The following is a 55,327-nucleotide window of genomic DNA, read 5'->3' as shown; positions in this document are numbered from 1 at the left end:
GGTGACCCATGTCACTTCCCACTCCCCGTCCCACAGAAGCGTTGGCTTGGATTCGTCGTCCGGTTGCCCGTGCAACGCGATCGTCGGTTTCGGCAGGTTACCCCAATCGGCCTTGGCAATGGCATCGTTGACGGCGAGCATGCCATAAACCGGGGCTTCGAACGCGCCCGCGAGTTCCCCCATTACCATCTCCGCGGGCCGGCCGTTGTGGCGAAAGATCGGGTAGGAGGCCGCCTCGCGCGTCACCTGCACGACATCGCCGAGTTCCACCACGTCGCGTGCGCCGGGCAGCGCGTTCGCCGGCACCGGCGTCGTCAGCGCGCGCTGATCGACCACGCCGCCGCTCTTCGAGAGCGCCACGCGGATCGGGATCGGTTGGCGGCCGCCGCTGCGGTGTGAGTAGCCGACCGTCGTGCCGCCGTAGAGGTAGTTCAGCGTGTCGTACACATCGGACTGCTCGACTTTGTAATATTCGAGGTTGTCCTGGTCGATCGCCAGCCGCACGCGCTGCGGCTGGTTGTGGAAGCTGTCGTCGACGTCGACAATGAACGGAATAGAGGCGAACGTCTCGCGCACCTTTGTCGCCACCGCGCGGCGCGTCTCGGCGTCAGGCCCATAGATCTCCGCGAGCAATGTCCCCAGCACCGGCGGACCAGGCGGTGGCTCGACCACCTTGAGCACGGTGCCTTCTGGCATGGCAATGCCTCTCAGCCGTTCGCGGATGTCGAGGGCGATGGCATGGCTGGCACGGCTGCGCTCCCCCTTCCCCACTAAGTTGACCACGACGTCGCCCTGCTCAGATCCGGAGCGAAGGTAGTAATGTCGCACCAGGCCGTTGAAGTTGAAAGGCGCTGCCGTGCCGGCATAGGTCTGGAACGAAACCACCTCGGCCACCCCAGCGAGACGATCCACCACAGCCTGCAACAGCCGGTTTGTGTCCTCGACCGAGGAGCCTTTGGGCAGGTCCGCAACCACCTGCAATTCGGTCTTGTTATCGAACGGCAGCAGCTTGACCGTGACGTGCTTGGAATAGATGAGGACCATCGAAGCCATGGTCGCGGCGCCGACGACAAGCAGGAAGGTCCATGACCGGAACCGCGACTTCAGGACGGGCCTTGCGACTGCGATATAGGCGCGGCCGAGCGCGCCACCGGGCGTACCGGCATCATGGGCATGCGCCGAGGCTTGGCCCGTCTTGCCGAATTTCATCATCAGCCAAGGCGTCAGCGTCACCGCGATAAAGAAGGAGAACAGCATTGCCGCCGATGCGTTGGCTGGGATAGGGCTCATGTACGGGCCCATCAGACCAGACACGAACAGCATTGGCAGGAGCGCCGCGATCACGGTGAGCGTCGCCACGATGGTCGGATTGCCGACCTCGGCCACGGCGTCGATCGCCGCCTGCTTGCGGGACCTCCCATCATCCATGGCCCAATGCCGGGCAATGTTCTCGATCACCACGATCGCATCGTCGACGAGGATGCCGATGGAAAAGATCAGCGCGAACAGGCTGACGCGGTTCAGGGTATAGCCCATGATGCGCGAGGCAAACAACGTGAGCAGGATCGTCGTCGGGATGACAACGGCCACAACCAGTGCCTCTCGCCAACCGATGGCGATTGCGACCAGCACGACAATGGAGATCGTGGCAAGGCCGAAGTGGAAGAGCAGTTCGTTCGCCTTCTCGTTCGCGGTCTGGCCGTAGTCGCGGGTCACGACCATCTCGACGTCCTTCGGGAAGATTTCACCCCGCACCTGGTCAAGACGTTTGACGATCGTATCGGCAATGACAACGGCGTTCGTGCCAGGCCGCTTGGCAACAGCCAGCGACACGGCCGGGGCCCGATCAAGTCCCTTGTCGGACTTGACGATGTTGGTGACCCGGTTCTCGGCCGGCGAGGTCGCCAACACGATTCTGGCCACGTCGCGCACATAGACCGGCCGCCCGTCCCGCGCGGTCAGAAGCAGATTGCCGATGTCGGCGAGCGTCTGCAGGGTCTGGCCGGCGACCAGCACGCGCTGCTTACCCTCGTCGCGCACCGTGCCGATCTGGAAGGATCTGTTGGCGCCGGCGACCTTGGCCGTCAACTGCTGCAGCGTGATGCCGTAAAGAGAGAGTTTTTCCGGATCCGGCTCGACCTGGATCGCTTCCGGCTGTTCGCCGACGATATAAGTCAGGCCAATATCCGGCAGCTTGGCGACCTCTACCTGAAGTTCATGCGCAAGCCGCGTGAGATCGGCCGAGGAATAGCGAGCGGCCGCCTCGGGCGTCGGTGTCAATGTCACCACCACAATCGCGACGTCGTCGATGCCACGCCCGACGATGAGCGGTTCGGGGATGCCGACCGGGATGCGATCCATATTGGCGCGTACCTTGTCGTGAACGCGCAAAACGGCGGCGTCGGAACTAGTTCCGACCTTGAAGCGTGCCGTCACCAGCGCGCCGTCGTCTACGGTTTGCGAATAAACGTGCTCGACACCGTCGATGCCCTTGATGATGGTTTCCAGCGGTTCGGTCACGAGCTTGACCGCATCCTCCGCCTTCAGCCCATTGGCCGCGACATGGATGTCTACCATGGGCACGGAAATCTGCGGCTCCTCCTCGCGTGGCAGCGTGGCGAGGGCTACAAGCCCGAGTGCCAGCGCCGCCAACAGGAAGAGCGGGGTCAGCGGCGAGGCGATGAACGAGCGAGTCAGCCCGCCGGCAATGCCAAGTTTCATGGCAGGACAACTTTGTCGCCTTCGGCGAGGCCGGTAAGGACCTCGACCCGTGGCTGTCCGCCATCCTCGTATCGCTCGCCGAGCACGACTGCGACGCCGAGCGGTCCGCCCGCCGTATGGACTGTGACGTAGTCGATCCCATGCACCGTGCTGACCGCCTGCGGCGGCACGCCGAGAATGGTCCGCTTCGCGACAGGGATCGACACCAGCGTGCGCTCGTTGACGAAGAAGCTGCCGATGTCGGCGACCTCGACATCGGCGATGACGCGGCCGTTCTCAATCTCCGGATAGACCTTGGCTATGCGGCCCTGACGGGCCTTGACGAAGCCGCCATCCGCACCGGCGCCGCGTTCGGCGATATCGACCTGGGCACCCTCGGTGATCTCCGTCGCATGCCGCTCCGGCAGCGACAGTCGCAGATAGTATTGGCCCGAGGCGACCCGGGCGACCGGTTCGCCCGCCATGATCACAGAGCCGGCCGTCACTGGAACCGTCAGCACTCGACCATCGGCCGGTGCAAGGGTGTCGCCTTCCTTGGCGCTCTGCTGGGTAACGGCCTTTTCGGCAACCGCGGCCGCCAGCTGAGCAGTGATGACGTCGAACTGGGTCTGAGCCGCATCGACCCGGCTCTGGGTCGCGGCACCCTTGGCCAGCAAATCCTGGGCGCGCTGCAGATCGGTCTTGGCATTCTCCATCTGGGAATTGAGAGCGCCGATCTTGGCATCGGCTGTGAGAAGCTGCAGAGCTATCTTGTCGTCGACGACGGTGGCGACGACATCACCCTTCTTGACGACCTGGCCTTCCGTCACCCGCACCTCGGTGATGGTTCCCGAAATGCGCGCGCGTGCCGGCACGATCGTGCGGCTTTCGACCTGGCCGAAAACGGCCTTCATCTCGGGGATGGTGGCGGCCGCGACCGTGAAGTCCCCGGCAAGAGCGCCACCGCTGGCGAGCAGCGTGATGCCGAGCAGAAGCCCGTTGGCCAGGAAGAATCGTACGTATCTCATCGCAATGTGCCGTTCTCGGAACGAGTTGAAAGGACGGGAGGCGCGAAGGCGCCTCCCGTGTGGGACGCCAATCCTGGAAAGTCGGGGGCTACTTGAAGGCGACGCCGCTCTTGCAGCCGACTTTCTTGAAGACGATCGCCGCCGGGCACCAGCCCGTCACCGAAGCCTGCACCATATTGAGCCCGGCAAAGGCGGTTAGCAGGAACCAGTAGGGCGAATAGTAATAGCCGAGCGCGACGGAGATCAGCACCATGAACCCCGCGAACATCAGAACTGCCTTGTCGATCGTCATAATCTCGTCTCCTGAAATCTGGGCCGTGCCTATTCGGCAGGCTCCATGTGAATGGCCTTGAGCTTCTTGATACCGAGCAAGTCGAGTGCCAGTCCCTCGTAGAAGGTCTCGCTCTTGCCCTGACGGACCTTGTGCAGGAAGTATTTCTCGAACCCCACTTTGGCTGCGTGCACCCACTTGCCCTGCGATGACCAGTTGACGTTGCGTGGCGGGATCTGCGGCTGCGCCACGAAGGCGATGCCTTCGTCGCCGAAGTCGGCCAGGCAGACCGCATTCCAGGTCGCGACAGCCCGCGGTTCCTCGCCGCGCAGCAGTGAGCCAATGTTTTCCGCCGTCGCCGTGACCATGGATTCGATCATGAAGCCGGTCTTTGGAACACCAACCGGCAGCGGCGTCTTACCGACTGGAGGAATGGCGACGCAGACGCCGATCGAAAAGATGTTCGGATAGGTCTGGTTCCGCTGATGCTTGTCGATCGTGACGAACCCGCGCGGATTGACCAGGCCCTCTATGTCCTTCACCGCCGGCACGCCACGGAAAGCCGGAAGCATCATCGAGAAGGTGAACGGCAGGTCGTGCGTGGCCTTCACCGAACCGTCCTCGTTAACTTCCTCCACATGCATGGTTCCAGCGTCGACTGACGACACCTTGGCGTTCGTGATCCACTTGATGTGCCGATCGCGCATGGCACTCTCGAGCAGGCCCTTGGTATCGCCGACGCCGTCCAGGCCGAGATGACCGATATAGGGCTCCGGCGTCACGAACGTCATCGGCACCCGGTCGCGCACCTTGGCCCTCCGTAGCGCGGTGTCGAGGATGAAGGCGAATTCGTAGGCGGGTCCGTAGCAGGATGCCCCCTGGACGGCGCCGACGATCACAGGACCCGGATTGCGGACGAGTTCATCGACCTTCGCCTTGGTGACGGTCGCATGGTCGATGTGGCAGATCGACTGCGTATATCCAGCAGGCCCGAGGCCGGGCACCTCATCGAACGCAAGATCTGGCCCGGTCGCTATGATCAGGTAGTCGTAATCGACAAACGCACCGTCGTTGAGCTCGATCCGGTTTTCCTTCGGATACACTTTCTTGGCGCCCTCGGGTTTGAGCGCGATGTTGCGTCGCTGGAAAATTGCGGCGAGATCGACCGTGATGTCGTCGCGCTTGCGCCAGCCGACTGCCACCCAGGGATTGGAAGGCACAAAGGAATAGGATGTGCCGAGATTGACGACGGTCAGGCTGTCCTCGCGGCGCAGCTTCTCTCGCATTTCATAGGCCATGATGGTTCCGCCAAGACCGGCTCCAAGGACGACGATGTGTGACATGGGGTTCCTCCCGATGTTTCGTTCCAGCAAACTGACAGCAAGGCAGCAGGCCTGTGTTGATCTGGCTCAAGTCGTGCCGTTCGCAAGCCAGGCTCATGGGCTTGCATTTAACATTCAAAGATTATAAATTCAAGAGTATGAATGTAAGAGAGATGATCCCGGCTTCGGGAAAGGCAGCGGACTTGCTCAGGAGCCTATCACATCCGCAACGGCTGCTGGTCCTTTGCGCGTTGGGGAAGGATGAGCGCTCGGTGTCGGAGCTGCGCGAACTGCTGGGCATTGACCAGGTGCCAATGTCGCAGCAGCTCATGCGGTTGCGCGCTGACGGCCTGGTTGAATCGCGCCGCGATGGCACGACCGTCTACTACCGCATCACCCGGCCAGAAGTCCTCACGGTTGTCGAAGCGCTTCACTCGGCTTTCTGTTCGTGACGGTAAGCGATGGCGAAGAACCTTCGCTGTCGCTCGCCTTGGCCAAATTGAGCAGAGGCCTCGAGGATCTCAAAGGCGGCACCAGGCCGGATCGGCAGGAAACAGGAGAATTACAATGTTTGGATTTGGAGCGCGGTCGGCAGCCAGGACCCTGACCCCGACGCAAGTGCGCCAGATGGGTGACGCCGTCACGCTTGTGGACGTCAGGGAGGACGGCGAGTGGGCGTCTGGGCATATAGCCGGCGCCATCCATATACCTTTGGGCAGGCTTCGGGACGAGATGGACCGCATTCCATCCGGCAAACCCGTCGTGTTTTATTGCCACGCCGGCGGCCGGTCATCGCAAGCGATTGCCATCGCCATGGCGGCAGGACAGGCGCACGACACACATATGGGCGGCGGCATCAGCGCCTGGCGTGCGCAAGGGCTCCCGTCATCAAGTTGAGAAGCGACGGCGTTTCCGATCGGAGGTTTGATTTCGGCGACTCACGGTGCTTCCAAGTGTTCAATTTGTTCGGAGGGCTGCGCGCGAACCGCGCGCAATTCATACCAGAGGGCATTCAGGATGCCGACCGTGGTGGCCAGTCCGAGGCCGAGGATCCAGGCGAAGTACCACATCGTTGCAATCTCCAGTCTCTGATTCAATAAGCCGAAGAACCGGCGCCGCGCACGGAAGCTTCGCTGACCTTCCCCCAAAGCACGCTGTAGACCCACGCCGTGTAGGCGAGGATGAGCGGCAGGAAGATCACGGTTGCGATCAGCATGTTGCGCAGCGTCGCCCGGCTTGAGGATGCGTCGAACACGGCAAGCGAATGGCCCGGATTCGTGCTCGACGGCAGGATGATCGGGAACATCGCAAGACCGACAGTCGCGATGATGCAGAAAATGCCAAGTTTCGACGCCAGGAAGGTGAGGCCTTCGCGTCGCGCCCTGAACCCGGCGGCGGCGCTCAGCGGCGCCACGATACCCAGCGCGGGCACCAGGCACAGAGCCGGCGTGGCGTAGAAGTTGCGCAGCCAGCCGTTCGCGTTTGCGATCACGGTCTTGCCAAGCGGATTGGACGGGCCATCCCAGACGACGGCGCTCGTCACCTCATAGCCGCCTAGCAGCCCGAGCCAGACAAGCACACCGCCGCCGGCGAACAGAACAGCAGCGGCCAGCGCGGCCTTGCCGCCAATGATGCGGGCGCGGTCAGCCACCGGCCCTTCCGCCTTAAAGGCCAGCCACGCCGCGCCGTGCATGACAAGCATGGAAAGCGAAACAAGGCCGCAATAGAGCGCCACCGGATTGAGCAGGCCGAACAGGGTACCCTCGTAGAACGGCCGCAAGTCGGTGGAGAAATGGAACGGCACACCTCTCAGGGCATTGCCCACCGCCACGCCGAAGATGAGCGCCGGCACGGCGCCGCCGATGAACACCGCCCAGTCCCAGTTCGAACGCCAGCGGGCGTCTTCCCGCTTGGAACGGTACTTGAAGGCAACCGGCCGCAGGATCATCGCGAACAGAACCAGGAACATGGCGAGGTAGAAGCCGGAGAAGCTCAACGCGTAGAGCGCCGGCCACGCAGCGAAGATGGCGCCGCCGCCGAGCACGAACCAGACCTGATTGCCCTCCCAGACCGGTCCGATGGTGTTGATGGCAACGCGCCGCTCGATGTCTGTTTTTGCGACGAAGGGCAGCAATGCCCCGACACCCATGTCAAAGCCGTCCGTGACCGCGAAGCCGATCAAAAGGACGCCAAGAAGCACCCACCATATGATCCGCAGGGTTTCATAGTTGAAGAGAAAATCGATCATAGTCGTTGTTCCTTGCTGGTCCCGGGTCTACTGAGCGGCCGCGAGACGGACCCGTGTGCCTTCGCCAACGGGAGGCGCGACATCCGTGCCGACAGCCGGACCCTTTGCTATCGCCTGCAGCATCAGCCGCACCTCGATCACGGCCAGCACGCCGTAGACGACGGTGAAGCCGAAGATGGTGATCAGGAGGTCATGGATGCCGAGCTCGGAAGTCGCCAGGAAAGTCGGAAGCGTACCCTCGATGATCCATGGCTGCCGGCCAAATTCGGCAACAAACCAGCCGACCTCCGCGGCAACCCATGGCAGCGGCATCGCGATCAGCGCCATGCGGATCAGCCAGCGCGGCGCCGGCGTCTCGCGCATCGTGTGCCAGAGCGAGATCGCGAACACCGCAAGCAGCACGAAGGCGCACAGCACCATCAGCCTGAAGGTGAAGAAGATCGCCGGCACTTCCGGCACGGTCGACCACGCCGCCTGTTTGATCTGGTCATCATTGGCCAGCCGCGGATCCTCAATGTAGCGCTTCACCAGCAAGGCGTAGCCGAGATCCTTGCTTGTCGCGTCGAAGCTTGTGCGTGCCGCTGCGTCTGCATGGTTGAGCTTGAGCTTTTCCAGCGCGTCGTAAGCAGTCAGCCCGTTGCGGATGCGTCCTTCGGCCCTCTGGACGAGTTCGAAGATGCCAGGGATTTCTTTGTCGATCGAGCGCGTGCCGATAAGGCCCATGACCCAAGGGATATGCACGGCGAAATGGGTCGTGCGGTCGCTCATGCTGGGAATGCCGAACGCGGTGAAGGATGCGGGAGCTGGCTCGGTCTCCCACATTGCCTCCATGGCGGCGAGCTTCATTTTCTGATTGTCGGTGATGGCGTAGCCGCTCTCGTCGCCGAGCACGATGACGGACAGCGACGAGGCGATGCCGAAGGCCGAGGCGATGACGAAGGAGCGTTTGGCGAGATCGATGTGCCGTCCGCGCAGCATGTAGAAGGCCGAAACGCCGAGCACGAAGACGGCACCGCAGACATAGCCCGCCGAAACCGTATGAACGAACTTAGCCTGCGCGACCGGGTTGAAGATGACGGCGACGAAGTCGATCACTTCCATGCGCATCGTGTCCGGATTGAAGGCCGAGCCGACCGGATTCTGCATCCAGCCATTGGCGATCAGGATCCACAGCGCCGAAAAATTGGTGCCGAGCGCGACAAGCCAGGTGACGGCAAGATGGCCGCGCGCCGAGAGCTTTTCCCAGCCGAAGAAGAACAGGCCGACGAAAGTCGCCTCCAGGAAGAACGCCATCAGGCCTTCGATTGCAAGCGGGGCGCCAAACACATCGCCGACATAATGTGAGTAGTAGGCCCAGTTCATGCCGAACTCGAATTCCATCGTAAGGCCCGTGGCAACGCCAAGCGCGAAATTGATGCCAAACAGCACACCCCAGAATTTGACCATGTCGCGCCAGATCGTGCGACCCGTCATGACGTAGACCGTCTCCATCATCGCAAGCATGATCGACAGGCCCAGCGTCAGCGGGACGAACAGGAAGTGGTACATGGCCGTCAGCGCGAATTGCAGCCGCGACAGTTCCACAAGCAAGGGGCTGGTCATGCGAGAACTCCGTTAAAGCATCATCTTCGATAACCCCGTTCTGTCGCCGAGCCTTTGACGTGAATCAATTCGCTCATGGCCTTGGCATGAGATTGAACTGTCATGCTCAAAGTCGCTCTGACTCGTCTCGACAAACGCCCAACGGACGCAGCCAATTCCGAGGCGCCCACCCTCGGCAGGACGCTCCGCGTCGCGCACGGGCTGGCCGCTCCCGGCTTGCGTTCTACCCTTGCATTGCAGGCAGCGCGCGCTGTGCTGCGGCTTGCCTTCATCGGCCTGGCGGCCATGTTCGTGGGCGAGATGATCTCTGGCCGAGCCAACTGGCCGCTGCTCGGCGCGGCCTTGGCGAGCTTGATCCTCGGCTCGGTCATCGGCCTGGTGGCCGACCGCGCTGTCACCAATACGGAACTGAAAGTCGCCAACGGCCTGCTTGAGACGATGCGCGGCGCCCTCGCCGCGGCTTCTTCCGGCGATATCCAGGCGATGCCGCTCGGAACATTGATCGCAGGGCTTCAACGCTATCCGCAAGCCGTGGCAGGCTTGGCGGTCGGACATCGCCTTGCGTCGATCATGCTGGGGTTAGGCCCCCTACTTGCCGCAGCCGCGATCATGGCCATCTCGTGGGAGGCGGCGCTGGCACTCATCGTGCTGACCCCCGTGATGATTGTCTTCTTCGTCCTCATCGGCGGTGCGATCCGCAGCGGCGCCGAGGCGCAGGAGAAGGCCTTCGGTCGCCTCGCCGCCCAGTTCGCCGATCGCATCCGCACCTTGCCGACAATCCAGGGGAACCATGCGCTCATGCGCGAAAGGCGCAAGCTCGCGGCGCGGCTGGACACTTATGCCTCAGGCACGATGAGCGTGCTCAGGATCGCCTTCCTCAACTCCGGCATCATCGATTTCTTCTCGTCGCTGTCGATCGCAATCCTCGCTGTGTTTCTCGGCCTCGGACATCTCAAGCTCATCAGCGTCCCAGGCTTTGCCGACCTTCAGCTCTGGCAAAGCCTGTCCATCCTCATGATCGCGCCGGAGTATTTTGTCCCGTTCCGCCGTTACGCCGAGCAGTATCACGCCAAGGCAGAGGGCTTCGCCGCCGCGACCGCGCTCGATACGCTTGTGCTGGCAGGTCGTCCGCAATCCCCGGCTTTCGAAGCCGCCAAAGCCATCCGCGACCTGGTCGATGCGACATCGCCTCTGCCACGGACCGGACTGGTGGCCATCACCGGACCGAGCGGATCGGGCAAATCCACCCTGCTGCGCCACCTCGCCGGGATCGGCTTCGCGCCATCCATCCAACCGGATGTCGATGCCCGGCCGGACGTCGCATGGTGCTCTACCGATATCTATGTGCCGGAAGGCACGCTTGGCGCCGCCATCGCGTGGCAAAACGGTCCCTGTTGCCGAACCCGGCTGCTGCTTGCGGCAGGCAATGTCGGCCTTCTCGACGACATGCTTCTGCCGGGCGGGCTTGATGCGTTGATCAAGGCTGGCGGTGAAAACCTATCTGGTGGGCAACGGCTGCGTATCGGCCTGGCGCGCGCGCTGATTTCGGGCCGCGCTATTTTCGCCGACGAGCCAACCGCCAAGCTTGACCCCGCCAATGCCGCGATGGTGCGCCACGCGCTTGTGGAGGCGGCGCGCACCTGGCTCGTGCTGGTGGCCACGCATGACAGGAGCCTGGCCTTGCTTGCCGGGAGAACGATCGACCTCGGGGTGGGCGACAGGCAAGCACGGGAGCGAGCCGGATGAATGACAGCGCTTCTCCGATTGTCCTCGAAACCAAGACTGGCCGGCTGGGGCCTAGCTGGCACAGAGCTCCGTGGCGACTAGCCCTTGTTTTGGCGTTTGCCGCCCTGGCTTGCGGAATCCTGCTGACCGGCGTGTCCGTTTGGTTTCTCGGCGCTGTTGCACTGGCGGGCCTGACGCCCGCCGCCTTGACGTTCAACTTCCATGTGCCGGCCGCATTCATACGCCTGTTCGCCCTGACGCGGACGGCGGCCAAATATGGCGAGCGCGTTGTCGGCCATCGGGCGGCGCTCACCGATCAGGTTCTGCGCCGCTCGACGCTGTTCGCCGCGATGGCGGCAGCACCGTCCGTGCGCAAGTCTGGCTGGCAGCTCGGCAATCAGGACCGTCTTGCCGACTATCTCGACGACGTCGAGGACGTGGATTATGCGCGCCTGCGCGTCAGCCTGCCGTCAGCGACGCTTGGCATAGCCATTTTATTGCTTATCGCCGCGACTTTATGGATGACGCCGCTGGCGATGGTGCCGATCCTGCTCCTCATCGCCGTAAACATGGTCGGGGTTCGCTTCCTGGCAAGCCGAGCCAAAACCGATCTGGCGGCCATCCGCCAAAGCAGGCAACAGGCCTCCCGTCTGCTCGGCGCCGCGATACAGGCCGTGGTGCCTTTGCAGGGCGAACGCCGCTGGGGCTCGATGCTCGACGAGCCGTTTGACGGTTACGCCAATGCCCAGATGCGCACGTTGGTGCTTCGCCACGGGCAGGCGCTGCTCGACATGCTGGCCAACTGCCTCGCACCTTGTGCAATGCTGAGCATTCTGGTGTCCGCCTGGTTGTCAGGTCTGCGTGGCGAAGCACTGCTGCCGCCTGCCCTACTGGCCTTCGCCTGGCTGGCCGTCGCTGAATCCGTGTTGGGCGCATCGAAGATCGTCGTCGCCTTCGCGCGCGAGAAAACAGCTCGGGCGGCTCTGGCTAAATGGGACGCGCCGGACAGTCTAACGCGCAAGCATGTTGCGGAACGGATTTCGTCGTTGACGTTGGACCGATTGCCACGCCACGCACCGGATGGCCGGCTGATCGGCAGGCCAATCAGCGCGACCCTCAAGGCCGGCAGGCCAACTGTCCTGCATGGTGCCAGTGGCTGCGGCAAGACCTCCCTGTTGAAGCAGGTCGCTGGCTGGCTCGACGCCAGGGAAGAATGCGTCCTGGGCGATGGTATCGAACTCAGTGTGGATGCGCGCCGCGCCATGAGTTGCTTCTGCGCCCACGATGCCACGGTTCTAGCCGACACAGTGCGCGAGAACCTGTTTGCCCCGCACGCCAGCGACGATGAGTTGTGGCGCGCGCTGGACGCAGTGGAACTCCAGGGCCGGATCAGGGCCGCTGGCGGCCTTGACGGATGGATCACGCAAGATGTGCTGTCACTCGGTGAGGCGCAAAGGCTGAACCTCGCCCGCGCATGGCTTTCCGACAGGCCCGTCATGCTCCTGGACGAACCTACCGAGCATCTCGCGGCCGAACAGGGCAAGCGCATCCTCGATGCGCTGCTGCAGCGGCTGCGGCAACGCATCGTCATCGTCTCGAGCCATGACGAACTGACACCGACAGGGGCCACGGCGGTTAGGTTGCAGTGAGGGCGAATGGCTCCGGTTAAAAAGGGTAGATAATAAAATCAGCTACATTTGGGCGATGGAGCCGCTCTCTACCTTAGGTTACCTAAGTTACCTTAAGTTCAAGCATCTGCGCCAGCGCCCTTGTCGCTGCGCGGCTGAGGTAGGCTCCCGAGCAACTCGGATCCACTGACGAACAACTCCTCGGCCACGAGGACGGCAAATGACGCACCGACGACTCTGCCCACGATCCGACACGCTGACCGCCGAGGTCGAACGTGTCGAGCGCGGTGTGATAGCAGGGCCAGTTCGCAAATGGCCTCGCTGAGCCTCTTCTGCGCAAATAGCGCACCAAATCACAATCCGGGTCCAGAATGCGCACTTGTTCTGTGGCCAACCCCGTCTGTCGCCGCGCCTCTCGCAACAGCGCCGCAGGGGCAAACACGGATGTCATAGCTGTGTGCTTGTTGTCGAGAATGGGTGAAGTGGCCATATTCCGCTAGCCTTGAATCGGAAGGAAAAACCATGGAAAGCGACAGCCGCCAGACCCACTGGGAGGATGTCTACACCAGGAAGAGCGAGAAAGAAGTCAGCTGGTTTGAAGAAAATCCGGCTCCTTCGCTCGAACTGATTGCCGCGGTAGCACCAACCCCCGACATGGCTATCATCGACATCGGAGGGGGCGCGTCACGATTGGTTGATAGCTTGATCCAGAATGGCTTCAAGCAAATTACCGTGCTCGATCTGTCCGAGGCTGCCTTGGAGGCCGCCAAAGCTCGCCTCGGAAAACAGGCGGCACAGGTCCATTGGCTTGTTGCCGACGCCACCAGCTGGGAGCCGTCGGAAACCTACGACATTTGGCACGACAGGGCGGCGTTTCATTTCCTAACCGAGGAGCACGATCGGATCGCATACGTCACGCGCCTGAAACGAGCCGTGAGGGCCGGAGGGCACACGATCATCGGCACCTTCGCTCTGGATGGACCGGAACAGTGCAGCGGACTGCCCGTGGTGCGTTATGATGCGGCGAGCCTTAGCCAGACGCTTGGCAAAAGTTTTGAGTTGGTCGATACGCGGCCGCAAGTCCATGTGACGCCGTGGGGGTCGACCCAGTCATTCCAATTCAGCGTGTTTCGTCGGGTTGCCCTGTTGTAAAAGCTGACCGGCCGCTAGATTATCACGAGCGTCGGAAGACGACCGTTGTCCGGACAGTAAATTCGGTTGGAAGGCATTTCCTACGGTTTCGACGTTTAACGAGCGCTCAGGCCTGCAACGCGATCGAGGGCCGCGCCAAGACCTTACAGGGACACCGGAAAGCTCAGCTGGGTTTCCGCTGCGGTGGTGACGTTGAGTTTCAATTCGGTGCCTGCCTTCAGCTTCTGCATAAGGGGCCGATCGACCGGAAACAGCGCCACGCATCCGCTCGGCAGGCAGGTGCGGAACTTCAACGGGCCGATAGGTGGCAATGTCCTGCCTGGCGATCTGGCGGGCGGCTACTACGTCCAGCCCACGGTGTTCAAGGGTCACAATAAGATGCGCATCTTCCAGGAGGAGATCTTTGGGCCCGTGGTTTCGGTCACGACCTTCAAGGACGACGCCGAGGCGCTGGAAATCGCCAACGATACGCTCTACGGCCTCGGCGCCGGTGTCTGGACACGCGACAGCAACCGCGCCTACCGCTTCGGCCGCGCGATCCAGGCCGGCCGCGTCTGGACCAACTGCTACCATGCCTATCCCGCGCATGCGGCCTTCGGCGGCTACAAGCAGTCCGGTATCGGCCGCGAGACCCACAAGATGATGCTCGACCAAACCAGCAGACCAAGAATATGCTGGTCAGCTATAGCCCGAAGAAGCTCGGCTTCTTCTGATCCACTCCTTGCCTCATTGGCGCGGCCCTGGCAGGGCCGCGCCATAGTTTTGAAATCGGAAAAGACCATGCATGCGAAAGTCTCGGCGACGCCGGCAGCCCTTGAACTGATCGCGGAGATTGTTGCCGATCATGGCCCGGTCCTGTTCCATCAGTCGGGCGGGTGCTGCGACGGCTCTTCGCCGATGTGCTACCCGTTGGCCGGCTTCATCGTCGGCGACCAGGACGTGCTGCTTGGCCACATCGGCGACGCGCCGTTGTACATCGGGGCATCGCAATTCGAGGCCTGGAAGCATACCGATCTTATAATCGACGTGGTGCCTGGTCGCGGCGGTATGTTCCCCGCGACAATGGACGGGAGAAACGGTTCCTGACCCGGTCGACGATCTGCGCCGTATAGGCGAAATCTGCCGGTTTTGATTTCGAGCAAGGAAGGCGCCGTATCGATCTTTACTTTCCGACGATGATCCTCAATCTGCTCATCGGCACCGTCGTCATAAGTCTAACGGTATTGATCCACACGTTTGGTCTGATCGCCGTCACGCATGCGATGAGATACTTGGTCGCCCGGTTTCGTATGCACGGTCGCCGCAGCCGTATCGTCGCTATGATGAGCGTGGTCATGGGGCTCTTTGCCGTCATCACCGCGGAGGTCTGGCTCTGGGCAGGCCTATACCGGTTGCTTGATATCTTCGTTGACTTCGAGACCGCTCTCTATTCGACCATTACCTTTTCGACGGTTGGCTATGGCGACATCGTGCCCGCTCACGCGTGGCGTGTCCTGGCGGCGCTCGAGGGTGTGAACGGGTTCCTGCTCATCGGCTGGTCGACCGCCTATCTGATCGCGGCAGGCACCCGGATCGGCCCGTTCAAGGCTGGCGAACACTTCTGACCGGGCCATGTTCACACCGCTACCGAATGCCTAGCTTTGCCGGTTTCGAGATATTTGTCGAATTTCGCCGCGACGCTTCTGACAAAGGGGCTACTTTCCGCCGGCACGACGAAGCGGTCACCATCAAGTTCAAGCAGCCCCTCGGGATCACGCAGGGCGGTGGAACTTGCCTTGAGCAGAAGCCTTTGGCCAGCTTCGCCAAAGCGCTCCACCAGCTCGATCGCCGAGAAGGCAAAATCACACATCAGCCTCTCGATGATCCAACCGCGAACGCCGTCGTCGTCGGAGAGCGCGATACCGCGGACGGCCGCCAGTCCACCGTCCGAGACCATGCGTCCATACTCCGCGGTCGACGGCATGTTCTGCGCATAGCCTTGGCGAAATTGACTGATGGATGATGGGCCGAGGCCGATCAATGTTTCGCAGCGATCTTCCGTGTAGCCTTGGAAATTGCGGCGCAGGCGGCCGGTTCGGGCAGCAACGGCCAACGCATCGTTGGGCCTGGCGAAATGGTCGAAGCCGACGGCTTCATATCCCGCGTTCAGCATAAGACAAGCGGCCAGTTGTGATTGAGCAAACCGCTCCGCCGGACCCGGCAACCATGCCTCGTCGATAATCGTCTGATGCTTCTTGAACCAGGGCACATGCGCGTAGCCAAACAATGCCATCCGATCCGGCACCAGGGTCAACGCCTGAGCGACGGTGGAGGAGAGGCTCTCCGTGGTTTGGTGTGGCAAGCCGTAGAGCAGGTCCAGATTGACCGATTCGACCCCGCGCGAACGAGGCCGTCGACCACCGCTTTGGTCTGCAAGAAGCTCTGCTCGCGGTTAATCGCCTTTTGCACCTTTAGGTCAAAATCCTGGACGCCGAGGTTCGCCCGGGTCATGCCGATCTCGGCAAGCGCATCGAGGCGGGCGTCATCCATATCATTGGGATCGATTTCGACGCTGATCTTGGCGTCCGGAAGGAAATCGAAGTCCGCACGCAATGCTTTACCCAGCACCACCATGTCCTCGGGCTTCAGCATCGTCGGAGAGCCGCCACCGAAGTGGACGGCGCGCACGCCGGCCTTGCCGCCGACAATGCGGGCAATGGTGGCGATCTCCGCATTGCAACGAGCGGAGATAGGCCGTCACCGGTTCATAGTATAAAAATGCTGCCATAGAGCGGCCGCCGCATGGAGGGAGACGACAACGATGGTAACCGGCTTGGCGAGTTCATGGATGTCGCCCATGGCACCAAGGCCGAAGTACCATGCCAAAGCTCCGGTTATCGGCATGCCGAAAATGAATAGGTAAAGCACGAAGTGGGTTGCAGTCGCGATCCGCTTCAAAGAGACGCTTTATTCTGCCGGGGCAACGGGGACGCCACGCTGCATGCGGATGGCAAGGCGCCAGACCGCCAGTACCAGGACGGTCAAGCCGACATAGACATGAATGTTGGCGTTGAAGATGTCGGTAGCGCTGGTTCGGTGCCGCGCGAGAACGCCCGGTAGGCTGGCTTAATGTCCTCTCCCAGCAAAAGCTGCAGGACGATCAGCGCCGCGATCGCCCAATGCAGCACAATCTGCGTTGCGCTATATCCGGTCGGCTCGTTGGCAACGGTCATAGGCAGCTATCTCCCGTAAGAGGACCGTCCTACCTTGCGGCTTAGGCGAAAGTCTTGATCTAGGACAAATCAATTTCCCGTTTCCCCTTGAGCTTTCACGGGGCCTTGGCAGCTTTAACTCGGCTGACAGCCAGTTGTCAGCTTGGTCGTGGGATATTGCATCCGAGCGGACCAGATGCATCGCCCCGCAAGATTCAACGTGGAAACACAATTCCGATGAAACAGATTGCCTTGTCGCTTTTCCTGATCGCCGCCTCCGGCACCTATGTCTGGGATCAGGCCGGCAAGGATCCGGCAATCGATATGCTCGGCGAAGCGCTGCCGGCCGAAGCAGCTGATGCGCCTCCTTTGCAGCCGAAAGCGCCCGCATCCGCTGCGGCTTTGCCGGTGCCTCGCGCCTCCCCAGCGCCTCTCGATCCCCGGTTCAGAACAAGGTTCCCGATTGCCCGGGAAACGACGGCAGGGATAGCAAAGCCCGCTAAATGGCCAATTGATCCAGTCAGGCAGACTGTGGTTCCGGTGGCACCACAACCATCGCCAACGCCACCGGCTCAGCCATTGGCTCCGGCTGTCTCCGATCCTGCGTCGTCAGCACCTGCATTCGCCGTAACTCCCGCCGTCTACATACCAGTCCCGCAGCCGAGGCCGGCATATCTGGATGCGCCAGCACGCGTCGTCCGGGTGGGCATGAAGCTCGCCGCAAAGGGCTATGCCGACGGCGTCTATACCGGGCCCACCGCCGATGCCTATTACGGCATCATCCAGATCCAAGCCCTCGTACAGGGCGGGCAGCTTACGGCGCTGAAAGTGCTGAAATATCCCTCTGATCGCCGCACCTCCATCAACATCAACAGGCAGGCGCTGCCGATGCTGCGCGACGAAGCGATCAGCGCCCAAAGCGCCAATGTCGACATCATTTCGGGCGCGACGCTAACCAGCAGGGCTTTCATCCAGTCGCTGCGCGGCGCGCTGAAGAAAGCGTCGTCCTAGTATCATGCGTGACACGCGCATGTTGATGGGCATGCCCATTACGGTCGACGTCGGCGGTGCGCCGAACGGTGAACTGATCGACGCGGTATTCGGCTATTTCGAGCACATCGACCGGCGCTTCAGCACATACCGGGCCGACAGCGAGATCACGGCCATCAACTGCGGCGACGTTCCGGTCGTCGACTGGAGCGGGGAGATGACCGAAGTGTTTGCTCTCGCGCGGCAGACCAAGGACGAGACGGACGGATACTTTGATATTCGCAAGCCCGACGGGTCGCTCGATCCTTCCGGCATCGTCAAGGGCTGGGCAATCCGCAATGCGGCAGCCATCGTTCAGCGGGCCGGCATCAGCGATTTCTTCATCGAGGCGGGTGGCGATGTCCAGTCCTGCGGCAAGAATGCTTCGGGTCATGACTGGAGCGTCGGCATCCGCAATCCCTTCAACGCGGACGAAATCGTAAAGATCGTCTATCCGCGCGGTCGCGGTGTCGCGACCTCCGGGACCTATGCCCGGGGTCAACACATTTACAACCCGCATGGAATTGGCAGTCCAATTCAGGACATCGTCAGCCTGACTGTCATAGGCGCCGACGTGCTCGAAGCCGATCGTTTCGCCACAGCGGCCTTCGCCATGGGGCGGGACGGCATTTTGTTTCTGGAGCAGACGCCAGGCCTCGAGGGATATCTCGTCGACAGCAACCGCCGTGCCACGCCGACAAGCGGTTTTGGAGCCCTTTGCTTGCCATGATCAGGGCCATCGACCGATTTCTCGATCACCTGACCATGTACCGGCTGATCCTCTATTATCTGATGGCGCTGGTCAGCACCGCGTTCGTCCTCGGCTTCGTCGGGCTGATGCCACATGATCCCATTGCGCTCGCCTTCACGACGGCTTTGGCGCTGGCTGCCTGCTGGATCACCAACAAGGTCTTTGCGCGCATCTTTGCAGTCCCGGCCAACAGCGAGTCCGTCTACATCACCGCGCTCATCCTGGCGCTCATCCTCGATCCGGTAGCCGCCACGGACATCAATGGAATCGCGGCGGTGGCATTCGCGTCCGTCTGGGCGATTTCATCCAAATTCATTCTCGCCATCGGCAGGAAGCATCTGTTCAATCCAGCTGCGCTGGGCGTGGCGCTATCCGCGCTGCTGCTCGACCAACCGGCCACCTGGTGGGTTGGCGGCAATCTGCCGTTGCTTCCGCTTGTCCTCATCGGCGGCATCCTCATCGTGCGGAAATTGCGCCGGCTTGATCTTGTCTCGACCTTCGTTGCCGTGGCGCTGGCGACCATTCTGGCAACCACCGACCCGTCGCAGTATCGGACGGCGCTTGCAGAGACACTGGGTTCATCGCCGCTGCTGTTCTTTGCCTTCGTGATGCTGACCGAGCCGCTGACGGCACCGACGATGCGTTGGCCGCGTATCGCCTTCGCCGCCATCGTCGGCTTTCTGTTCGCTCCCAACATCCATATCGGCTCGTTCTATTTCACGCCGGAACTAGCCCTGCTGGCAGGCAACCTGTTCGCCTATGCGGTAGGCCCGAAGGGACGCTTCGTGCTGACTTTGGAACGCATCGAGCAATCGGCCGTCGACAGCTATGACTTCATCTTCCGGTCGCCGCGCAAGCTCGCCTTTGAGGCTGGACAGTATCTCGAATGGACTCTTGGCATCGATCGTGCCGACAATCGCGGCAACCGCCGTTACTTCACGGTGGCCTCGGCGCCGACGGAGGAAACGGTCCGCCTCGGCGTCAAATTCTATCCTCAATCAAGCGCCTTCAAGCAGGCGCTGGGCACCATGAAGCCCGGCAGCACGATCCACGCCTCCCAACTGGCCGGCGATTTCACGCTGCCGTCTAATCCCCAAACCAAGATCGCATTCCTGGCCGGCGGCATCGGCATCACGCCGTTCCGTTCGATGCTGCAATATCTCATCGATCGCAAAGAGGCGCGGCCCATCATCGTTCTCTACGGAACGGAGACTCAGGACGACATCGCCTATAGCGCCGTGCTCGGCGCCGCGAAGCGCGAGCTTGGCATCAAGACGGTGCATGCGGTTGCCAAGGGAGCCGAGCCTGGCCAGTATCCCGGCTATATCGATGCGCGGCTGGTACGGCTCGCCATGCCCGACTATCTGGAACGGACGTTCTACATTTCCGGTCCCCAGACCATGGTCAAGGCGCTGCGCCAGAAGCTGCTGGCCATGGGCGTTCGCCGCTCGAAGATAAAGGTCGACTATTTCCCGGGTTTTGCCTGAAGCACGCTCAACTGTGTCGCGACAAGGAAATGGTCACCACCAGGCCCGGATCGGCGTTGGCCATGGCAAGGCGTCCGCCATAGGCTTCGACGATGTCGGAAACGATGGCCAGGCCAAGACCGCTGCTGCCGCCATTGCTGTCGAGTTGGACGCCGCGCGACAGCGCGGACTCCCGATCGGCATCCGGTATACCTGGGCCATCATCAGCAACACTGACGGTCACCTCGTCCCAGGCAATGGTTGCACCGACACGGACGGACGATTTTGCATAGCGCGCGGCATTCTCAACCAGATTGCCGAGAACTTCTGACAAGTCGCCTTCGTCGATTGGCGCCGTCAGATCTTCCGCGACATCCAGCTTGAACGAAAGCTGCTTGCCGTTTGGTGTCCGTTTGACGACGGCAACGACGCCAGCCGCGACGTCCGACACAAGGCAGGATGCCTTGCCGGAAACGCCGGGCGCGAGTCGGAAGCGCGCGAGTTCCCGCTCAACATGGCGCCGGATCGCTCCGGCGCTCTTTTCGATATCGTCAGCCAGATCCGTCTCGCCTTTCTTGCGCAAGGCCCGGATGTCGGCCGACAGCACTTGCAGCGGTGTCTTGAGGCCATGCGCCAGATCGGTGGCGCGCGAGCGGGCTCGCGCAAGCGCCTTCTCCTGGGCATCGAGGAGGCGATTAATCTCGTCCGCGAGCGGCTGGACCTCGCTTGGTGCCGCCACCTCAAGCCGTGCCGTTCGTTGTCCAATCACGTTGCTGACCGAGACCCGCAAGGTCTCCAGAGGCGCAAGACCAACGGTGATCTGGATGAAGAAGGCAGCCATGAGCGCAATGGCGAGCAGGATCAGGGCTGGCGCAAGGTCGCGGACATACCCATCGACGGATTCGTTCACCGTTTGGTGGTCTTCCGCCACGATGGCGCGAAACGATCGGCCGCTGGCGTCGATGATCGAGCGCTCCACGGCGATGGTGAGCTCCCCTTGCGGACCCTTGAACTCCTTGATCTCCCTGAGTTGGCCGTTGGTTGCGCGATCCGGCAAGGCAAGCGTCGCGTCCCACAATGAACGCGAGCGGACAAGGTTGCCGGAAGCAGTATCCTGTACTTGCCAGTAGTGGCCGGAAAAGGGGATGGCGAAACGAGGGTCGGCCAAGGTCGCCTGGACCGAAAGGCGGCCATCAGTGGCGAAATTGGTCGCACCGATAAGGTCGTTAAGATCGACGGTCAGCTCGCTGACAACACGCCGTTCGACATTCAGCTCGAACAGGTAGCGCAGCCCGACACCGGCAATGGCAAGAGCAACAAGGATCGAGATCGTTGCCGCCAACCAGAGCCTGAAGCGGATCGAGTTGCCCATCAGCGGAAATCGTCTGGGACGAGGTACCCGAATCCGCGCCGCGTTTCGATGACGTCACTCCCAAGCTTGCGACGCAAACGCGCGACGATCACCTCGATCGCATTCGGATCGCGGTCGTTGCCTGAATCGTAGAGATGCTCGGCAAGTTCCGTCGGCGCCACCACCCGCCCGGCATGATGCATCAGAAACGCCAGGAGCCGGTATTCCAGCGGCGAAAGCGCAATGGGAATACCGCGCAGCGAAATGCGCATCTGACGTGTGTCCAGAAGCAGCGGCCCCGACTTGAGCACCGGCGCAGCCTGCCCTGTCGAGCGGCGTAGGATCGCGCGTAGCCGGGCAAGCAGTTCTTCCATTTCGAAAGGTTTCGGGAGGTAGTCGTCAGCGCCGGCATTGATGCCTTCGACACGTTCCGTCCACATACCCCTGGCGGTCAAGATGAGAACTGGAAACCGGCGGGCGTTGGCTCGCCAACGTTTCAAGATCGTGAGGCCATCGAGCTTGGGCAACCCGAGGTCCAGGATCGCCGCATCATAGTTCTCGACGTCGCCAGCGAACCAAGCAGCCTCGCCGTCGCGAACGGTATCAACCGCCATTCCGGATGCCTTAAGGACTGTGGCGATATCGGCCGCGATACGGGGCTCGTCCTCGGCCAGGAGGATCTTCATCAGTCGCCCTCCCCCTCGCGCATGATGGCACCGGCACCAGCGTCAACGTCGATAGTCGTTCGGCGGCCATCAGCACCGACGATTTGAACTCGGTAGATCCATCTGTTGGCCTTGCGGATAAGATCGACCGCAACAACATCGCCGGGAGCCTTGGCGCGGACAATGTCCAATATATTGGCAAGGCCCTTGATTTCGCCGTGCTCGTAGAGATCTCGCGCCCGGTCATGGTCGCCGTCATCGTCCTGGTCGGCACGGGCAGCGAGAGGCATGGCCAGGACAAGTCCAGCAAGACCCAGCACCGCCACACCCTTCCATCGGCTTGTCATCAGCGAGGCATGTCGCACGTTGAAGCTTTCAATTTGCTGTCAGTCATCCTCAGCCCACAGCAAGCAAAGGGTCCATATCAGGGCATCATCGCGTCCATTCATGGCCGCGCTGAGAAGGATACGAGACCATGCGCAACTCCATGCTTGTCCTTGCAGCACTTGCAAGCCTCACGATCTTTGCCCTGCCGGCGGCCGCTGAATCGGACGAAGGATCATGTGGGGCGTCATCGTCTGTTGTCCCATCCCGTCCGATCGATCTGCAGGCCATCCCCATGCAGGACGCCTCCACCCCGAAAGCCATCAAGGGTGGCGACGATGCGTGTGGCGACCAGCAAGGCGATGAAACCGACGATAACGACTAGGTCTTCCTTTCGCCGTGCATGGCCCACCACAGCACATGACGCTTGCCAATGTCGTGGGCCAGGGCTCGCTGCAAAGCCGGCAAATTATCAAAGTCTCTTTTGCCAATTTCTGGAGAATCTTCGTGATCCCCATTCAACATATCCATCCCATGCTTGTTCATTTTCCTATTGTTCTGATCTACATGCTTGTGGCTATCGACCTTGTAGCGCTGGTTGGCGGCAGCGTCGTCACCAGGAGATCGGGCGCCGGTACGATCTCTACTTTTGTGGCCCTGGCCGCCGGAATGTTGGCTGTGGGGACCTGGTTCTTCGGAGGTCTTGCGCTGGATCATGCCGAAGCTGCCGGATTCAGCAGCGATGTCGCGGAAATCCATGAAAGCCTGGGAGGTATCACTGCCTTTGCTTTTCTGATCTGGGGATTCGTGCGGCTTGCGCTTTGGACGCGGAACCATGACACGTGGGGCGTAACGATCGCCATTCCTCTGATCGAGATTTGCGGTGCATTTCTGGTCACTGCGACGGCCTACTATGGTGGACTGCTTGTCTACGAACTTGGCGTGAACGTCGCCAAGACCGCGATCGCTGGTTGACCGGTTCGCGCCCGGTCATTCACGGCCCAGCTTTGGACCATTTGCCTCCGCCGACAAATGATTCAGATCAAGGCGCTTCGCGCATGTGAAATCTAAATAAGCCGGACCTTGGAAAAACTCCGGAGAGCGAACATGCAAGCCGAAGCCATCATGAGCAAGCCAGTCGTCGGCGTAGACCCGTCAGCATCGATCGCCGAGGCTGCCGGGTTGATGCTTTCCAAAACGGTCAGCGGCCTCCCCGTCATTCGCAACGACGGCAGGCTGGTGGGGATCGTCAGCGAGGGCGATTTCCTGCGACGCGGGGAACTGGGCACGGAGCGCAAGCGCTCGCACTGGCTGGAGTTTCTCGTCAGCCCCGGAAAGTCCGCCGACGAATATGTCCGCGCCAATGGCCGACGGGTTGAGGAGGTGATGTCGCAAGATGTCGTCACGGCATCCCCTGCCGCATCGCTCGCCGAGATCGTCGAGCTCATGACACGCCACAAAGTCAAACGCATTCCGGTCGTCGATTGCGGGAAAGTCGTCGGCATCGTCACCCGCGCTGATCTTGTGAGGGTATTGCTCAACGTCCTTCCGGATGGGGCCATTACAGTCACTGATGACGAACAGATTCGCCACAACATCGCTACCGAGCTTGCGAAACAGAAATGGACTGGCAACGACTTGATCAACGTGGTGGTGAACAAGGGTGTGGTGAAACTCAGCGGCGCCATCTTCGACGAACGCGAGCGCCAAGCAGCAATCGTCGTCGCCGAAAACGTCGCCGGCGTCAAGGCTATCAGCGATGATCTCTATTGCGCCGATCCGCTGTCCGTCATCCTTGTTTCGTAATGGCTAGACAAGCCCAACGGACTTAGCACTGCAAATTGTTGGCCCAGGATCAAACTCGCTCGCTCAACAGGCGAATTGTCGAGAATGACGACATCACCAGCCGAGGGCGCCATGGGTTCCTGAGCCTGCGAACCTCGTTGCGCTGGACCTCCAAGGATGTGCGGTCCGTTTCCGAAGATTGAGTGAAGCCCTCGATTCAGCCTGACCGCTCGACGCTTTAGCGTTGTCCGGCCGCATGCTGCAGCCGTGCGATCAAGTCACCGTTGCGGCAATAGTCTGGCGGGTTATCGGCTCGCTGGTGTTCATCGAGCCAAATCGAGCATTCATCCTGATGGCCACAGGAACGGCAGCGGTCAACTGCCCGGTTGGTGACAGCTGCATGGTCGGGTATGATTTTCAATTGTTTGTCGACACCCAGCATCCGCATCATGCGGTCCATCAAAGCGGTTCTGGCATCAACTGAAATCAGGTAATCGAGAAAGGTCATGGTGATCACTCCTGCCTACAGGCCATCATTGGCATGTTGGCGGCGGGTGGCGTTGATCTCGATCAACAGGCGATCAGCTGACAAGCCCTAGAGCGTTAAACCGACGCGACGAGGCGGTCGAGAAAAGGCCGTTGACCGACAACCAGCTTGTCCCTGGCAGGTGCCAAATCCAGCCATTCACCACGATCGACCTCGGCAAACGATTGTACTCGGCCGCTGCGTGGCGGCCATTCCATCTCAAACAGGTTGCTGCGCAACGTCGCGGTATCGAAGTCGCCTTCGAACGCGAATGCCGTGATGAGTTTGCCTCCTCGCTGGCGCAACTGCCCCAGAGTGAGCAGGGTTCCCTTGGGCTCCCAGCCTGTCTCTTCCGTGAATTCGCGCCGTGCCGCTGACTCGGGCAGCTCGCTTTCGTCATACTCGCCTTTGGCAATCGACCAGGCGCCAAGATCGCGTCTTTGCCAGAACGGGCCTCCAGGATGGACAAGCAGCACCTGCAGTCCCTGCAGCCCCTTGTTCGATCCTCGATAGGGCAGAATGCCGGCGCTTCTTTTCGTCATCGCTTCAAGCCTCCGCACGGCCCTATGATCTCGGCTAGGCTGCATGAGGCTTGGTCCCTCTTTCAATCATCTGCCCCCTCTTCCGGTGCGGCTGGCGGCTCTCTTGGCGAAAGAACCAGCGCTTCGTCGCCTCAGAGGCCAACAGATAGAGCGTGGTGATTGCGACAAGCCCGGCAAGCACGGGCAGCGGCAAAGGCACGAAGCCGAACCAGGCAGCAAACGGCAGATAGGGGACCGCGATCGCGACAACCCCAACACCCAACGTAAGCCAGGCAAGTAACGGGCTCGGTCGGCTCGTCCAAAAAGCTCTGTGCGTGCGCACAATGAGCACGATTGCAAGCTCTGTCAGCAACGATTCGACGAACCAGCCGGTCTGGAATGCGGCCGCGGTTGCATGCGCGAAGAAGAGCAGGAACGCGAAGGTCGCGAAGTCGAACAGCGAGCTGACCAGGCCAAAGCTGATCATGAACCGCCGCACAAAACGGATGTCCCAGTGGCGCGGCCGGCGCATCTGGTCCGCATCCACATTATCAGTCGCAATGGCGAGGGAAGGAACGTCGGAAAGGAAATTGTTGAGCAGAATCTGCGTTGCCAGAAGCGGCAGGAAGGGCAGGAAAAGCGAGGCGAAAGCCATGCTGATCATGTTGCCGAAATTGGCGCTGGTGGTGATTGAAATGTACTTCATCGTGTTCGCGAAGGTCTTGCGGCCATCGTCGACGCCGCGCACAAGCACGCCGAGATCCTGTTTGAGTAGGATGATATCGGCCGCTTCGCGCGCGACATCGACAGCGCTGTCGACAGAGATGCCTATGTCTGCCTCATGAAGGGCAGGCGCATCATTGATCCCGTCGCCAAGATAACCAACGACATGGCCCCTGCTCCGCAAGGCCTGAACGATGCGTTCCTTCTGGTTGGGATCGATCTCGACGAAGAGGTCGGTGTGCTGCACGCCCGCAAACAGCGCGCTCTTGGTCAATTTGGACAGCTCGTCGCCGGTCATGATCCTGTCGGCGCGCAAGCCGATCGCCTGGGCGAGATGCGCGGCAACGTAACGGTTGTCGCCAGAAATGACCTTTACGGCGATGCCGCGCTGGGCGAGCTCGGCAAGCGTTTCCTTGACGCCTTTCTTTGGCGGGTCGAGGAAAAGCAGGAAGCCCGCGAAGGCAAGACCTATCTCGTCTTCCCTGCTGAACGTTTTCTGGCCCTCAAACGGACGGATTGCCAGGCCGAGAACGCGGTAGCCGTCCGCGCTCCAGCGCCGGAATTTTTCGTCGATTGCCGCACGGTGCATTTCATTGAGAGGTTCCAGGCCCTTGGCTGTTCGCACAAAGCTGCAGGTTTCGAGGACATTTTGTACGGCGCCTTTGGTAATCAGAAGATCCTGGGCGTCCTTGGTCCGCACCACAACGGAAAGCCGCTTGCGAATGAAATCATAGGGGATTTCGTCGACTTTCGTGAAGGCAGCCAACGATGCTGTCTCGCCCGACGCAGCAGCGATCGCTTCGTCCAGCGGGTTCTTCAGACCGGTCTGCAGGGTTGCATTAAGACGGGCCCAGAGCAGGATGTCGGCTGATGCATTGCCATCGACATCGAGCCATCCATCCAGATGGATAACGCCTTCCGTAAGCGTCCCCGTTTTGTCGGTGCACAGCAGATCCATGCTGCCCAGATTCTCGATGGCATCGAGACGGCGCACGATGACGCCGTTGACAGCCATTGCGCGGGCACCCCGAGCAAGGGTCACACTGATGATAGCCGGGAGAAGTTCGGGCGTGAGGCCCACCGCGAGTGCCAGCGAAAACAGCAACGATTCAATCAACGGTCGATGCAGCAGCAGATTGGCGAAGAACACCAGGATCACGATCGCCAGCATAATCTCGGTCATCAGATAGCCGAACTGTCTTATGCCCCGGGCAAATCCGGTTTCTGGGATCTTTCGTTCCAGGGCCGCTGCAATCGATGCGAATTCCGTGTGGCAGCCGGTTGCTACGGCAAGCACGGTTGCGGTGCCGCTACGGACCGATGTGCCCGTGAAGGCCGCGTTGCTGCGCTGTGCGAGGGAAGCCTCTGGCGGCGTCCTGCCGGGTTCCTTCACAACGGGAAAGGTTTCGCCGGTCAGCGCGGCCTGGCTGACATTGAAATCGCGCGCGTCCAGAATGATACCGTCCGCAGGGATGAGGTTTCCGGCCGAAAGCCGGATCAGGTCGCCCGGCACGATCTCTTCGGCGGCTACCGAGCACTCGGCGCCGTCGCGCAACACAATAGCCCTGCGCGAAATACGCTGTTTCAGTGCTTCGGTCGCCCGCGACGCACCGTACTCCTGGGTGAAGCTCAGGACGCAGCTTGCCAGCACTATCGCGCCGATGATCGCAGCCTCCTGGCCCTCCCCGACGAAGACCGACACGCTGGCCGCGAAAATGAGGATCAGCACCAGCGGGCTGCGGAACTGGCGGGCAAACACTGCCAAGGCCGAGGCGCTTGATGTCGACGCGAGTGTGTTTCGGCCAAATTTTGCGAGCCTCGATGCCGCTTCGGACGAAGCAAGCCCCGAGACCGAGGTCTCAAGAAGCAGCAGGAGGTCATTGGCCTCGATCGACCAATAGGCGCCGTCCTGTGACGAGACGGATTGCTGGCCGGCGTCGCCGATCATCAGTACGACATGAAACGGTTGATGCCACTCTCTTCGATCAGCGTGCGGGTAACGCCGCCGAACGCCCATTCCCGCAAGCGGCTATGGCCATAGGCGCCCGAGACGATCAGGTCCGCATGGATCGAGCGTGCGAATGTCAGCAACCGGTCGCCATCAGCCTCGCCGGCGATCAGCTCGGTTTGTGCCTTGATGCCGTGGTGCTCGAGAAAAACCGCGACATCGGCGAGGCTGTCACGAATGCTTTCGTCGCGGTCGGTGTCAATCGTGACGATGACGACTTCGCTTGCGTTGGCCAGGAAAGGCAATGCATCAGCCATCGCTCGCCGTGCCTCCCTGGTGTCCTTCCATGCCACGAGAATGGTCTTTGCAAGGACGTGCTCGACGTTGGTTGCGGCGACCAGAACCGGACGTCCGGCATCCAGTGTCAGACTGCCGACATCCACGTCGCGAAAGACATTGTCTCCTGCCTGGCCGGTAATGATAAGATCTGCCGCTCTGGCCGAAACGCTGAGGAACCGGGTCGGGCTGCAAACAGCTTGGCCCCATTCGCTAAAGATCGAAGCAGGAACCAGCCTCTCGAACTCGGCACGCAGTTCGGCAAGCCGCTTTTCGATCTCCGTCCGCTGGATCTGCATGATCTCGCCTTCATAGACCATGCCTTCGCCGGTCGAGACCAAGGGCGGAACATCCGCAGACGCCAAGCCGATAAGACGGGCTCCGAACCGCTCCGCGAGCTCGATCCCCGCCTTTACAATGGGTGCCGGAGGCGCATCGATGGCGAGGTTGACGATGATTGACTTGTAAGACATTGCGGACGCCTTTCGCTGAACGATGGAATGCGTGATGAATTGCATTCGTCAGCGTCCAATGCCTTGATGCGCGTCAAAGATCGCCAATTGCATCCGCCAACTGCACCTGCGCCCGAAATCGCCGGCTCGATCCGTTTTGCGCGTGCTGCGAGAAGTGATAGTTAGGCCCCGTAGCACGGTCTCGAACCTAGGAACTTCAGGTGATCAAGGACGAAGCGCTCAGTTTGTCGCCCGGCGGAACGACACTGAAATCACTGCTGTCGCAAATGTTCGATCAGGCTCCGGGCTTCATAGCGCTCCTGCGCGAGCCAGGTCACGTTTTCGAGCTGACCAATGCCGCCTACCAGCGATTGATCGGCCACAGGCACGTGATTGGAAAGTCCGTGCGGGAGGTCTTTCCGGAACTCGAAGGACACGAGTTTTTCGAACATCTGGACCATGTGTACGCGACCGGCAAGCCCTACATCGGCCACGGGGTGAAGGTTGGCCTTCGCAACAAAGCCGACGGGCCGGTCGAGGAGCGCATCCTTGATTTTGTCTATCAGCCGGTCAAGGCCGACGATGGCCGTATCACCGCGATCTTCATTGAAGGCACGGATGTCAGCGATCTGTCCTTTGCAAACGCAGCACTTAGGCTGCGTGAGGACCATTTGCGATCGATCCTGGCAACAGTGCCGGACGCGATGGTCGTCATCGACGAACAGGGTGGGATTCAATCCTTCAGCACCGCTGCCGAAACGCTGTTCGGCTATCAGTCAAGCGAAGTCATTGGTCAAAACGTGAAAATGCTGATGCCCTCGCCCTACCGCGACGAGCATGATGCCTATCTGCTTCGCTACCTGACGACAGGAGAGCGCCGGATCATCGGGCTCGGCCGGACGGTTACCGGCGCGCGCAAGGATGGCACGACTTTCCCGATGGAGCTTTCCGTCGGCGAGATGCATCCGGGAACCGGACGCTTCTTTACCGGCTTCTGCCGCGACCTGACCGAACGCCACCGGGCGGAGGCAAGAATCCAGGAGCAGCAGCAGGAGCTCCTCCACATGGCGCGCTTTACAGCACTTGGCGAAATGGCCTCAACGCTTGCCCATGAGATCAACCAGCCACTGACTGCGATTACGAACTACCTCAAAGGCAGTCGTCGGCTGCTTGAGAAGAGCCAGGACGAGAATGCGCCGATGCTTCGGGATGCGGTCGAAAAGGCGGCTGAGCAGGCCTTGCGGGCAGGCGACGTCATTCGTCATCTGAGGGATTTTGTTGCAAGGGGCGAAAGCGAGCGCCAGGTCGAACGGCTGCCGATGCTGATCGAGGAAGCCGCATCGCTGGCATTGGTTGGCGCGAGGGAGATAAATCTTCTTGTCAGCTACAAGCTTGACCCTGACGCCGAACTGGTCTTGACCGATCGCATCCAGATTCAGCAGGTTCTGCTCAACCTGATGCGCAACGCGGTGGAGGCCATGCAGGACGCGCCGCGCCGCGAATTGACAGTCACAACCATTGCCCGGGATGATGGGATGGCCGAGGTGAGCGTGATCGATACAGGCCCAGGTCTCGCGCCGGAGGTCTCGGCGCAGCTCTTCCAGCCGTTTGTAACGACCAAGAAGCAAGGCATGGGTGTCGGGCTTTCCATTTGCCGCACAATCGTTGAATCGCACGGTGGTCATATATGGGCCGAGGTCATGCCGGCCGGCGGAACCGCTTTCCGGTTCACCTTGCGCATCGTAGAGAAGGAAGAGATCACAAATGGCCGACAGTGATCTGGTGCACGTGGTCGATGACGATGTCGACGTCCGCAAATCGCTCGGTTTTCTTCTGGCGACAGCAGACTTCGCAGTACGCTTGCACGAATCGGCCACCGCTTTTCTCTTGACGGCGACAGGCCATCTCGACGGCTGCATCGTCACCGACGTGCGCATGCCGGGCATAGACGGCATCGAGTTCCTGCGCCAGCTCAGAGCGGGCGGACATACAATTCCGGTTATTGTCATGACGGGCCATGCCGACGTGGCTCTTGCCGTTCAAGCGATGAAGGAGGGCGCTGCCGACTTCATCGAAAAGCCATTCGACGACGAGATGCTGATCGAGGCAATCCGTTCCGCGCTAGCCAACCGGAACCAGGCGAACGCGGCGCATCCCCATTCTGCGGATATCCGCGCGCGTCTGTCGACCTTGTCAGAACGCGAGCGGCAGGTGCTGGATGGACTTGTTTCGGGCCTACCGAACAAGACGATTGCCTACGATCTGGGGATCAGTCCGCGCACGGTCGAAATCCACCGGGCCAATGTCATGAGCAAAATGGGCGCAAGCAGCCTGTCACATCTCGTGCGCATGGCATTGATCGTGGAATCCAGGCCTTAGGGAGAACCTCCGAGAGGGTTGCCAGTGCCGGCCTGAACCTTCTCCTCTTCCCACTCGCGCCAGTGGGTCGGACGGATGTCGACACGGGCGCCGGTGGCAGCATTTTTCCAACCTTCGCGGCTCTTTATGCAGGGAAATACCAGGGCATGCGCTCCCTCCTCGTCGAAGACGGCGAGTTCGAGATGGCGACCATAAGGTGCGCTTAGGATAGGGGTCCACATCGTATCAAAATCTTCGCAAACGATGCGTTGCGCATTGATCTGCATCATTTTTTGGAATTGCCGCACAGGCACACGCGTTGCCGGGCGTCAGGCTGATGTGGCTAACGGTTCTTGCGGCAGACGCCATATCGTCATTGGCGCCAATCACATGCACGGCGCGGGCAACCCAATTGATTGCGGAAGCAGCGCCAATATCTGATCGGACGCTCATCGCCAACGGCTGCTTTCCTTGTACTGCTTCATGGCCTCACTCCGTCGACGGCCGGCGATCTTAGGACAGCTGCCGCATCAGAAATTGATCACCGTCAAACGCCGTGCAATTGCAGCACCCTGCGTCGTACGCCGATTGATCGGGATCAAGGACCGCGCTGCGCGAGCGCATATCATTCGTCGGCATAGGGAGAATTGCGATGCACTATATCAAGGTCGATGAAGGCCTGTGGGCGTCCAGCATGTTGCCGGAGGGCATGCTGGAGCGCTGGTTCATTACGAGCGGTGACACAGTCAAAGCCGGAGAGCGAATAGCCGAAATTCGCGTTGAAGACGCGCTGCACGAGATTGTCGCGCCGGCAGGTGGCCGCGCGACGATTGTCGCCACAGCCAATACCGTCATCGAGCCCGGCTCGATCCTGGCAACGCTGGAGTCTTAGCCCGCGTGAGGACGTCTCGTCCGGTTGATTGCGCTCATTCCCCAACTATAGCCCCAACGATGTATCAATATGCAAACCCAACATGCCGTTGCCTGGCTGGACCATCGCGAAGCCAAAGTGTTTTTCTTCAATCGTGAATCGGCCGAGAGCCTTAGGCTTGCCACCACGCTTGCGCATCATCAGACCCACAACAAGGCAGGCACCGTCGACGGCAAGCGTGCACCGGAAAACCAGTCCTTCTACCAGGACATCGTCGCGGCGCTACAGCCGGCGAAGGAATGGCTGATCGTGGGGCCAGGTTCGGCAAAAGACGAGTTGGCAAAGCATATACGCGACCACCATCCCCACTTGAAGGATCGCGTCATCGGCGTTGAACCTGCCGATCATCCTACGGAGGCCCAGATCGTGGCGCATGCTCGGTCGTTTTTCCGTGCAGCTGACAGGATGTTGCCCTAGCTTGGTACGCGCCGTTTTGCTGGCGCGTTAACAACCACCAGATCGGTTGACGCTTCCATTGTGCAATGGAGGCGTCAGGTTCGGTGGGCTGCCGCTTCCACAGCCCCGGTCACGGTTGCTGCAAGGTGCTGATGTAAGCGATAATTGCGTCGATCTGGTCGGGGCTGGCGATCCACTCAGGCATGTCTGGATGGCCAGTCGAAATCCCCTCGGCGAGGGCCTCCTCGAGATCGGTGATCGGATATCGCTTTGACAAGGTGCGAAACGCCGGGGCGTCAGGATGGCTGCTCTTGTCGGTTTTTCCAATGGCGTGGCAGCGGGCGCAATTGACTTCCACCAACGCCTTTCCGTGATCAGCTAAGCCATCGGCCAGGGCTGGATGCACATGTCCGAGCAGCATCATTGCAAGGGCGGAAGCCGGCAGAAGACAACGCCTGTAAAGGCTGTTCATGTTTGACGACCTCCGCATTGCCGATCTACGCGACTGTCTTTGCCGCTGCGTCCTCGATCGCATTTCTGGCTTCCTTGCGGACCCGCTTGGCCGTTTCCGAGGCAAGCCTGGAGGTCAGTGTAGCGACCTTTCCGGCTTCGCTGACATATTGCGAGGTCGCATTCTGTAGGAAAGCGGCAAAGATGTCGAAAGCGTCATTGAACTCCGGACCGGTGATGAGATCGTCGGCCAGCTTGACGTCCTGTTCGCAACGATGCTTCAGAAATGCCAGGGTTTCGACGTTATAGCGCATCATCGCCTTGAAAGCGTCCAGTTGAAGAGACGCGGCAGCAAGGAAGAACTTCTGGCCATTTCCCGCAATCGGCAACAATCGTGTGCCGAATGAGGATGGTTCGGGCTGGGTGTGCATTATCGACTACTCCTTTCTGAATCTCCACAGCGCGACGTTGACGCCATTCGTCATCATGTCCTTGATCAGGATCAACTCTAGAGCGTTGCGGACTGTACGAGCGTGCCGACCCCACCCGGTTTCGTTGCGCGTTTGACGCGCATCAAGGTGCCCCCCTCTATTTGATGGCCAAATCGCGTCAACCGCAGATGGAATGACGCGATGGCTTTCAAGACGATCATGGTTCAACTGGACGCGGACGCGATCGCCGCGCCACGCATCGCGATGGCATGGAATCTTGCTCAACGGCTCGAGGCCGACCTGATTGGCTTCTGCGCCGCCGAGCCGCATTTTGTCATGCCGACCGGCACTGATGACCAGGCCGCGACCAAGGCGTTGTGGCGTCAGGTGGAGGAGATTGAAGGCCGCCTCGACTGCCTGGGAGAGGAATTCCTGAGCATCGTCGCAGGCAGCAATCGTGCCTCGTGGCGCGGAGAGGTAGGCAATCCCACGCGCCAACTTGCACTCAATGCGCGTGCCGCCGACTTGATCGTCACTGGCTCGCCTTCGGCGGATCTGGTGGTCGACCGTCATCGTATGCTGGATCCGGCAAGTCTCATCCTTGCGGCTGGCCGTCCGATACTCGTGGCATCGGACCCATTGGCGCCGATCAAGGCCGAAAGCATCCTGATTGCATGGAATGACACGCGGGAAGCGCGACGTGCCGTTATCGACGCTATGCCTTTCCTGATCACCGCCAGGGATGTCGTGATCGCCACCGTAGACGATGGGAATACTGGGCCCAGGGAAAATGCAGCGGATGTCGAACTCTTTCTGACGCGCCACGGGGTGAAGGCGCGATCGGAAATCTTGGATGCGCGCCGCTCCGAACCGGCGGAAATCCTCCTGCAGATCGGACAGGATATTGCGGCCGATCTCATTGTTCTCGGTGGCTATGGTCATAGCCGGGCACTGGAGAGGACCTTTGGCGGCGTGACGCGTTCCGTGCTGCGCAGCGGATCATTGCATCGTTTCATATCGAACTGAGGAAGGAGCCTCGAGGCGAAATGCGGAAAGTGCGGGACCATGCTGTTTTCGGGCCACCCGCAAGACGTCGACGCAGCGACTTTCGATCATCAGATCTCGCGCAGCAGCCTGCCCGTTGTCGTCGATATCTGGGCACCCTGGTGCGGCCCCTGCAAGCTGATGGCCCCGGCGTACGAAGCGGCTGCCAACGAGCTGGAGCCGCATGTTCGCCTGATCAAGCTCAATTCGGACAGCGAGCAGGCCGTTGCGGCAAGGCTTGACATTCGTGGCATCCCGACGATGGTCCTCTTCCATGGCGGGCGCGAGATTGCACGCACATCCGGCGCAATGACGGCAGGCCAGATCGTCAGGTGGGTTCGCGACCGCCTGCCGACGGTCGCCGCCTGAAGTCGCCGCGCCAATGGATCCGCTCATCGCTAGGCTCGGGCTCGCCCTGGCAATAGGTCTGCTCGTCGGTTTGGAGCGTGGCTGGCAAGAAAGGGATGCACCCGATCGCAGTCGAACGGCCGGAATTCGGACATTCGGCATATCCGGCCTACTCGGCGGCGTTCTCGCCGCCCTGGCCAACGCGCTCGGCGCGGTATCCGTGCTGGTCGGCGGGTTCATCGCCTTTGCGGCAATCTTTGCCTGGTACAAGGCGCGCGAGGCTGCCCATGACGAGGATTTCAGCGTCACGAGCGTGATTGCGAGCCTTGCCGTTTTTGCCCTTGGCGCGCTTTCCGTCGCCGGCGATCATCGGGCGGCTGCTGCCGGTGGAGCGGCATTGGCGGCAATCCTGGCCAGCCGCGAGGTCCTGCACGGTCTTTTGAAGCGACTGACCTGGATCGAACTCCGTTCGGCGCTGATCCTGGCGGTGATGACGGCGATCGTCTTGCCTTTGCTGCCAAACCAGCCGATGGACCCTTGGGGCGGGTTCAATCCTTGGGAGGTCTGGTTCCTGACGGTGCTGATGGCCTCGATATCGTTCGCCGGCTATGTGGCTGTTCGCATCCTGGGCAATACGCGTGGTCTGCTGGTCAGTTCGCTCGCCGGGGCGATCGTCTCTTCAACCGCCGTGACCTTGGCGCTTGCCCGCAACGCCACCACATCTGCAGCCAATCGGCTGGCGCTTGCCGGGGCGGCATCGCTGGCTGCAATGGTTTCGGTGCTGCGCGTCTGCGCCGTGGTTCTTATCATCGAGCCAAGCGTATTCGCCTCGGTCGCCATTCCGGCGATTGCCGCGGCGCTCGCCTTCGCTGTCTGCGGCGCGTTGTTGCTGACCCGGAACAGCGGAAACGGCGAAGGCAGAGCCATCGCGCGCAATCCATTCGAACTGGGCCCGTTGCTGCTCTTCGCCTTGCTCTTTGCTGTCGTCGCGACCGCGAGTGCGGGGCTGGCCGCTCAGTTCGGCGGGCGCGGCTTGCTGGCGAGTTCGGCACTGGCCGGCACACTCGACGTCGATGTCTCGGTGCTCGGCGCACTGCGCCTGATCAAGCATTCGGTGTCCATTGAGACCGTGGGCCAGGCGGTGCTGGCGGCGCTGGCAGCAAACGCGATTGGACGCCTGCTGCTCGCAATCTCCGCCGGTCCAGTCAGGTTCTGGCTGCCACTGGCCGCCGCAACCCTGATCGCCGCGACCATGGGCGCCTGCGCGATGCTGTGGCTTAGCCCTTGATTGAAACGCGGTTCTCGAGCCTTCTTTGATGCGGATCAAGGGCCAGGCTCTGCAATCGCTCTATGGAACTCCTTGAAAGGAGTTCGCCATGACCAATTTGAAGGACCTCACCCCCAAATTCCGCAATGTCCAGCTGCTGCTCGCCCGCGAGAAAGGTCATCCAGAAGGTGACCGCGAGGAGGGTTACGATGTGCTTGCTCCATTGACCGGCGAAGGCCGGATCGATGCGGAAGAGTGGAAATCGCACAGGGCCTCTTGTCGCGTTCGCCGGTTTCGCACCGGCGAGCAGGATCTGATAGGCAAGCTCCGGCGTAAGCCCGGCGGCCAGTGGTTTTTCGACTACGCCGAAGGCGATCGTGACGACGAGATTTGCTTCCATCTCGGCGACGAACGGTTCGTGACCGGTGAATATGTATCGATCGAGCGCAACGGGGCCATGCACACCTATCAGGTAGCAAGGGTCGAGCGTCCCTAACGCTGCAACGCCAGGCTCCCCCGGGGCACACCATGTCGCGACGCATCCTCATCGTCGTCGGTCATCCCGACCCGTCCCCTGACCGGCTCTGCCGTGGTCTTGCGAAGGCCTATGGGGAGGGCGCGGAACAGTCGGGACATGTCGTCCGCCGAGTCGATCTGGCAGCGCTCGATTTTCCGATTCTGCGAACGATGCAGGCGTTTGAGCACGGCGCGATCCCGGACAGTCTCAGGGATGCCGCTGAAGCGATCGTCTGGGCCGAGCACATCGTGTTTGTTTTTCCGATGTGGCTTGGAACCATGCCGGCAATGCTTAAGGCATTTCTAGAGCAGGTAATGCGACCAGGAACGGCCTTTGCCTACCCGGAAAAGAGCGGCGGCTTCACCAAGACACTGCTTCGCGGCCGCTCTGCGCGCGTCGTGGTGACCATGGGCATGCCATCCGTTCTTTACCGGTTATGGTTCCTAGGACACGGCATCGCTGGCATGCGGCGAAGCATCCTCCATTTTGTCGGTATCAGTCCGGTGCGCGAGACCTTGTTTGGCATGGTTGCTGGCACCAGAGATGCCACGCGGGCGAAGTGGATCCGGCAAATGCGTGAGCTGGGTGAGCGGGCCAGATAACGCTGGTTGGGCGTCCACGGCACGTGACCCGGGATGCGCGGCAGTTTTAGATTAAGCAGAGCACCATCAACCACATGCAGTCCCATCCGACAGACCGTACATGCCTCGACCTTCAGCCTTACCCACCCCAGGCATAGGATCGGACCTGCGGATCGTCGCTTTCGTGACGCGCTCCATGTTTGCCACAGAAACAAACGAAGGCGGATTACGATCTATGCCCGATGTCAGGCGACGGTAATGCGGTCTTCAACCACACAAACGTCGTGCACTACCCAGGCAGCCGTTCCGTCGCCCCAGCGGTTAACCGACAAAACTGGCGATCCCGGCAGCTTGCGAGAGGCCTATGGCTTGACGGTGAATTCGGCCCACATGCCGGCGCCATAGTGGCCTGGCACGTTGCAGATAAGCAGGTATTTTCCAGCCTTCAGATCGACGGTTAATGTGCCTGATTTGCCGGGATCGAGCTCCGACACCTCGCCCTTGTCGCCGGCCTTGTCTTCGTCGACCCGGTTCTCGGCCTCAAGGTAAGGAAGCGGTTTGTCAGGAGTGGCAAGGTACATCACGATCATTTCATGTATCGTGTCCTTGGAGTCATTTTTCACATTAAATGTGACCGCTCCGGCCTTCACCGCACCGGGCAAAGCCTTGATGCCCATAGTCGCCTTGGCGAGATCGAGTCCTGGCGCTGCATAGGCAAGCCCCATCGGCATCTCCGTACTCGCGCCCTTGTCCCACAGCGAGACCTGGACAAGCGAAGCAGCGTGAACGGCGCCGGCACTGCCGGCCATGAGCATTGCGGCAGCAAGCCCGAGCACTGCTCTCCTGGATATGGTTTTCATAGCGATCCTCCTTCAGGACGGCAGCAGAAGCGCTCTACATCCTGGCCGTCACCCTGCTCGCGGTGTCACCCGCCGTCCTTGCGCCAGATCAAACCGTCCGGCGCGAGCCCGATCGGTGACGCCCATCCAGCTGTCAGCCAGTTGTCAGGTTGAATTGGTTATGCCGCACCAATGACGGTCGTCTCGCCGTCTGACTGAAGCCCGAAATCCCACCCACAGGCGCAACATCCGCGCCCACTCTTCAAAATGGAGCCGTCATGTACCGCACTCTTGTTCTAGCCGCCCTCGCGGGCTTGATTGCAGGGCCAGCACTCGCCGCCGGCGGCAGCTGCAGCACCGCCCCGAAATCACAGTTCAAGCCGAAGGCAACACTCGAAGCGCAGCTGACCGGCGAAGGCCTCACCGTCCGTCAGATCAAGGTGGAGAAAGGCTGCTACGAGGTCTATGCGGTCGACAAGGCCGGCAAGAAGGTGAACCTGGCTTACAATGCCGAGACCCTGGAAAAGCTCGACAATGCCGAAGCCGGCGAAAATTGATCGAAGCGTTTCAGCAACCCCGGACGCGCAGCCATCGCCGGAGATGGTGCGCGTCTGGGACTGGGTCGTACGATGTTTCCACTGGGCGCTGGTGCTTTGCTTCGCCACCGCTTGGTTTACCTCCCATTCCTCGGAGGTATTTCACCATATCGCGGGTTATGCCGCCGCCGCGCTGGTTGCGATCCGGCTCGTGTGGGGCTTTGTCGGCACGCCCTATGCGCGGTTCTCGCAATTCGTTCGTGATCCGGTGACAGTGCTGCATTACCTCTTGGCAATATTGAGCGGTCGCGAAGCCCGCTACATCGGCCACAATCCAGCTGGCGGCGCCATGGTGATCGCGCTGATCGCAGCGATGGGTTCGACCGCCCTGACCGGCTGGCTGATGACGACGGACGCCTATTTCGGCGTATCGTGGATCGAGGCGGCGCATAGTCTGGCTGCGCACGGCCTGCTGCTATTCGTCTTCCTCCACATTGGCGGCGTTGTGCTGGCAAGCTTGCGCCATCGCGAAAACCTGGTCCTAGCCATGATCACGGGGCGAAAACGCAAAGCCGAGCCGGGCATCGAGAGTTGAAAGATGGCTTCAATTGCGGGCCTTGCCCTCTTCTTGGGCTTGCCATGGGCATGTACCCAAGCTGCTTATCTGTCCAATCTATTGCCTCGGAATCCGCCATCAACACCAGCCAGATGGGCACACTCGCTGGAGAAAAACTTGAGTCGGGCGCGGCGACGCCCTCATTCGGAACACGGCTTTAACAAGATCATGGCTGACTAGAGTTACCACCAAACGGGATTGTCAGATGAACCCTACTTATTCAAGCTCCCAGAAGGCCATCCATTGGTCCGTGTTCGTGCTGGTCATCGGACTCTATGGGCTGACCTATGTCGCAGACATTTTTCCTCGGGGCGATCCCGGCCGCGATCTCGTCTGGTGGTTTCACATTTCGTTTGGCCTGCTTCTTTTTGCGCTTGTCGTCGTGCGCGTATGCCTGCGTTTGGTATGGGGCGCGCCGGAACTGCCCATGGACGCGTCGGATCCGTTCATGGAAATGAAACAGATAGAGCAGTGGGCGGCTAAGGCCACCCACCTTCTGCTTTACGCACTGCTGGTGACCATCCCGGTTCTCGGCGTCCTCTTGACTTGGTACAGGGGCGACGCCTTAAGTTTCTTCGGTCTGTTCACCATCCCGTCTCCATATCCACCGGATCGAGCCACGGCTGGATTCATCAGAGAATTGCATAGCCTCTGCGCCAATCTGATACTTATCGTTGCAGGACTGCACGCGGCCGCCGCCCTTTTGCATCATTTCGTTCGCAAGGATGACGTACTCCGGCAGATGTTGCCCGAAAAAATGGGCTTGCGAAAGTGAGGCCGAAGGACTGCGCGGGTCGAAGTGGGCAATATATGTACAAGCCCGGCGCGACCGAAACGAATTTAGCTAGGTCCATCTGGACGGCCAAGGATGCAGCCCTTGGCCCGTCACCAGGGCTTTAGCGTGACGAGCCGGAAGGCGGGAGACACCCCAGGCGCTTGAGGCTTCAGGGCTTATGGCTCGACGGTGAATTCGGCCCACATGCCGGCGCCATAGTGGCCTGGCACGTTGCAGATAAGCAGGTATTTTCCAGCCTTCAGATCGACGGTCAATGTGCCTGATTTGTCGGGATCGAGCTCCGACACCTCGCCCTTGTCGCCGGCCTTGTCTTCGCCTGACGATGCGAGTGCGGTGAGTGGATCGGACACATCCGACTTCTGTAAGCGAGTCTCTTTAACTTACGACCCGTGAACCGGGAACCCACCTTTTCTGGTTTGACCCCCATCAAAGCTGCCTGACCAATCTTCCTGTTCATTGCCTCCCATCAGAGCCTTCAAATTTGGGAGAGCATCATGACTACGGCTGATTTCAATATCCCTGTTCCGAAAGTAGCGACCGCGGCGCCAACGAGACTTCGACTGGGTTCCCTGACCGCATTGGTGATCGGTTCCATGGTCGGCTCCGGCGTGTTCAGCCTGCCGCAGAACATGGCAGCCGGTGCCGGTCCTCTCGCCATCCTGATTGGCTGGGCGATCACCGCGGTCGGCATGCTGGCACTGGTCTTCGTCTATCAATCGCTTGCGACCCGCAAACCCGAGCTCGATGCCGGACCCTACGCTTACGCCAAGGCCGGCTTCGGTCCCTTCATCGGCTTCAACAGCGCCTGGGGCTACTGGATCAGCGCCTGGGTCGGCAACGTCTCCTACGCGGTGATCGTGTTCAGCGCCCTGTCCTATTTCTTCCCGGCGTTCGGCGACGGAAACACCTGGCAGGCGGTGCTCGGCGCCTCGATCCTGCTATGGTTGATCCACGTCCTGGTTCTGACCGGCATCCGGCAGGCGGCGATCATAAACCTCGTTGTCACAGTGGCGAAGATCGCTCCAATCGCCCTGTTGGTCGGCGTTGTTGCCGTCGCCTTCAAACTACAAGTCTGGTCCCTTGACTTCACGGGCCTCGGCAATGCCAGTCTCGGCTCGATCACCGCACAGGTGAAAAGCACAATGCTTGTCACCCTGTGGGTGTTCATCGGCATCGAAGGCGCCAGCGTATTTTCCGGCCGGGCCGAGCGCCGTAACGACATAGCCACGGCAACAGTTCTCGGCTTCTTCACTTGCCTCGCCCTCTACGCGCTGGTGTCACTGCTGTCGCTCGGCATCCTGAGCCAGCCTGAGCTCGCAGCGCTGAAGAACCCCTCGATGGCCGGCGTGCTGGCGGCCGTAGTCGGCCCCTGGGGCGCCATCCTGATCAACATCGCGCTTGTCGTGTCCGTGATCGGCGCCTTCCTGAGCTGGACGCTGCTTGCAGCTGAAATTCCACATGTCGCCGCCAAGGACGGAACGATGCCGAAATTTTTCGGCCGGGAAAGCGAGCGTGGCGTTCCGTCGACTTCGCTTTTAATTACCAATCTCCTTGTCCAGGCTTTCCTGGTGATCACGCTCTTCGCCCAAAGCACCTACCAGGCGCTGTTCTACATCGCGTCGGCCGCAATCCTGGTTCCTTACATCTTTTCCGGCGCTTATGCGGCCAAGCTCGCGTTGACCGGAGAGAGCTATGAGAGTGGCGAGCAGCGCGCCGGTCCGCTTTTTGCGGGACTGCTGGCAACGGTCTACGGGTTGTGGCTCGTCTACGCAGCAGGACCGGCATACCTGTTCATGTGCGCGATCCTCTATGCTCCCGGTATTATCTTCTACATCTGGGCGCGCCGCGAAACTGATCAGCGTGTGTTCCATCCTGCCGAAGCGGCACTCGCCGGAACCCTCATCGCTGTCGCCATCCTCGCCGTCTACGAGATGTGGACCGGCGCCATCAGCCCTCTGTGAGAGGATTGGCGTGATGACAAGCCTGGGTGTCCATTCCGAGGTCGGCCGTCTGCGCGAGGTGATGGTCCATCGCCCGGACCTCAGCCTCCGCAGGCTGACACCGGAAAACTGCAAAGCGCTGCTTTTCGACGATGTGCTGTGGGTCAAGCGCGCGCGTCAGGAACACGATGTCTTCGTCGACGCGTTGCGTGAACGCGGCGTGCTGGTGCATCCCTTCGGAGAGCTCCTGGCTGAAACGATGAGCGTTGCCAAAGCCCGCGACTGGCTTCTCGATCGCCGGGTTCATCCCGGCGTCGTCGGGCTCGACGTGGTCGACGAGTTGCGCGGATGGCTCAACGAGATGCCATCCGAGCTGCTGGCCTCTTACCTCGTCGGGGGTATTGCCCGGGCCGAGCTTCCTTTTGAGCCCAAAGGCCTGACCGGAAGGACGCTCGCCCCTCAGGACTTCGTGCTGCCGCCGCTGCCGAACCAGCTCTTCACCCGCGACAGCTCCTGCTGGATCTACGGTTCGGTCTCGGTCAATTCCATGTACTGGCCCGCGCGGCGCCCTGAAGCGGCCAATGTGGAAGCCGTCTACCGCTTCCATCCCCGCTTTCGCGAAAGTGGGATACCCTTCGTGTCGCCAGACTTGGGCGCCGGTACCAGCCTTGAAGGCGGCGATGTCATGCCGATCGGGGGTGGAACGGTCCTCGTCGGCATGGGGGAGCGCACCACGCCGCAAGCCGTGGGCGGCCTCGCGCGCAGCCTGTTCGCGGCTGGTGAAGCCACGCGTGTGATTGCCGCTCTGATGCCTCGCGACCGCAGTTTCATGCATCTCGATACCGTCTTCACCTTCTGCGATCGCGATCTGGTGACCATGTACCCGCCGGTGGTCGACCGGCTGCGCACCTTCTCGCTGCGGCCGGGCGATGGAGAGGCAGCGGTCGAGGTCACCGATGAGACAAAGCCGTTCACGACGGTGGTCGCCGAAGCCCTTGGACTGAAGTCGCTGCGGATTATCGCCACTGGTGGCGACCGATACGAGGCCGAGCGCGAGCAATGGGATGATGGCAACAATGTCGTTGCGGTCGAGCCCGGCGTGGTCATTGGTTACGACCGCAACGTCTACACCAACACACTTTTGCGCCGTGCCGGAATTGAAGTGATCACCGTCGAGGGCGCCGAGCTCAGCCGCGGCCGTGGCGGCGGTCACTGTATGACCTGTCCCATTGTCCGCGATCCGATTTGACCCGAGAGGAATTCCCGATGTCCATCAATCTTCATGGCCGCTCCGTCTTGACCCTGGACGATCTCACTGCGGAAGAGATCCGGTTCCTTCTCAAGCTCGCCGCCGATCTCAAAGCGGCCAAGCTTGCCGGTCACGAAATCCCGCGGCTTGTCAGAAAGAACATCGCCCTGATCTTCGAAAAGGATTCGACGCGCACACGGACGGGGTTCGAAGTGGCGGCCTATGACCAGGGCGCCCACGTCACTTACTTCGGCCCCACCGGCAGCCATATCGGCCACAAGGAATCCATGAAGGACACGGCGCGCGTACTCGGCCGCATGTATGATGCGATCGAGTATCGCGGCTTTGGCCAGCACCAGGCCGAACTGCTTGCCACGTATGCGGGTGTGCCCGTCTACAACGGTCTCACCGACGAGGCGCACCCGACGCAGATACTCGCTGATCTCATGACCATGCGTGAATTCACGCACAAGCATCTTTCCGACATGACCGTCGCCTTTGTCGGCGAGGGCCGGGACAATGTCGCGCTGTCGCTGGCGCTGGGTGCCGCCAAGGTCGGCATCGATATGCGCATCGCCTCGCCGAAGGAGCTTTGGCCGGACGAGGAGTTCTGCGCTCACGTCCAGGACCTGGCGCAACGCAGCGGTGGACGCTTCCGGCTCGACGAAGACGTGAAGAGCTGCGTCCAGGACGCCGATTTCATCTACACCGACGTCTGGATGTCGATGGGCGAGGACAAATCCGGCTGGGCCGACCGTATTCGTCTCTTGACGCCGTATCGTGTCAACAGCGAGGTGATGGCTGCCGCCGGCAACCCCCACGTCAAATTCATGCATTGCCTGCCGGCATTCCACGACACCGATACAGAGATCGGCGCCTTCGTTGCGAAGGAATACGGTATCGACTGCATGGAGGTTACCGACGAGGTGTTCGAGTCGGCTGCGTCGATCGTCTTCGACCAGGCGGAGAACCGCATGCATACGATCAAGGCCTTGCTGGTCGCCACGATCGGCAACTGAGATGCTTATCGTCGTTGCGCTCGGCGGAAACGCACTGCTACGCCGTGGAGAACCTATGACGGCCGGGAACCAGCGCGCCAACATCGTGCGCGCTGCGGCTGTATTGGCCAAACTCGTCGGCGAAGGGCACTCGATCGTAGTCACGCACGGAAACGGTCCGCAGGTAGGACTTCTGGCCCTGCAGGCTGCGGCCAGTTCGGATGGCCGGACATTTCCACTCGACGTGCTCGGCGCCGAAAGCGCAGGCATGATCGGTTACGTCGTTGAGCAGGAACTCCGCAACCTCCTCAAAGAGAGGCTATTTGCGACCCTGCTGACGCAGGTGAGGGTCGATCCGCATGATCCTGCTTTCGCTCATCCGACGAAGCCAATCGGCCCGGTCTACGATCAGGCAACGGCCCGCGGGCTTGCCGAGGAACGCGGCTGGCAGATTGCGCCCGATGGCGACAAATGGCGCCGTGTTGTGCCCTCGCCCAAGCCGCTGGAGATCCTGGAAGCTTCCGTGATCTCGTTCCTTGTCGAACACAGTGTGATCGTCATCTGCACCGGCGGCGGCGGGGTTCCGGTGATAGCCCGGGATGACGGCAGTCTCTGCGGAGTCGAGGCCGTTATCGACAAGGATCTGGCAAGTTCGCTTCTTGGACGTCAATTGAAGGCCGACATGCTGCTGATGCTGACTGACGTCGACGCCGTTTATGTCGATTACGGAACAGCGACTGCTCGGGCGCTCCGGCGCGTGAGCCCCGGGGAAATATCTGGAAGAAATTTTCCAGCGGGCTCTATGGGGCCGAAGGTCCGTGCCGCAATCGAGTTCGCTAAAGCAGTGGGCAAGCCTGCCGTCATCGGCAAGCTGGATGACGCCATCAAAATTGTCAAAGGCGAGTGCGGAACGTGGTTCGAAGCCGGCGCGCCGCCTCACCCGTGATATCGATGTTCTCAACCGGACGTCCGCTCCGTCCTAAGTAGTTTCCCGTAGGGATATAACCGAATTTCGCGGCCTGCGGATTCGCGCGATTGCTGTGTCACGGAACAACCGGGAAAACAGCCATGCACGCCTACACAGCCTCCAGGATTTCATTGTCGTCGCATTCTGCTCAGCCAAGCCTGCCGGACGCGTTCGACCCCGCGCCTCTGCAGCCGGTCAGCTTTTTTCCCGCCGGCGCGGAAATCTATGCCCAGGGTGAGAAGGCCGGTGCCTTCTATCAGGTGGAGTTCGGCGCCGTGCGCATCTACCGCCTGCTTGCCGACGGCCGCCGGCAGATCAGCGCCTTTCACCTGGCTGGAGAGACATTCGGCTTCGAGGCTGACACGACACATCATTTTTTTGCAGAGGCAATCAACGCGACCGCTGTCCGTGTCTTGCGACTCACTGCCGGCGCGGACATATCGCGCCAGCTGCTGCCCTTGGCGCTCAAGGGTTTGACCCGGGCCCAGGAACACCTGCTGGTTCTCGGTCGCCAGAACGCCATCGAACGCGTGGCTGCATTCCTTGTCGACATGGCGGAGCGCCAGGGCGGCTTGCGGCAGGTGGAACTGCCAATGTCGCGTATGGACATCGGGGACTATCTCGGCCTCACCATCGAGACCGTGTCACGGGTCTTCACCCGGCTGAAGGACAAGGGCGTCATCCGCCTCCTCAACCTGCGCAGCATCGAAATCGTCAAGCACGACGCGCTCCATTGCATGAGCGAGTGACCAGACATCGTCGAACGGTGGCACGGAGATATCCAAAGGAAGCCATATCCACTTGATTCCGCGGCATCCGGCTATTCAGAACAACTCAGGATTAGAGTTCCACCCATGTCCACGAACGGCGCAATTACCACACGTACTGGATTTCGTTTCGAAGTACGCCTTGCTCGGCCCGAGGACGAGCCAACCCTGGCGGAATTCTTCACCCATGTGACTCCGGAAGACCTGCGCTTCCGCTTCCTCGGCGCCATGAAGGAAGTTTCGCATGAACGGCTGGTGGCGATGACGCGTTCAGACGACGCGCATATCCATAATTTTCTGGCCTTCTCGACCGACGGGATGCTGATCGCCGTTGCAACGCTGGCAAGCGATCGTGCCGACCGAACCGGTGAGGTCGCGATCTGCATTCGCGCGGATCGCAAGCATCTGGGCGTTGGCTGGGAGTTGCTCGCCTATATCGCGAAATATGCCGAAGACCTTGGCCTCGAAGCCATCGAGTCGATCGAGAGCCGTGAGAATCGTGCCGCGATCGAGGTCGAGCGCGACATGGGTTTCACCGTCACGACCGATCCCGACGATGCCACGCTTGTTCTGGTTCGGCGGGAGTTGGGGGCGCGATCAGCGGCTTAGCTAACGCGGTCCTTCGCGGGCCATTGTGGACGCGGCAGATCGAAAGACGAGCATTTCCGCGGCCACAGCTCTTTCTTCATCCGCTGGAATGACAAGGACATCGACGCGGGAAGTCGCATTGCTGACCATCTCCTCGCCTTCTCGGTTTCGCTCCTCGTCGAGACCGACTCCAAGCCAGGCAGCGGCAACGCAAATCCTCTCCCGGATCAACGGCGCGTTTTCTCCGATGCCGGCCGTGAACACCAGCGTGTCCAGTCCTCCCATGGCAGCGGCCAGCGATCCTATCTCGCGCCCAATGCGGTAGACGAAGAGGTCGATAGCTTCGGCGGCAGCGGGATCGTCCGAGGCGATCAGCGTTCGCATATCGCCAGATATTCCAGACACTCCAAGCAGACCCGATTGCTCGTACAGAAGCGTGACCAGTTCGTCCGCAGACAGTCGCCGTTCCTGCAGCAAATGGAGGATGACGCCTGGGTCGAGCGCGCCGCAACGCGTGCTCATCACCAGGCCGTCGAGCGTCGAAAACCCCATCGTCGTGGCGACGCTTCGTCCGGCGTCCATGGCGCACAGGCTGGCGCCGCTGCCGAGATGGGCAACGATCGTGCGACCGCCGGCGCGCGCACCGTATCGGTCACGCAGCTTCGGAGCGATGTGGCTGTAGGACAGCCCATGAAAGCCGTAGGAAACGATGCCCGCGTCAGTCATCGCGCGCGGCAGCCCATAAATTTTGGCGAGCTCCGGCCTGGTTGAATGAAACGCTGTGTCAAAGCAGCCGATCTGGAGGGCCTGCGGCAATAGTTTAGCAGCCAGCGCGACAATCTCGAGATTGATCCGTTGGTGGATGGGCGCCAACGGCTCGAGCAGGCGCAGTGCTTTGAGCGCGCGGTCGTCGAGCAGCGTCGCTTCGGTAAAGTCACACCCGCCGTGAACGATCCTGTGCCCTACCCTGTCGATCCGACGCAGGAGATCGTTTTCTGCGAGCACGGATGCAACCGCCGCGAACGCCTTCGCCATATCGATCGATGCTTCGCCCAAGCTCCTGTCGATCTTGGGCCTGCCGGCCGCGACCTCGACACACAGCCGCGGTTGTTGACCGAGAGAGGAGACATTGCCGCGCAGCAGCGGGAGTTCGCCGCGTCGCTCGAAGACGGCGAACTTCAGGCTCGAAGAACCGCCGTTCAGGACAAGGATCGCATCCGTCATCAAGCCATCCGATATGTTGCCGTCCCTATGCGCTTGCGAACGGGCATCCGCTCAAACTGCACGCTTCGGCGCCGCATCAGGATACTGTCCCCACTTCCACTCAAGGATCTCCGGCATATCCTGCCCATGGGTGCGAATATAGGCTCGATGTTCAAGCAGCTTGCTGTCCATCGCCTGCTTTAACGCGACCCGCATGCTCTTGAGGCGCGGAACCCAGTCAAGGACGCTTTGGACGATATGGAAGCGGTCAAGGCCGTTCAGCACCGTCATGTCGAACGGGGTGGTCGTCGTGCCCTCCTCGTTGTAGCCGCGGACATGGATGTTGTCATGGTTGGTGCGTCGATAGGTCAGGCGGTGGATGGTCCAGGGATAGCCGTGATAGGCAAAGATGACCGGCTTGTCGGCGGTGAACAGCGCATCGAAATCTCGATCCGACAGACCGTGCGGATGATATTCCTTTGTCTGGAGTGTCATCAGATCGACGACGTTGACTACCCTGATCCTGAAATCAGGAACCTTTTGCGTGAGGATCTGCACCGCAGCCAGCGTCTCGAGGGTTGGGACGTCGCCAGCGCAAGCCATCACGACGTCGGGCTCAGCGCCATCGTCTGTCGACGCCCAGTCCCAGATGCCGATCCCTGCCCTGCAGTGAACGATTGCCTTGTCCATCGACAGCCACTGCCATGACGGCGGCTTGCCGGCGACGATGACATTGATGCGGTTCCAGGTCTGCAGCACATGGTCGGTCACGCACAGCAAGGTGTTGGCGTCCGGTGGCAGGTAGACCCGCACGATATCGGCCTTCTTGTTGAGAGCGACGTCGATGAAGCCGGGGTCCTGATGGCTGAAGCCATTGTGTTCCTGATGCCAGACATGGCTCGACAACAGATAATTCAGCGATGCGATTGGCCGCCGCCAAGGGATGTCGCAGCAAGCATCCAGCCATTTCGCATGCTGGTTGAACATGGAATCGACGATGTGGATAAACGCCTCGTAGCAGGAAAACAGGCCATGGCGCCCGGTGAGCAGGTAGCCCTCCAGCCAGCCCTGGCAGGTGTGCTCGGAGAGGATTTCGAGCACCCGGCCATCGCGCCCGAGATGAACGTCTTCCGGCAGGATCTTTTCCATCCAGCCACGCTCGGTCACTTCAAACACGTCCTGAAGGCGGTTTGAGGCAGTCTCGTCCGGACCGACGATCCTGAAGTTCTTCGAGGCCTCGTTCAACTGCATGACATCACGCAGGAAGCTGCCCATGACCCGTGTCGACTCGGCCTTGATGGCGCCAGGGCGCTCGAGCGCAATCGCGTGATCTTGCAACGCCGGCAGATCGAGAGACCTGCGCAGCAGGCCGCCATTGGCATGCGGGTTGGCGCTCATCCGTCTTGATGCCTGCGGTGCCGTGGCGGTGATCGAGGCGACAGGAGCGCCGGCGGCATCGAACAGCTCTTCGGGGCGGTAGCTTTTCAGCCACTCCTCAAGCAGCTTGAGATGGGCGGGGTTCTCCGCAATACCTGACAACGGAACCTGGTGGGACCGCCAGAAGCCCTCGGTCTTTAGGCCGTCGACCTCTTTCGGCCCCGTCCACCCCTTGGGGCTGCGCAGCACGATCATCGGCCATGTCGGCCGTGACGCGGTCGCCGCAGATCCGTTGCGTGCCGCATGCTGGATAACCTGGATCCGATCAAACGCATCGTCGAGGACGCTCGCCATTCGCTCATGCATAAGGGCCGGCTCATAGCCCTCTACGAACAACGGCTCATAGCCGTAGCCAACGAACAGCGACCGCAATTCGTCTTCGGGAATGCGGGCCAGGATGGTTGGATTGGCAATCTTGTAGCCGTTCAGGTGCAGGATCGGCAGAACCGCCCCGTCGCGCGCGGGGTTGAGGAATTTGTTGGAATGCCATGCGGTGGCGAGTGGCCCTGTTTCCGCTTCACCGTCACCGACGACACAGGCAACGACCAGATCGGGATTGTCAAAGGCGGCGCCATAGGCATGCGAGAGCGAATAGCCCAGCTCGCCGCCCTCATGGATCGAGCCGGGCACATCTGGTGCGGCATGGCTCGGGATGCCGCCGGGAAACGAGAACTGCCGGAACAGTTTGCGCATTCCTTGCTCATCCATCGAAATATCGGGATTGAGCTCACTATACGTGCCCTCGAGATAAGTGTTCGCCACCATTGCTGGGCCGCCATGGCCGGGGCCGCAGATGTAGATCACATTCGTGTCCCTGAGGCGGATGACGCGGTTGAGGTGCGCGTAAATGAAACTTAGACCCGGCGACGTTCCCCAGTGGCCGAGGAGACGCGGCTTGACGTGCTCCAGCCGCAACGGTTCGCGCAGCAGCGGATTGTCGAGCAGATATATCTGGCCGATCGTCAGATAGTTGGCGGCGCGCCAATAGGCATCAATGTCGCACAGCTGGCGCTCCGAAAGCCGGTCGCCGGAAGCTGGTATTGTCTTATGCTCGGTCATGTCTGGCTCCCATCGCCTGTTAGCGCCCTGTCGCCTGGACTGCGACATGAGCCAGTGTTCGTCGATCTGCAGCGAATGAACACCAACGCGCTCGCGCGCGTTCAGTTCATCGCTTCGCGGCCCCTACGCGTCCTTGTCCTCAAGCGCCCTGCGCATCCGCCTGATCATCGCCGCGCGACCCCGTTCGTCGGCTGCGGCGCTGACCGCCTCGTTTACGTCCAGGAGAAGGTTTGAAAGGTCATTGTGCCAGTCGAGGCGGGCAATCTTTTCTGGTCTCAGACGGCGGGGCTCGTTGACCTCGACCGGCAAACTGCGACCGGGGGTCAATTGGAAAGCATCGTCTAGCCTCGGGATAATGATCTTGTCGTCGGGTATCAGTCCTGCAAGCCTGCCACGCAGGCCGCTGAGTCCAGCCTCCTCGCCATGCGTCAGGAACACCTGTTGCCTCACCGGAGTTCGGGCCTTGAGCCAGGCGACCAGTTCGCTGGCGTCGGCGTGGCCGGAATAGAGGTCGAACAGGCTGATATGTGCCTTGACCTCGACTTCCTCACCCTGGATGCGCACGCGCTGCGCGCCGTCGAGCAGGATCCTCCCGAGCGACCCTTGGGCCTGATATCCGGCCATCATCACCGTGGCGTTCCTGCGCCAGAGATTGGCCTTGAGATGATGGCGGATACGCCCCGCATCGCACATGCCGCTGGCGGCGATCACCACGAAGAAACCGCTCAGGCGGTTGATCGCCTTGCTCTGTTCCACCGTCTCGGTGAAGCGCAGTTCCTTCGAGTTGAGAGCCTGGCGCAGCACGTCACCCTGTTCGATCTCACTGGCGTGCCGTTCAAAAATCGCGCTGGCGCGTGTCGCCAGCGGCGAGTCAACGAAGACCGGAGCTGACGGCACCTCCCCCGCTTTCATGAGCAAAAACAGGTCGACCAGCAGTTCTTGCGTCCTCTCGACAGCGAATGACGGAATGATGAGGGCGCCACCGGCCTGGGCGGCTCCACGCACGATGTCACCGAGCTGGGATCGCCGATGTTCGGGCGAAACCTCCGGCCGGTCGCGGTCGCCATAAGTCGATTCGCAGATCAGATAGTCGACGTCGGCGGGCCCCTCCGCATCGGTCTGAAGCAGCTTGTGGCCTGGACCGATGTCGCCCGAAAATATGATGCGCAGCGGCGCACCGTGTCGGTCGATCTCAAGCTCGACCGATGCCGAACCAAGCAGGTGGCCAGCGTTCCAGAAGCGAGCGCGAAGGCCTTCGGCGACCATGGTCCATTCGCCATATCCCAAAGCCCGGAACAAGGTCATGCACGCGGCGGCATCCTGCTGACTGTAGATCGGTTCGACGGGCGGGCGCCCGCGCTGCGCATTGCGACGGTTCAGGTGCTCGACCTCCATTTCCTGGATATGCGCCGAGTCCGGCAGCATGACCGAGCAAAGATCAATGGTGGCGCGGGTCGTATGGATCGGACCAGAAAAGCCCTGTTTGACCAGTTTCGGCAAAAGGCCGCTGTGGTCGATATGCGCGTGCGTCAGAATGACAGCGTTAATCGCTTCCGGTGGGAACGGGAACGCACCATAGTTCAATTCCCGTTCGGACTTCGACCCCTGGAATAGGCCGCAGTCGATGAGGATGCGCGAATGCGGCGTCTCGATCTCATAACATGAGCCGGTGACGCCATGGGCCGCGCCGTGGAAACGCAGGATAGGATCAGTGTCGCTTCTCATCTCGCCACGACCTAATGCGACAGCAGAACAGGCAGGCGCAGATCCGCGAGAATGCCTTCGGTGGCACCGCCAAGCACGAAGTCCCTAACGCGGGAGTGGCCGTATCCGCCCATCACAAGCAGGTTGCCGCCGATCTTGAGAGCATGCTCCTGAAGCGCCGTTCCGATTGAACTGTCCCCTGCCTGAATAGAGACAGCCTCGGCCACCAGACCACGCGTTCTCAAGCCCAGCGCAAGGCGTTCGCCGATGCCCTGCCCCGGAAGTGGCTTTTCGTCGGTGACGGTCAAAACGGTGATCGTCGAGGCACGTTCAAGAAACGCCCGCGCGTCGGCAACAGCCCGTGCAGCCACTCGGCTGCCGTCCCAGGCGATAACGACATGTCCAAAGGACCCAACGTCCGTGGAGTCGGGAAGAAGCAGGGTCGGTCGGCCCGAGCCGAACAGGATCGCCTCGGCTAACATCCGCGCCGTCTGGTTGGCCGGCGCCCAGCCCACCAGACAGACATCGAAATAGCGGGAATGCTTCGCGGCAACATCGCCCATCAAGGCCGGTGGTGCAGCCAACTCCTGCGTGCTGAGGGTCACCTCCGCGTGCGCGGCCTCTTGGATAACTGCCTCGAGCAGATCTTTGCCACGCTTGCGACTGGTCGCCTCGACCTCTTGTATCTTGTAGGGAAGGTCCAGCAAATAATTTGAGAGCGCGTTCGAAACGTCGGGGATGTCGACATTAATGGCAACGGCATGCAGCGCCGCGTCGATCTGCTTGACGAGAGCGACCGCGTTCGCTGCGATTTTCGAGGAGCTCGCGTCTGGATACGTCGCCAAGGACAGAGATGCCATCAGCTTCATTGGGATCGTCTCCATCGTCGGACGGCCCACTGCCATCCTTCGCAACATCCTGTAGTCGCATGGACGAGACGAGCTTTGACCTAGCGCAAATGCGGTCCGTCAACGGCGAATTTGTAATTCACAGCTTCATCGATCCCGGGGAGTTCGAAGAGATTCAAGTTTCTGACCCCGCAGGTAGCCAAATCGCTCAGCCGTAGCAACGGAGCCTGAACTGACGGTTCGATGAGTGGGGGAAAGGCGGTAGCGCTCTTCCGACTCGAACCCCCGGCAGGCGATCGATCGCGACGTCTGGGGTAGATCTCGCTACGACGAACTGCCGAAGGGATTCAGCTCCAGAGCGAGTGCGATAGCCAAGCGTGCCCAAAAGTATGTCCTGGTGCCCAATCTCCTTAATAAGCACATGCGATTTGGCCGGAGGCGCACGGCAGAAAGTCCGAAAACCGTCGGAGACGCGCAATTGATCGCAAAACACCAACCTGGCAACAGACGGCTGGGTGTGGATATGGTGGCGATCCTCGTGGTCGAACTGGCGACTGGTAGCGGGACACGGCCAGGCAAAAGACTGATCGGCGGGTCTATCGCAGGATCGGAAATGGAATAGAAGCAGAACTTTCGTGTGCAGTTTTTGCACACGATCTCCCATAACTATCTGATTTTACTTACTTGTCCGCCCCATCCATCATGGGGGCAATAGCCACTGTATATCGTTGGTATTCGGTCATTTTTCCAATAGTGTCAATTCGTTGGATCGCTCCGAACGATAATTCCAGGTTCTTCGCAAAGGTCGCCCAACGTCAAGTCGATCGCGGCGAGAGACGTTGGCTAGCTCCTCGACCTTCATATCGACGACATGTGCGCTGTCGGCAAGTCCTCTCTTCGGCATTGATATTGGCTAGATTGAGCTCATCCTCTCGCGCGCGGCGGCGCTTCATGGGCTGCCCAGTCAAAATCGACCCCGTCGACCTCGCCCGCATCGCCTTTGAAACGACCTGAGCCGAAACTCCGACCCACTGCCCCGGCGGACCTTGACGAAAATTGTTGCGCCTGCTTGAGACCAGGGCAATCGGTACATTTGCTCTATATGGAGATGGACAAGCGGTGGGCAAACTGTGACGCGCTTTTCTCGATTGCTTGCCGCGCTGTTCATGGCGTCCGGCGTGACCGGCTGCACAAGCATTTCCTACTATGCGCAGTCGTTGGAGGGCCATGTGAAGATCATGGCCGCGCGCGAAAATATTGGAAAACTGATCGACGATCCTTCGACACCTGGGGCATTGCGAACAAGGTTGAGATCGGCGAGCGCCATTCGGCGGTTTGCAATAGACGAGCTGGCACTGCCCGAAAACAACAGCTACCGCAGCTATGTCGACATCGGTCGAGAGGCTGTCACCTGGGCCGTTTTTGCCGCGCCGCAATTCTCCCTGACGCCCCGAACGTGGTGCTTTCCAGTTTTCGGATGCGTTCCGTACCGGGGGTATTTTGACCGGAAGGCCGCGACTGAGACTGCGGTCGAGCTTCATGGACAGGGCCTGGACGTCTATGTCTCTGGCGTCACCGCATATTCCACACTGGGCTGGTCCAGCGATCCGCTGCTAAGCACCATGTTCCGTCAGGACGACACGTATCTCGCGAGCCTTGTCTTTCATGAGCTCGCGCATCAGCGCATCTATGTAAACGGTGACTCCGCGTTCAATGAGGCTTTCGCGGTTGCCGTGGAAACCAGTGGCGTGAGAAAATGGCTCGGCGCTGCTGGCGATCACGCCGGATTGCGCCGCTACGAAGCCGATCGCAAGCGCAGTGCGGACTTTCTCGGACTGTTGTCGAAAACCCGAAACGAGCTACAGCAGGTCTATGAAAGTTCCCGTAGCGCTGAGCAGATGGCGGCTGCCAAGGCAGCCACGATCGACACGCTGCGGGTGCGCTACCGTCAAATGCGCGACAAGCGCTGGGCCGGATACCGGGGATACGACGCCTGGTTCGATGCCCCGATCAACAACGCAAAGCTTGCCGCGACTGCCGTCTACGGCGAACAGGTCCCGGCATTTCTTCACTTGTACGACCTGTGTTCAGGCGATTATCCAAGGTTCTACGCCTCTGTTCGGCGGATCGCCGAATTGCCGAAACCTCTCCGTGCCGAAACGCTGAAGGCAGCGGATAGCTGTTATTGACAGAAGCACGGGACCCGGTCTCTGCCTCGCGAAATCATCGATCCCAAGCTCATCGTCAGGCTCGGGCAGAGTTCATGTCGTGAACGTGCAGCCGGCTCCGTCCTTAGCTGCCGGCGAGCACAGAACCATGCGTTTCGGATCGAAACCTGTCCAGGTAACCCGGTCCTACCAGTTCACCTTGAACCCGACGTTGCCGCCGTAGGTCCGCACACCTTCGCCGAACTTGCCGTCGAAGGTGGCGAACGTGGAGGTTTTCTTGCTCCAGTTCATCTTCAGACCTGCATTGACGGCGACAGCGTCTTCTGCCGCGGAGGCGCCCTCAATCACGAACGAATGGCCGGGAGCTGCCTGGAAGCTTGGCTGGATCGAGCGGTCGGGCTGGAATTCGTGCACCCAGCCCGCACGGCCCCAGGCCTGCAGCGAACTGCCGCCGTCACCGAGGCTGACTGTGGTGTCGAGTTGCAGACCGAGCGACACCGGCAGCGAGGTGATGACGCGCTTTTCGAAGCTCAGGCCCAAAGCGT

Annotated in this window: 56 protein-coding genes and 5 pseudogenes (2 of these 61 only partly in view); 33 read left to right on the top strand and 28 right to left on the bottom strand. The window is 60.8% G+C overall.

The genetic code is table 11. The annotated features are described in order from the left end of the window. The 4 genes from GA829_RS21260 to GA829_RS21245 all read right to left on the bottom strand — a co-directional run. A protein-coding gene (locus tag GA829_RS21260) for an efflux RND transporter permease subunit (protein WP_195174629.1) crosses the window boundary here: on the bottom strand, positions 1–2,721 show its 5' portion. Its footprint begins 546 nt before the window's first position; the window shows 2,721 of its 3,267 coding nt (coding positions 1–2,721); its start codon is at positions 2,719–2,721; its stop codon lies off the left edge, out of view. Continuing rightward, on the bottom strand, positions 2,718–3,728 hold the full coding sequence (locus GA829_RS21255; protein WP_195174628.1) for an efflux RND transporter periplasmic adaptor subunit: 1,011 nt from the start codon (positions 3,726–3,728) through the stop codon (positions 2,718–2,720). Before GA829_RS21255 ends, GA829_RS21260 begins: the two co-directional genes overlap by 4 nt. Before the next feature lie 88 nt (positions 3,729–3,816). Further along, positions 3,817–4,020, bottom strand: coding sequence for a YgaP family membrane protein (locus GA829_RS21250; RefSeq protein WP_027051833.1), 204 nt, complete (start codon positions 4,018–4,020; stop codon positions 3,817–3,819). Between the two features lie 29 nt (positions 4,021–4,049). Continuing rightward, positions 4,050–5,342: an NAD(P)/FAD-dependent oxidoreductase gene (locus tag GA829_RS21245; protein ID WP_195174627.1), complete on the bottom strand. Its 1,293-nt coding sequence runs from the start codon at positions 5,340–5,342 to the stop codon at positions 4,050–4,052. A gap of 56 nt (positions 5,343–5,398) precedes the next feature. Between GA829_RS21245 and GA829_RS21240 the strand changes: the two genes are divergently transcribed. Both GA829_RS21240 and GA829_RS21235 read left to right on the top strand, forming a co-directional pair. Further along, positions 5,399–5,773 (top strand): ArsR/SmtB family transcription factor, encoded by a 375-nt coding sequence (locus tag GA829_RS21240; RefSeq protein WP_258051806.1) that lies wholly within the window; start codon positions 5,399–5,401, stop codon positions 5,771–5,773. Between the two features lie 115 nt (positions 5,774–5,888). After that, entirely contained in the window at positions 5,889–6,218 is a 330-nt protein-coding gene (locus GA829_RS21235) for a rhodanese-like domain-containing protein (RefSeq protein ID WP_195174626.1), read from the top strand. A gap of 41 nt (positions 6,219–6,259) precedes the next feature. On the opposite strand, the gene cydX is transcribed toward GA829_RS21235, so the two are convergent. Genes cydX through GA829_RS21220 form a run of 3 tightly spaced genes read right to left on the bottom strand, consistent with a single transcriptional unit; the run spans position 6,260 to position 9,171 of the window. Beyond that, entirely contained in the window at positions 6,260–6,391 is a 132-nt protein-coding gene (cydX, locus tag GA829_RS21230; protein WP_091586179.1) for a cytochrome bd-I oxidase subunit CydX, read from the bottom strand. Between the two features lie 23 nt (positions 6,392–6,414). Beyond that, positions 6,415–7,569, bottom strand: a complete 1,155-nt coding sequence (cydB, locus tag GA829_RS21225; RefSeq protein WP_195174625.1) for a cytochrome d ubiquinol oxidase subunit II — start codon at positions 7,567–7,569, stop codon at positions 6,415–6,417. Positions 7,570–7,596: 27 nt separating this feature from the next. Continuing rightward, on the bottom strand, positions 7,597–9,171 hold the full coding sequence (locus GA829_RS21220; RefSeq protein ID WP_195174624.1) for a cytochrome ubiquinol oxidase subunit I: 1,575 nt from the start codon (positions 9,169–9,171) through the stop codon (positions 7,597–7,599). A gap of 102 nt (positions 9,172–9,273) precedes the next feature. Between GA829_RS21220 and GA829_RS21215 the strand changes: the two genes are divergently transcribed. The 3 genes from GA829_RS21215 to GA829_RS21205 all read left to right on the top strand — a co-directional run bounded on the left by GA829_RS21215 (position 9,274) and on the right by GA829_RS21205 (position 13,676). Continuing rightward, positions 9,274–10,917 carry an ABC transporter transmembrane domain-containing protein gene (locus GA829_RS21215; RefSeq protein ID WP_195174623.1) on the top strand — a complete coding sequence of 548 codons (1,644 nt, stop codon included), beginning with the start codon at positions 9,274–9,276 and terminating at the stop codon, positions 10,915–10,917. A gap of 131 nt (positions 10,918–11,048) precedes the next feature. Further along, the gene (locus tag GA829_RS21210) at positions 11,049–12,545 is read left to right on the top strand and encodes an ATP-binding cassette domain-containing protein (RefSeq protein ID WP_195174622.1); all 1,497 of its coding nucleotides are present in this window, start codon (positions 11,049–11,051) and stop codon (positions 12,543–12,545) included. Between the two features lie 501 nt (positions 12,546–13,046). Next, positions 13,047–13,676 carry a class I SAM-dependent methyltransferase gene (locus GA829_RS21205; protein ID WP_195174621.1) on the top strand — a complete coding sequence of 210 codons (630 nt, stop codon included), beginning with the start codon at positions 13,047–13,049 and terminating at the stop codon, positions 13,674–13,676. A 143-nt stretch (positions 13,677–13,819) separates the two neighbouring features. Here the strand turns inward: GA829_RS21205 and GA829_RS21200 are convergent. Beyond that, a pseudogene (locus tag GA829_RS21200) lies at positions 13,820–13,984 on the bottom strand (invasion associated locus B family protein); the annotation flags it as partial. A 1-nt stretch (position 13,985) separates the two neighbouring features. Between GA829_RS21200 and adh the strand changes: the two are divergent. From adh to GA829_RS21185, 3 genes and pseudogenes are all read left to right on the top strand, one after another. Further along, positions 13,986–14,389 (top strand): annotated as a pseudogene (adh, locus tag GA829_RS21195) (aldehyde dehydrogenase); the annotation flags it as partial. Between the two features lie 67 nt (positions 14,390–14,456). Beyond that, positions 14,457–14,788 (top strand): annotated as a pseudogene (locus tag GA829_RS21190) (DUF779 domain-containing protein). A gap of 63 nt (positions 14,789–14,851) precedes the next feature. Then, positions 14,852–15,280 carry a potassium channel family protein gene (locus GA829_RS21185; RefSeq protein WP_195174620.1) on the top strand — a complete coding sequence of 143 codons (429 nt, stop codon included), beginning with the start codon at positions 14,852–14,854 and terminating at the stop codon, positions 15,278–15,280. Between the two features lie 11 nt (positions 15,281–15,291). Here GA829_RS21185 and hemN read toward each other — a convergent pair. The 3 genes and pseudogenes from hemN to GA829_RS36735 form a co-directional block, all read right to left on the bottom strand. Then, positions 15,292–16,428 (bottom strand): annotated as a pseudogene (hemN, locus tag GA829_RS21180) (oxygen-independent coproporphyrinogen III oxidase); the annotation flags it as partial. After that, on the bottom strand, positions 16,413–16,613 hold the full coding sequence (locus GA829_RS36740; RefSeq protein WP_258052379.1) for a hypothetical protein: 201 nt from the start codon (positions 16,611–16,613) through the stop codon (positions 16,413–16,415). The pseudogene hemN and the gene GA829_RS36740, both read right to left, overlap by 16 nt. Positions 16,614–16,696: 83 nt before the next feature. Next, positions 16,697–16,888 (bottom strand): hypothetical protein, encoded by a 192-nt coding sequence (locus tag GA829_RS36735; RefSeq protein ID WP_258051805.1) that lies wholly within the window; start codon positions 16,886–16,888, stop codon positions 16,697–16,699. 216 nt (positions 16,889–17,104) lie between these two features. Between GA829_RS36735 and GA829_RS21170 the strand changes: the two genes are divergently transcribed. The 3 genes from GA829_RS21170 to GA829_RS21160 are packed head-to-tail and all read left to right on the top strand — an operon-like array spanning position 17,105 to position 20,134. After that, complete coding sequence (locus tag GA829_RS21170; protein WP_195174619.1) at positions 17,105–17,878, top strand: FMN-binding protein; 774 nt, start codon at positions 17,105–17,107, stop codon at positions 17,876–17,878. Between the two features lie 25 nt (positions 17,879–17,903). Beyond that, entirely contained in the window at positions 17,904–18,626 is a 723-nt protein-coding gene (locus GA829_RS21165) for an FAD:protein FMN transferase (protein WP_258051804.1), read from the top strand. Then, on the top strand, positions 18,623–20,134 hold the full coding sequence (locus GA829_RS21160) for an RnfABCDGE type electron transport complex subunit D (protein ID WP_195174617.1): 1,512 nt from the start codon (positions 18,623–18,625) through the stop codon (positions 20,132–20,134). Before GA829_RS21165 ends, GA829_RS21160 begins: the two co-directional genes overlap by 4 nt. Before the next feature lie 7 nt (positions 20,135–20,141). Here GA829_RS21160 and GA829_RS21155 read toward each other — a convergent pair whose 3' ends face one another. From GA829_RS21155 to GA829_RS21145, 3 genes are read right to left on the bottom strand one after another with little or no spacing between them, the layout of a single operon-like run. Then, entirely contained in the window at positions 20,142–21,485 is a 1,344-nt protein-coding gene (locus GA829_RS21155; protein ID WP_195174616.1) for a sensor histidine kinase, read from the bottom strand. Continuing rightward, positions 21,485–22,150 (bottom strand): response regulator transcription factor, encoded by a 666-nt coding sequence (locus GA829_RS21150; protein WP_195174615.1) that lies wholly within the window; start codon positions 22,148–22,150, stop codon positions 21,485–21,487. Before GA829_RS21150 ends, GA829_RS21155 begins: the two co-directional genes overlap by 1 nt. Next, on the bottom strand, positions 22,150–22,476 hold the full coding sequence (locus GA829_RS21145; protein ID WP_195174614.1) for a PepSY domain-containing protein: 327 nt from the start codon (positions 22,474–22,476) through the stop codon (positions 22,150–22,152). Before GA829_RS21145 ends, GA829_RS21150 begins: the two co-directional genes overlap by 1 nt. A 128-nt stretch (positions 22,477–22,604) precedes the next feature. Here GA829_RS21145 and GA829_RS21140 point away from each other — a divergent pair, with 128 nt between their 5' ends. The 3 genes from GA829_RS21140 to GA829_RS21130 all read left to right on the top strand — a co-directional run bounded on the left by GA829_RS21140 (position 22,605) and on the right by GA829_RS21130 (position 24,259). Beyond that, a complete protein-coding gene (locus GA829_RS21140; protein WP_195174613.1) occupies positions 22,605–22,838 on the top strand; it encodes a hypothetical protein in 234 nt (77 codons plus the stop codon). 35 nt (positions 22,839–22,873) lie between these two features. Then, positions 22,874–23,428 (top strand): DUF2231 domain-containing protein, encoded by a 555-nt coding sequence (locus GA829_RS21135; RefSeq protein WP_258051803.1) that lies wholly within the window; start codon positions 22,874–22,876, stop codon positions 23,426–23,428. A 132-nt stretch (positions 23,429–23,560) separates the two neighbouring features. Next, positions 23,561–24,259 carry a CBS domain-containing protein gene (locus tag GA829_RS21130; RefSeq protein WP_195174612.1) on the top strand — a complete coding sequence of 233 codons (699 nt, stop codon included), beginning with the start codon at positions 23,561–23,563 and terminating at the stop codon, positions 24,257–24,259. Between the two features lie 217 nt (positions 24,260–24,476). Here the strand turns inward: GA829_RS21130 and GA829_RS21125 are convergent, their stop codons facing one another. The 4 genes from GA829_RS21125 to GA829_RS21110 all read right to left on the bottom strand — a co-directional run bounded on the left by GA829_RS21125 (position 24,477) and on the right by GA829_RS21110 (position 28,765). Continuing rightward, positions 24,477–24,746, bottom strand: coding sequence for a DUF6455 family protein (locus tag GA829_RS21125; protein WP_195174611.1), 270 nt, complete (start codon positions 24,744–24,746; stop codon positions 24,477–24,479). A 95-nt stretch (positions 24,747–24,841) separates the two neighbouring features. Continuing rightward, entirely contained in the window at positions 24,842–25,306 is a 465-nt protein-coding gene (locus GA829_RS21120) for an NUDIX hydrolase (protein ID WP_195174610.1), read from the bottom strand. Positions 25,307–25,340: 34 nt separating this feature from the next. After that, positions 25,341–27,956, bottom strand: coding sequence for a magnesium-translocating P-type ATPase (gene mgtA / locus GA829_RS21115; protein WP_258051802.1), 2,616 nt, complete (start codon positions 27,954–27,956; stop codon positions 25,341–25,343). Further along, positions 27,956–28,765 (bottom strand): universal stress protein, encoded by an 810-nt coding sequence (locus GA829_RS21110; protein WP_195174608.1) that lies wholly within the window; start codon positions 28,763–28,765, stop codon positions 27,956–27,958. Before GA829_RS21110 ends, mgtA begins: the two co-directional genes overlap by 1 nt. Positions 28,766–28,965: 200 nt before the next feature. Between GA829_RS21110 and GA829_RS21105 the strand changes: the two genes are divergently transcribed. Continuing rightward, positions 28,966–30,522, top strand: a complete 1,557-nt coding sequence (locus GA829_RS21105) for a PAS domain S-box protein (RefSeq protein ID WP_195174607.1) — start codon at positions 28,966–28,968, stop codon at positions 30,520–30,522. Beyond that, on the top strand, positions 30,509–31,123 hold the full coding sequence (gene fixJ / locus GA829_RS21100) for a response regulator FixJ (protein WP_195174606.1): 615 nt from the start codon (positions 30,509–30,511) through the stop codon (positions 31,121–31,123). Before GA829_RS21105 ends, fixJ begins: the two co-directional genes overlap by 14 nt. Here fixJ and GA829_RS21095 read toward each other — a convergent pair. Then, positions 31,120–31,392 (bottom strand): hypothetical protein, encoded by a 273-nt coding sequence (locus GA829_RS21095; RefSeq protein ID WP_308462071.1) that lies wholly within the window; start codon positions 31,390–31,392, stop codon positions 31,120–31,122. The genes fixJ and GA829_RS21095 overlap by 4 nt on opposite strands. A gap of 362 nt (positions 31,393–31,754) precedes the next feature. On the opposite strand from GA829_RS21095, the gene GA829_RS21090 reads away from it, so the two are divergent. Both GA829_RS21090 and GA829_RS21085 read left to right on the top strand, forming a co-directional pair. Beyond that, the gene (locus GA829_RS21090) at positions 31,755–31,994 is read left to right on the top strand and encodes a lipoyl domain-containing protein (protein ID WP_195174605.1); all 240 of its coding nucleotides are present in this window, start codon (positions 31,755–31,757) and stop codon (positions 31,992–31,994) included. Between the two features lie 69 nt (positions 31,995–32,063). After that, positions 32,064–32,450, top strand: a complete 387-nt coding sequence (locus GA829_RS21085; RefSeq protein ID WP_195174604.1) for a translational machinery protein — start codon at positions 32,064–32,066, stop codon at positions 32,448–32,450. 109 nt (positions 32,451–32,559) lie between these two features. On the opposite strand, the gene GA829_RS21080 is transcribed toward GA829_RS21085, so the two are convergent. Both GA829_RS21080 and GA829_RS21075 read right to left on the bottom strand, forming a co-directional pair. Beyond that, positions 32,560–32,853: a c-type cytochrome gene (locus GA829_RS21080; RefSeq protein ID WP_195179751.1), complete on the bottom strand. Its 294-nt coding sequence runs from the start codon at positions 32,851–32,853 to the stop codon at positions 32,560–32,562. A 73-nt stretch (positions 32,854–32,926) separates the two neighbouring features. Continuing rightward, positions 32,927–33,310 (bottom strand): phasin family protein, encoded by a 384-nt coding sequence (locus GA829_RS21075; protein WP_195174603.1) that lies wholly within the window; start codon positions 33,308–33,310, stop codon positions 32,927–32,929. Positions 33,311–33,511: 201 nt separating this feature from the next. On the opposite strand from GA829_RS21075, the gene GA829_RS21070 reads away from it, so the two are divergent. From GA829_RS21070 to GA829_RS21050, 5 genes and pseudogenes are all read left to right on the top strand, one after another. Continuing rightward, positions 33,512–34,336 carry a universal stress protein gene (locus GA829_RS21070; protein ID WP_195174602.1) on the top strand — a complete coding sequence of 275 codons (825 nt, stop codon included), beginning with the start codon at positions 33,512–33,514 and terminating at the stop codon, positions 34,334–34,336. A gap of 6 nt (positions 34,337–34,342) precedes the next feature. Continuing rightward, positions 34,343–34,723 (top strand): annotated as a pseudogene (gene trxA, locus GA829_RS21065) (thioredoxin); the annotation flags it as partial. Positions 34,724–34,736: 13 nt separating this feature from the next. Beyond that, positions 34,737–35,990: an MgtC/SapB family protein gene (locus GA829_RS21060; protein WP_195174600.1), complete on the top strand. Its 1,254-nt coding sequence runs from the start codon at positions 34,737–34,739 to the stop codon at positions 35,988–35,990. Between the two features lie 88 nt (positions 35,991–36,078). After that, positions 36,079–36,465 (top strand): hypothetical protein, encoded by a 387-nt coding sequence (locus tag GA829_RS21055; protein ID WP_195174599.1) that lies wholly within the window; start codon positions 36,079–36,081, stop codon positions 36,463–36,465. A gap of 32 nt (positions 36,466–36,497) precedes the next feature. After that, positions 36,498–37,088: an NAD(P)H-dependent oxidoreductase gene (locus GA829_RS21050; protein WP_195174598.1), complete on the top strand. Its 591-nt coding sequence runs from the start codon at positions 36,498–36,500 to the stop codon at positions 37,086–37,088. 341 nt (positions 37,089–37,429) lie between these two features. Here GA829_RS21050 and GA829_RS21040 read toward each other — a convergent pair whose 3' ends face one another. Next, positions 37,430–37,927: a cupredoxin domain-containing protein gene (locus GA829_RS21040; protein ID WP_258051801.1), complete on the bottom strand. Its 498-nt coding sequence runs from the start codon at positions 37,925–37,927 to the stop codon at positions 37,430–37,432. A 257-nt stretch (positions 37,928–38,184) separates the two neighbouring features. On the opposite strand from GA829_RS21040, the gene GA829_RS21035 reads away from it, so the two are divergent. The 3 genes from GA829_RS21035 (at position 38,185) to GA829_RS21025 (ending at position 39,833) form a co-directional block, all read left to right on the top strand. Next, on the top strand, positions 38,185–38,463 hold the full coding sequence (locus tag GA829_RS21035) for a PepSY domain-containing protein (protein ID WP_023795810.1): 279 nt from the start codon (positions 38,185–38,187) through the stop codon (positions 38,461–38,463). A gap of 43 nt (positions 38,464–38,506) precedes the next feature. After that, positions 38,507–39,037, top strand: coding sequence for a cytochrome b/b6 domain-containing protein (locus GA829_RS21030; RefSeq protein WP_195179749.1), 531 nt, complete (start codon positions 38,507–38,509; stop codon positions 39,035–39,037). Positions 39,038–39,263: 226 nt separating this feature from the next. Then, positions 39,264–39,833, top strand: coding sequence for a cytochrome b (locus tag GA829_RS21025; protein ID WP_195174597.1), 570 nt, complete (start codon positions 39,264–39,266; stop codon positions 39,831–39,833). 176 nt (positions 39,834–40,009) lie between these two features. On the opposite strand, the gene GA829_RS21020 is transcribed toward GA829_RS21025, so the two are convergent. Then, positions 40,010–40,204, bottom strand: coding sequence for a sulfocyanin-like copper-binding protein (locus tag GA829_RS21020; RefSeq protein ID WP_258051800.1), 195 nt, complete (start codon positions 40,202–40,204; stop codon positions 40,010–40,012). Positions 40,205–40,348: 144 nt separating this feature from the next. Here GA829_RS21020 and arcD point away from each other — a divergent pair, with 144 nt between their 5' ends. The 6 genes from arcD (at position 40,349) to GA829_RS20990 (ending at position 46,384) form a co-directional block, all read left to right on the top strand. Next, positions 40,349–41,815, top strand: coding sequence for an arginine-ornithine antiporter (arcD, locus tag GA829_RS21015; protein WP_195174596.1), 1,467 nt, complete (start codon positions 40,349–40,351; stop codon positions 41,813–41,815). Between the two features lie 13 nt (positions 41,816–41,828). Further along, positions 41,829–43,043 (top strand): arginine deiminase, encoded by a 1,215-nt coding sequence (locus GA829_RS21010; RefSeq protein WP_195174595.1) that lies wholly within the window; start codon positions 41,829–41,831, stop codon positions 43,041–43,043. Positions 43,044–43,060: 17 nt separating this feature from the next. Further along, positions 43,061–44,062, top strand: a complete 1,002-nt coding sequence (argF, locus tag GA829_RS21005; protein WP_195174594.1) for an ornithine carbamoyltransferase — start codon at positions 43,061–43,063, stop codon at positions 44,060–44,062. A 1-nt stretch (position 44,063) separates the two neighbouring features. Then, positions 44,064–44,987, top strand: coding sequence for a carbamate kinase (gene arcC, locus GA829_RS21000; protein WP_195174593.1), 924 nt, complete (start codon positions 44,064–44,066; stop codon positions 44,985–44,987). Between the two features lie 122 nt (positions 44,988–45,109). Further along, positions 45,110–45,757: a helix-turn-helix domain-containing protein gene (locus GA829_RS20995; RefSeq protein WP_195174592.1), complete on the top strand. Its 648-nt coding sequence runs from the start codon at positions 45,110–45,112 to the stop codon at positions 45,755–45,757. Positions 45,758–45,862: 105 nt separating this feature from the next. After that, entirely contained in the window at positions 45,863–46,384 is a 522-nt protein-coding gene (locus tag GA829_RS20990) for a GNAT family N-acetyltransferase (RefSeq protein ID WP_195174591.1), read from the top strand. On the opposite strand, the gene GA829_RS20985 is transcribed toward GA829_RS20990, so the two are convergent. From GA829_RS20985 to GA829_RS20970, 4 genes are all read right to left on the bottom strand, one after another. Then, complete coding sequence (locus GA829_RS20985; RefSeq protein ID WP_195174590.1) at positions 46,385–47,587, bottom strand: acetate/propionate family kinase; 1,203 nt, start codon at positions 47,585–47,587, stop codon at positions 46,385–46,387. Positions 47,588–47,638: 51 nt separating this feature from the next. Then, positions 47,639–50,062: a phosphoketolase family protein gene (locus GA829_RS20980; protein ID WP_195174589.1), complete on the bottom strand. Its 2,424-nt coding sequence runs from the start codon at positions 50,060–50,062 to the stop codon at positions 47,639–47,641. Between the two features lie 123 nt (positions 50,063–50,185). Continuing rightward, on the bottom strand, positions 50,186–51,787 hold the full coding sequence (locus GA829_RS20975; protein WP_195174588.1) for an MBL fold metallo-hydrolase: 1,602 nt from the start codon (positions 51,785–51,787) through the stop codon (positions 50,186–50,188). A gap of 11 nt (positions 51,788–51,798) precedes the next feature. Then, a complete protein-coding gene (locus GA829_RS20970) occupies positions 51,799–52,635 on the bottom strand; it encodes a universal stress protein (protein WP_195174587.1) in 837 nt (278 codons plus the stop codon). 1,145 nt (positions 52,636–53,780) lie between these two features. Between GA829_RS20970 and GA829_RS20965 the strand changes: the two genes are divergently transcribed. After that, on the top strand, positions 53,781–54,803 hold the full coding sequence (locus GA829_RS20965) for an aminopeptidase (RefSeq protein ID WP_195179748.1): 1,023 nt from the start codon (positions 53,781–53,783) through the stop codon (positions 54,801–54,803). A 165-nt stretch (positions 54,804–54,968) separates the two neighbouring features. Here GA829_RS20965 and GA829_RS20960 read toward each other — a convergent pair whose 3' ends face one another. Next, a protein-coding gene (locus GA829_RS20960; RefSeq protein ID WP_195174586.1) for a hypothetical protein crosses the window boundary here: on the bottom strand, positions 54,969–55,327 show its 3' portion. 6,547 nt of this gene lie beyond the right edge of the window; the window shows 359 of its 6,906 coding nt (coding positions 6,548–6,906); the start codon falls outside the window, past its right edge — the gene reads right to left on this strand; its stop codon occupies positions 54,969–54,971.

The organism is Mesorhizobium sp. INR15 (genome assembly GCF_015500075.1).
GTDB lineage: Bacteria > Pseudomonadota > Alphaproteobacteria > Rhizobiales > Rhizobiaceae > Mesorhizobium.
Note: the sequence above shows the minus strand (reverse complement) of the source record. Positions and strands in the feature narration are given on the sequence as shown.

Excerpts from the sequence above, each read along its gene's own strand:
- GA829_RS20965 (WP_195179748.1), top strand. The coding sequence starts at position 53,781 with ATGGCGTCCGGCGTGACCGGCTGCACAAGCATTTCCTACTATGCGCAG.
- cydB (WP_195174625.1), bottom strand. The coding sequence starts at position 7,569 with ATGATCGATTTTCTCTTCAACTATGAAACCCTGCGGATCATATGGTGG.
- GA829_RS21010 (WP_195174595.1), top strand. The coding sequence starts at position 41,829 with ATGACAAGCCTGGGTGTCCATTCCGAGGTCGGCCGTCTGCGCGAGGTG.
- GA829_RS21120 (WP_195174610.1), bottom strand. The coding sequence starts at position 25,306 with ATGACGAAAAGAAGCGCCGGCATTCTGCCCTATCGAGGATCGAACAAG.
- GA829_RS21040 (WP_258051801.1), bottom strand. The coding sequence starts at position 37,927 with ATGAAAACCATATCCAGGAGAGCAGTGCTCGGGCTTGCTGCCGCAATG.
- GA829_RS21235 (WP_195174626.1), top strand. The coding sequence starts at position 5,889 with ATGTTTGGATTTGGAGCGCGGTCGGCAGCCAGGACCCTGACCCCGACG.
- GA829_RS21215 (WP_195174623.1), top strand. The coding sequence starts at position 9,274 with ATGCTCAAAGTCGCTCTGACTCGTCTCGACAAACGCCCAACGGACGCA.
- GA829_RS21070 (WP_195174602.1), top strand. The coding sequence starts at position 33,512 with ATGGCTTTCAAGACGATCATGGTTCAACTGGACGCGGACGCGATCGCC.
- GA829_RS21030 (WP_195179749.1), top strand. The coding sequence starts at position 38,507 with ATGGTGCGCGTCTGGGACTGGGTCGTACGATGTTTCCACTGGGCGCTG.
- arcD (WP_195174596.1), top strand. The coding sequence starts at position 40,349 with ATGACTACGGCTGATTTCAATATCCCTGTTCCGAAAGTAGCGACCGCG.
- GA829_RS21125 (WP_195174611.1), bottom strand. The coding sequence starts at position 24,746 with ATGACCTTTCTCGATTACCTGATTTCAGTTGATGCCAGAACCGCTTTG.
- GA829_RS21090 (WP_195174605.1), top strand. The coding sequence starts at position 31,755 with ATGCACTATATCAAGGTCGATGAAGGCCTGTGGGCGTCCAGCATGTTG.
- GA829_RS20980 (WP_195174589.1), bottom strand. The coding sequence starts at position 50,062 with ATGACCGAGCATAAGACAATACCAGCTTCCGGCGACCGGCTTTCGGAG.
- GA829_RS21075 (WP_195174603.1), bottom strand. The coding sequence starts at position 33,310 with ATGCACACCCAGCCCGAACCATCCTCATTCGGCACACGATTGTTGCCG.
- GA829_RS21250 (WP_027051833.1), bottom strand. The coding sequence starts at position 4,020 with ATGACGATCGACAAGGCAGTTCTGATGTTCGCGGGGTTCATGGTGCTG.
- GA829_RS21145 (WP_195174614.1), bottom strand. The coding sequence starts at position 22,476 with ATGACAAGCCGATGGAAGGGTGTGGCGGTGCTGGGTCTTGCTGGACTT.
- GA829_RS21245 (WP_195174627.1), bottom strand. The coding sequence starts at position 5,342 with ATGTCACACATCGTCGTCCTTGGAGCCGGTCTTGGCGGAACCATCATG.
- GA829_RS21025 (WP_195174597.1), top strand. The coding sequence starts at position 39,264 with ATGAACCCTACTTATTCAAGCTCCCAGAAGGCCATCCATTGGTCCGTG.
- GA829_RS21220 (WP_195174624.1), bottom strand. The coding sequence starts at position 9,171 with ATGACCAGCCCCTTGCTTGTGGAACTGTCGCGGCTGCAATTCGCGCTG.
- GA829_RS21185 (WP_195174620.1), top strand. The coding sequence starts at position 14,852 with ATGATCCTCAATCTGCTCATCGGCACCGTCGTCATAAGTCTAACGGTA.
- GA829_RS21150 (WP_195174615.1), bottom strand. The coding sequence starts at position 22,150 with ATGAAGATCCTCCTGGCCGAGGACGAGCCCCGTATCGCGGCCGATATC.
- GA829_RS21095 (WP_308462071.1), bottom strand. The coding sequence starts at position 31,392 with ATGATGCAGATCAATGCGCAACGCATCGTTTGCGAAGATTTTGATACG.
- GA829_RS21080 (WP_195179751.1), bottom strand. The coding sequence starts at position 32,853 with ATGATGCTGCTCGGACATGTGCATCCAGCCCTGGCCGATGGCTTAGCT.
- GA829_RS21170 (WP_195174619.1), top strand. The coding sequence starts at position 17,105 with ATGAAACAGATTGCCTTGTCGCTTTTCCTGATCGCCGCCTCCGGCACC.
- GA829_RS21135 (WP_258051803.1), top strand. The coding sequence starts at position 22,874 with ATGACGCTTGCCAATGTCGTGGGCCAGGGCTCGCTGCAAAGCCGGCAA.
- GA829_RS20985 (WP_195174590.1), bottom strand. The coding sequence starts at position 47,587 with ATGACGGATGCGATCCTTGTCCTGAACGGCGGTTCTTCGAGCCTGAAG.
- GA829_RS21050 (WP_195174598.1), top strand. The coding sequence starts at position 36,498 with ATGTCGCGACGCATCCTCATCGTCGTCGGTCATCCCGACCCGTCCCCT.
- GA829_RS21035 (WP_023795810.1), top strand. The coding sequence starts at position 38,185 with ATGTACCGCACTCTTGTTCTAGCCGCCCTCGCGGGCTTGATTGCAGGG.
- GA829_RS21085 (WP_195174604.1), top strand. The coding sequence starts at position 32,064 with ATGCAAACCCAACATGCCGTTGCCTGGCTGGACCATCGCGAAGCCAAA.
- GA829_RS21055 (WP_195174599.1), top strand. The coding sequence starts at position 36,079 with ATGACCAATTTGAAGGACCTCACCCCCAAATTCCGCAATGTCCAGCTG.
- GA829_RS21255 (WP_195174628.1), bottom strand. The coding sequence starts at position 3,728 with ATGAGATACGTACGATTCTTCCTGGCCAACGGGCTTCTGCTCGGCATC.
- GA829_RS21110 (WP_195174608.1), bottom strand. The coding sequence starts at position 28,765 with ATGTCTTACAAGTCAATCATCGTCAACCTCGCCATCGATGCGCCTCCG.
- GA829_RS21155 (WP_195174616.1), bottom strand. The coding sequence starts at position 21,485 with ATGGGCAACTCGATCCGCTTCAGGCTCTGGTTGGCGGCAACGATCTCG.
- mgtA (WP_258051802.1), bottom strand. The coding sequence starts at position 27,956 with ATGATCGGCGACGCCGGCCAGCAATCCGTCTCGTCACAGGACGGCGCC.
- GA829_RS21205 (WP_195174621.1), top strand. The coding sequence starts at position 13,047 with ATGGAAAGCGACAGCCGCCAGACCCACTGGGAGGATGTCTACACCAGG.
- GA829_RS21160 (WP_195174617.1), top strand. The coding sequence starts at position 18,623 with ATGATCAGGGCCATCGACCGATTTCTCGATCACCTGACCATGTACCGG.
- fixJ (WP_195174606.1), top strand. The coding sequence starts at position 30,509 with ATGGCCGACAGTGATCTGGTGCACGTGGTCGATGACGATGTCGACGTC.
- GA829_RS20975 (WP_195174588.1), bottom strand. The coding sequence starts at position 51,787 with ATGAGAAGCGACACTGATCCTATCCTGCGTTTCCACGGCGCGGCCCAT.
- GA829_RS20970 (WP_195174587.1), bottom strand. The coding sequence starts at position 52,635 with ATGAAGCTGATGGCATCTCTGTCCTTGGCGACGTATCCAGACGCGAGC.
- GA829_RS21130 (WP_195174612.1), top strand. The coding sequence starts at position 23,561 with ATGCAAGCCGAAGCCATCATGAGCAAGCCAGTCGTCGGCGTAGACCCG.
- GA829_RS20990 (WP_195174591.1), top strand. The coding sequence starts at position 45,863 with ATGTCCACGAACGGCGCAATTACCACACGTACTGGATTTCGTTTCGAA.
- cydX (WP_091586179.1), bottom strand. The coding sequence starts at position 6,391 with ATGTGGTACTTCGCCTGGATCCTCGGCCTCGGACTGGCCACCACGGTC.
- arcC (WP_195174593.1), top strand. The coding sequence starts at position 44,064 with ATGCTTATCGTCGTTGCGCTCGGCGGAAACGCACTGCTACGCCGTGGA.
- GA829_RS36735 (WP_258051805.1), bottom strand. The coding sequence starts at position 16,888 with ATGACCGTTGCCAACGAGCCGACCGGATATAGCGCAACGCAGATTGTG.
- argF (WP_195174594.1), top strand. The coding sequence starts at position 43,061 with ATGTCCATCAATCTTCATGGCCGCTCCGTCTTGACCCTGGACGATCTC.
- GA829_RS21165 (WP_258051804.1), top strand. The coding sequence starts at position 17,904 with ATGGGCATGCCCATTACGGTCGACGTCGGCGGTGCGCCGAACGGTGAA.
- GA829_RS21140 (WP_195174613.1), top strand. The coding sequence starts at position 22,605 with ATGCGCAACTCCATGCTTGTCCTTGCAGCACTTGCAAGCCTCACGATC.
- GA829_RS21060 (WP_195174600.1), top strand. The coding sequence starts at position 34,737 with ATGGATCCGCTCATCGCTAGGCTCGGGCTCGCCCTGGCAATAGGTCTG.
- GA829_RS20995 (WP_195174592.1), top strand. The coding sequence starts at position 45,110 with ATGCACGCCTACACAGCCTCCAGGATTTCATTGTCGTCGCATTCTGCT.